Genomic DNA, 56,731 nt, shown 5'->3' with positions numbered 1-56,731 from the left:
ACAGCTGCCGGATACGCCGCAGATTCAGATAAAGCGGCACCGCCAGCGCGACCGTCGCAGGGCCGAGCAAAACGCTGAGAATTTCGGTGCTCTTGCGGTACTCGGCGTATTCCAGCCCGCAGCTCACCAGAACGCCAATCACCACCAACATAGAGACCAGCACCGGCTGCAGAAACACCCAACGGGTTTTCTCGTATCCGGCCAGAACCACCTGATAGGCTCCCAGCGTGATGGCGATGCCGAACAACGGATGATGAATGACCGATAGCCAGGCGCCATGCCAATCCAGACTCATGACGGCTCCCGGCGGCTGGTTTGACGGTCCATGAGTTTTTGCATCAACCAGCCGGCGAACGTGAGCGAGATCATCAGCGACAAAACCAGTGCACCGACGATGGCCCAGAAATCGTCGGCAATCTGACCGGCATAGACCATAACACCCACGGCTGGCGGCACCAGCAACAAAGGCAGATAGCGCAGCAGACTGCTGGCCGCCAGGCTGATGGGCTCACTGACTTCACCACGCACCATCAGGTAAATCATCAACAGCACCAGACCAATGATCGGTCCGGGCAGGATCGACAGGAATAAATGATTCAGCGCCGTTCCCACTAACTGGAATAGCACCAGCCACGTCAGGCCTCTTAGCAACATAAAAACTCCAGCAAATTCGCAGCGACATTATAAGCACGCAGCCCCCAGCCTATGAGGGGGTATTCGCAAGCCGATTGTTTGCTGACCCCGCTTGCGAGGCATGCAGACTTTTGCATTCTGGCGCAACGCTTCTACAGGGGCTGCCGATGCGATGCCCAAACAGTGATGCAATAAAAAAGCCGATAGCCGCCCAGGTTTGAATACAAACGCGATCCCACAAGGAGAGTATCGATGCCCCGCGTACCCGTTGCAGAGCTTAAGCACTATGAAGGCAAGGAGCTGGGAAGTTCCGAATGGCTGCTTATCGACCAGGCGCGCATCAATCTGTTCGCCGAAGCCACGGGCGACTTTCAGTTCATCCATGTCGATCCGGTCAAAGCCGCGCAGACCCCGTTCGGTTCCACCATTGCCCACGGGTTTCTCTCGCTGTCGCTCATCCCCAAGCTGATGGAGTCGCTTATGGTCCTCCCGGAAGGCATGAAGATGGCGATCAACTATGGGCTGGACAGTGTGCGTTTCATCCAGCCGGTCAAAGTCGACTCGCGCGTTCGTCTAAAAGTTACCCTCGCCGAAGTCACCGCGAAAAAGCCCGGCCAATGGCTGCTCAAAGCCACTGCAATGCTTGAGATCGAGGGGCAGGACAAGCCTGCGTTCATCGCCGAACCCCTCTCTCTATTCTTCGTGTAAACCCTGTAAAACATGAAACAGTCGAAAGAGAATGTTTCATGACGCTTCCCGGCTGCGGCATACTCGGCGCGGCTGTGTGAGCGACTCGACAAGTACGCGATCTGATCACGCCGAAACACCTCTCTTTCGGGATCTACCATGCGCGCGCTTGCTCCTTTGGCCCTTACCCTTCTGATTACCGCATGCGGTGACGGCGAATCATTGCTGCCGCCGGACGCACGCCTGCCCGATGGCGGGCGCTATCGCGGTGAGGTGGTCAACGGCGTCCTGCAAGGCAACGGCCGCATCGATTACCCCAATGGCAGCTGGTATGCCGGGGAATTCAGAAACGGTCAGTGGAACGGCCAGGGCGAATGGCACGCCAGCAACGGCGACGTCTATAAAGGTGGCTTTCAGGACGGTCTGTTTTACGACCAAGGTCAGCTGACCACCAGCGCCGGCAGCTATGTCGGCGGCTACAAACTGGGGCGGCGCGATGGCGAAGGCACGCTCAAAGAGCATGGCATGAGTTATCGCGGCGAGTTCAAGGCCGACCTGTACGACGGCTTGGGCCATCTGGTGCTGGAGGACGGCAGCGAGTATCAGGGCCAGTTCGCTCACGGCAAACCCAACGGCGAGGGCCAGCGCAGCGATGCCGCGGGCAATCAGTTCAGCGGCAAGTTTGTCGATGGCCAACTGCAGGGCGTCGGCAACTTCAACAGCGCCGATGGCGATCAATACGTAGGCGGCTTCCACGACAACCAGCTCAATGGTCGCGGGCGCTACGAAAACGCCGATGGCGACGTGTGGTCCGGCCAATTCAAGGACGGCGCATTCACCGGCAAGGGCGAGTTGATCGGCTCCGACGGCACCAGTTATCAAGGGCAATTCCGCAACTGGCGTTTCGCCGGCGAAGGTCGCCTCAAGCTCCCGGACGACAGCATTTACATCGGTCACTTCGACAATGACACCTATCAGGGTCAGGGCGTTCTGACATCTGCCGACGGCAGCGTGCAGAGTGGGACCTGGTCCAACGGACAGCGCGTACGCGATGCGCAGGGCAAGTTGCTGCCTGATCCGCTGGAAGTCGGTCTGCTCGCGCAGGGTGCGCTGCTGGACAAGGCGCTGGCCGCGGTTCCGCCCTCCACACCGGCGGTCGAGCTGTACAGCCTGGTGGTCGGCGGCGACGGCAAGCAGAGCGTGTTTCTGCGCGAGGCCGATTACGTCAACAACCTGCTGGCGACCCGGTTCGGCGCGTTCGGGCAGATTTCGCTGGTCAACCATCGTGACCACATAGCCGACAGGCCGCTGGCGACCCGCGAGAACATCAGCCGTGCCGTGCAGACGCTGGCCCAGCGCAGTGGCCCGGAAGATCTGGTCTTCATCTACCTCACCAGCCACGGCACCCATGAGCATGAGTTGGTGCTTGATCAGCCGCGCCTGGAGTTATCGGACCTGCCCGCCAACGAGATGGCCGGTGTGCTCGCGCCACTGAAGAACCGCGACAAGATCGTGGTGATCTCCGCTTGTTATTCGGGCGGTTTCATTCCGGCGATCAAGGACGAAAAAACCATGGTGATCACGGCCTCCCGAGAGGACCGCGTTTCGTTCGGTTGTTCGGAAGAGGCCGATTTCACCTACTTTGGCGAGGCGCTGTTCGACAAGGCTCTGGTGGAAACCGACGACCTGCAACAGGCGTTCAACGACGCCAAAGCCATCGTCGCCCAGCGGGAAATCGAGGAAAACTTCGAGGCCTCCGAGCCACAGATATGGGCGCCCAAAGGGGTCATCGCGCACTGGCAAAAACTGCGCAAGAGTCAGGCAGAGCGTGCGTTGAATACCGTTTCGATCGGCGTGACCGCCAAGGCAGTCGTCCACAGTCACTGAAAAAACCTTTATGTCGGCGGGCCTGGCCTTCATCCAGAATCAAAAGCGGCCACCGCGGTACCGTCATATGCCATGGGCAATGTCTATGAGGGCGGGCATTGCTGGATGAATATTTGACGACCTGGTGAAACCAGCCAGCCCAGCGCGCAGTCTGTTGGGTTAGAACGCCTATGCTTGTGGCGTATCAAGGGAGAAAGATCATGTACTTGACGCCGCAACACATCCTGCTGGCCGGTGCGACCGGTTTGACGGGCGAGCATCTGCTCGATCGCCTGCTCAATGAACCCACCGTCAGCCGCGTCCTGGCGCCGAGCCGCAGGCCTCTGGCTGAACACCCTCATCTGGAAAACCCGGTGGGCGACTTCACTTCGCTGCTGCCCACACTGTCGGGTCGAGTCGATATCGCCTTTTGCTGCCTGGGCAGCACGATTAAACAGGCAGGCTCCAAAGACGCTTTTCGCGCCGTGGACATGGACATGGTCGTGGCCTTCGGCCAACGCGCGTGCGAACTGGGCGCCCGCCATCTGCTGGTGATCAGTGCGGTGAACGCCGACCCTGAGTCGAGCGTTTTCTACAGTCGCGTCAAGGGTGAAATGGAAGAAGCGCTCAAGGCGCAGGACTGGCCGCAACTGACCATTGCCCGGCCTTCACTGCTGATCGGTGAGCGGCAGGATCAGCGTCTGGTCGAGCAGCTGGCCGGCCCCATCGCCAAACTGATCCCCGGCAAATACGGCGGCATTGAGGCCTGCCAACTGGCCCGAGCGCTCTGGCGCCTGGCGCTGGAAGAACAGAATGGGGTGCGGGTTGTGGAGTCCGATGAGCTGCGGCGCTTAGGGAAATAGCAGGTTTTCAGTCGCTGCGCATTTATCTGGCGCATGTGTCCTTCACTGAGGGAGCGAAGTCATTCACGAGGCGCAGGACATCCGCTGTACTCATGCTGGATGTACCGCTGCCTCGCGAATGAATTCGCTCCTACAGGCTAAAAGGTGCGGCTACTCACATAACTGAGTTACATCCCGCCCGTGGCCTGATACCCCACACCCAGGACCGTCAACACCGACAACGGCAATAAAACGGTATCGAGCAAGGCGCTGCCCGGCAGATCCAGCATCGGGTATTTCGGCGCCTCGACACCGAAGCGCTCCTTCTCGCAGCATCCGCCCTCTATGGCATACAGATCCAGCCGGGTGCCGGAATACACCACTGGCGCGCCGGGCTGATTGGCGTCCAGCGTGCGCACGGTGGAACAACCGGTCGCCAGTACCAGACCGAGTGCCAGAACAAACAGTTTCTTATTCATCGGCGCCAAAATGATGCTCGCCCCAGCGCGGCAGCATGTCCTGAGGAATGTTCAACAGGTTGAGAACCCGCGCGACGACGAAATCGATCAGGTCATCGATAGTCTGCGGCTGATGATAGAAACCCGGCGATGCAGGAAGAATCACCGCGCCCAGGTTCGACAACTTGAGCATGTTCTCCAGATGAATGCTGGAAAACGGCGCCTCGCGAGGCACCAGAATCAGCTGCCGGCGTTCCTTGAGTGTCACATCGGCGGCACGTTCGATCAGGTTATTGCAGGCACCGGTCGCGATAGCCGACAAGGTGCCAGTGGAGCAAGGCACCACGACCATCGCACTGGGCGAGCCCGAGCCGGACGCCACTGGCGACATCCAGTCCTCTTTGCCATAGACCCTGATCTGCCCGGCTGCGGCGCCAGTGTACTCGGTCAGGAACGCCTGCATCATCTGCGGCTTGGGCGGCAGCGAGACGTCGGTTTCGGTTGCCATGACCAGTTGCGCGGCCTTGGAAATCAGGAAGTGCACTTCACGATCTTCCCGCACCAGGCAGTCGAGCAAGCGCAGGCCGTATGGCGCGCCGGACGCGCCGGTCATCGCCAGGGTAATGCGTTCCGGGCCACTCATTTCAGCGCCTCGGCCAGCTTGCCGTGCAGACCGCCAAAACCGCCATTGCTCATGATCACCACATGAGTGCCGGGCAGCGCCTGACTTTTCACGCGTTCGATGATGGCCTCCAGCGAATCGCAAACCACCGAAGGTACTGTGCACAGCGCGGCCGTCGCGGCCAGGTCCCAGCCCAGATTGGCCGGTGCGTACCAGATCACCTGATCGGCCTGATCGATGCTTTCCGGCAAGCCCTCGCGGTGCGCGCCGAGCTTCATGGAATTGGAGCGCGGCTCGACGATGGCGATGACAGGCGAATCACCGACCTTCTTGCGCAGGCCGTCGAGCGTGGTGGCAATGGCCGTTGGGTGATGGGCGAAGTCATCGTAAATGGTGATACCACGCACATCGGCGACCTTTTCCATCCGGCGCTTGACGCTTTTGAACGCGCTCAAGGCCTCGACACCCTGATGCGGCACGACGCCAACGTGCCGCGCTGCAGCCAGGGTTGCCAGTGCGTTGGCGACGTTGTGCTGACCGGTCATGCCCCAGTCCACGATGCCTTGAGCGACGCCCTCGAAACTCACCTCGAACGTCGAACCGTCTTCGCTGAGCAGCCTGGCCTGCCACTGGCCGCCCTGACCGGTGGTTTGCACCGGGGTCCAGCAACCCATTTCGATCACCCGCTCAAGAGCCGGCTCGGTGGTCGGATGAATCACCAGTCCTTCGCTTGGGATAGTGCGCACCAAATGGTGGAACTGGCGCTCGATGGCAGGCAGGTCAGGGAAAATATCCGCGTGGTCGAATTCAAGGTTGTTGAGGATCGCGGTGCGCGGGCCGTAGTGGACGAACTTGGAACGCTTGTCAAAGAAGGCGCTGTCATATTCGTCGGCTTCAACCACGAAGAACGGAGTATCGCCCAGACGCGCAGACACCGAGAAGTTTTGCGGAACGCCGCCGATGAGAAAGCCCGGCGCCATGCCCGCGTGCTCCAGCACCCAAGCGAGCATGCTGCTGGTGGTGGTCTTGCCGTGCGTCCCGGCCACAGCCAGCACCCAGCGGCCGCGCAGTACGTGATCGGCCAGCCACTGCGGACCGGAAACGTAAGGCAAGCCTTTGTTCAGGACGTACTCGACAGCCGGATTGCCGCGCGACAGAGCATTGCCAACCACCACCAGGTCCGGTGCCGGTTCCAGATGCGAAGGATCGTAACCCTGCATCAACTCGATGCCCTGCGCCTGGAGCTGCGTGCTCATCGGCGGGTAGACATTGGCGTCGGAGCCTGTGACTTTATGGCCCAAATCCTTGGCGAGAACCGCCAGCGAACCCATGAACGTGCCGCAAATACCCAGAATATGAATGTGCATGACCAACCTCTTAAACCATGGACGCAGGTTAGCGTAGAAGGTGGGCAATGCGCACGGGGCAATTGAAGGGAGTGACCGATCTCGTCGAACATCGAACCAGGGGAGTGAATTCATTGGCGGGACGTCGGTACAGACGACAAAACCCCAACCCGCGACAGGACTCATCGCCAATGATGTCACGCCCTCTGGGCGACCGCGCCGCGCACAGTGCTAACGCGCAATCCCATGCTTACGCAGCTTTCTATATAAGGTGTTGCGACTGACCCCCAACGCTCGCGCCGCGTGGGTCATGTGCCAGCGCTGGGTATCGAGCACTGCGATCAGCGCTGAACGCTCGGCATCGTCCAGTGGTGAATCGCTCCGCAACGGCGCATCCATTTGTTGCGCCGCCTGTTGCTGGCGCACCACGGTGGGCAAGTCGTCGAGACGGATTACATCGTCTTCGCATAGCGCCGCTAACGTGCGGAGCACATTGCGCATCTGCCGCACATTCCCCGGCCAGCTGAAATGCAGCAGCGCACGCCTGGCCTCAGCATCCATCGTCACCGGCTGCCCGCCCGCCTCTTCTTCCAGCAGAACGTCCAGCAACTGCGACTTGTCACTGCGTTCACGCAACGCCGGCAGCGCGATCTCCAGACCGTTGAGGCGATAGTAGAGGTCCTCGCGAAAGCTCCCGTCCTCCACGCGCCCCAGAAGATTGCGGTGCGTCGCACTGATGATTCGCACATCGACGGCCTGCGGCTCGCCGCCGATCGGCACCACCAGACGGTCCTCCAGCACCCGCAGCAGACGCGTTTGCAGGGCCACCGGCATGTCACCGATTTCATCGAGAAATAAGGTGCCGCCATCAGCCTGCTGCAGTTTGCCGCGCATGCCTTCCTTGCGCGCGCCGGTGAAACTGCCGCCGCGATAACCGAACAGCTCGCTTTCGATAAGGCTTTCCGGAATGGCTGCGCAGTTGAGCGCCACGAACGGTCTGCCTGTTCGTTGGCTGGCCTGATGCACAGCCTTGGCGAAAGCCTCTTTGCCAGAACCGGTTTCGCCATTGATAAGCAGCGGCACGTCGCGCTCGAAGACCTTCAGGGCGCGACGAAAATCGGCTTGCAGCGCAGCATCGCCCAGGCAAATCACGCCTGGGGCTGGTTGTGCAGGATGTTTGACAAAAACAGGCGCAGAAACGGATTTGATCACAGGCCGCGATGGGCCACGCAGCACCGCAAAAAAACCGCGCCCGTCGCACGTACGCAGCGGCCAGCTCGTCACTGCATCAGGTGTTGCGCGACTCATCAGTTCATCCAGCGAGCAATCGAACAGCGATTCCACCGGCTGACCAATCAGATCAGCGCGGCCCAAGCTGAGTAAATTCAACGCACTCTGGTTAAGCGCACGAACGCGCCCCTCCTCATCAAACGTCAGTAGACCTTCGCTGAACAGCCCGACCGAGTCCGCCTGCAAATGAAAACGCAGCAGCCATTGACCGTTGAAGTGGCGCAGAAAATAGCTGCTTTCGATCATTTTTGCCGAGAGGTTGACCAGCGCCATGGTGTGGAACTGACTTTGCCGCGACACATCATGCCGCGCCGAGGACACATCGAGCACAGCCAACAGGTCGCCGTGCGGGTCGAATACCGGACTGGCCGAGCAGGTAAGGCCGGTGTGCCGACCGCGGAAGTGTTCATCGCGATGAATGGTCACCGGCTGGCGCTCCACCAGACAGGTGCCAATCCCGTTGGTCCCTTCCCGCGACTCGCTCCAGTCAGCACCCAGCCAGAGGCCCGCGCGCTCGAAAATCTTGCGCTCGCCAGGCTCGGTGACGCAGTTGAGGATCACCCCGCGATCATCGGTCAACAGCACTGCATGGCCACCGGAAAGCTGCTCAAGCAGACGGTTCATCTCGCCACCGGCGATGGTCAGCACCTGCTGCAGACGCTCGCGACTTTCCAGTACCCGAGCATGCTCCAACACTGTCGGGGCCATGGGTTGAGCGGGGTCCAGATGATAGTCCTCAACGCAACGCGCCCATGACCGGGCAATCGAGGGGTCGGTACTTGGGCTAGAGCGATGAGTCGACTTGCCTTGGGCGACGGTCAGAACTTGCTGTGCGTGTCGGGTGAAGTGATTGCTGTGCATTTTTATTGTGCTTCCAAGGTGCTCCCGGGGAGTTGCAGACCAGCATCCTCCTGGCCTTTATCCATTGCAATGCTTGCAAAGGCGCATGCGAGCGAATGGCCCCATATTCGATACAAAATGTCACGCTGGCCGTATCGCTGCTGGCGCACAACAGTCGCTCAGGCATCTGATGATCTGGCGAAGGCCTGATAAACCGGGGCTTTAACAGCGGTGGCCCAAGCTTTGCTCTACGCTTTAACCAAGCGCAGCCATACCCAATGAAGCAATGCGTTATCCCCACACAATCACAAGAGCGGAGATATTCACCATGCATTACGCCCATCCCGGTACTGAAGGCTCCATCGTTACCTTCAAGACCCAGTACGGCAACTACATCGGTGGCGAATTCGTCCCGCCGGTCAAAGGCCAGTATTTTGAAAACACCTCGCCGGTCACCGGCAAACTGATCGCCCAATTCCCCCGCTCGACTGCCGAAGACATCGATAAAGCGCTGGACGCCGCCCACGCCGCTGCCGATGCGTGGGGCAAGACCTCCGTTCAGGAACGATCGCTGACCTTGCTGAAAATCGCCGACCGCATCGAGCAAAACCTGGAACTGCTGGCTGTCACCGAAACCTGGGACAACGGCAAGGCGGTGCGCGAAACCCTCAACGCCGACATTCCGCTGGCGGTCGATCACTTCCGCTACTTCGCAGGCGTGCTGCGTGCGCAGGAAGGCAGCGCTGCCGAAATCGACGGCAATACCGTGGCGTACCACATCCATGAACCGCTGGGCGTGGTCGGTCAGATCATCCCGTGGAACTTCCCGCTGCTGATGGCTGCCTGGAAGCTTGCCCCCGCCCTTGCTGCCGGTAACTGCATTGTGCTCAAACCCGCCGAGCAAACCCCACTGGGCATCACCGTGCTGATGGAAGTGATTGGCGATCTGCTGCCAAAAGGCGTCCTCAACGTGGTGCAAGGTTTTGGCCGCGAAGCCGGTGAAGCGCTGGCCAGCAGCAAGCGCATCGCCAAAATCGCCTTCACCGGCTCCACGCCCGTGGGCTCACACATCATGAAACTGGCGGCCGACAGCATTATCCCGTCCACCGTCGAACTGGGCGGCAAGTCGCCGAACATCTACTTCGAAGACATCATGAGCGCCGAGCCCGAGTTCATTGACAAAGCCGCCGAAGGCGTAGTGCTGGCGTTCTTTAACCAGGGCGAGGTTTGCACCTGTCCTTCACGTTGCCTGGTGCAGGAATCGATTTACCCGCAGTTCATGGAAGCGGTGATGAAGAAGGTGCTGAAGATCAAACGCGGCGACCCGCTGGATACCGAAACCATGGTCGGTGCTCAGGCATCACAGCAGCAATTCGACAAGATTCTCTCCTACCTCGATATCGCCCAGGATGAAGGCGCCGAGCTGTTGACCGGCGGCAAGGTCGAAAAGCTGGAAGGCTCGCTGGCGACCGGCTATTACATCCAGCCGACGCTGCTCAAAGGCAACAACAAGATGCGCGTGTTCCAGGAAGAAATCTTCGGCCCGGTGGTCAGCGTGACCACCTTCAAGGATGAAGCCGAAGCCTTGGCCATCGCCAACGACACCGAATTCGGCCTCGGCGCCGGCGTCTGGACCCGCGACATCAACCGCGCCTACCGTGTCGGGCGCGCCATCAAGGCCGGTCGCGTCTGGACTAACTGCTACCACCTGTACCCGGCGCACGCTGCGTTCGGTGGTTACAAAAAATCCGGCGTAGGCCGCGAGACCCACAAAATCGCGCTGGAGCACTACCAACAGACCAAAAACCTGCTGGTGAGTTACGACATCAATCCGCTGGGCTTCTTCTGATCCGGTAATCGCCTGCTAAAGACGGCCTCTTCGCAGGCCGTCTTTTTTCAGCTGCACATGCAAAGGTGCGAAACCTGTGCAAGCGAATTCGTTCGCCATCAGGCGTCACAGCCCAGCCGTCTCTGTCGCTTTGCCCCTCTTTCGCAAATGAATTTTCTGCCACAGCTTCGGCCAAGCCAAGCGAGCGCCATCGTTACCAAATCTTTCAATCTTGATACAGCCCCAGCGACATCCCGATTCTTCCCTCTATAATGCGCCCCAATCAGCAGTCATCATCGGGCCCGGATCGGGCTTTTCAATCAGGTACCGTACATGGATTTCCACCCGCTCGACCTCATCCTTCACCTCGACGTCTACCTCGACTTGTTGGTAACCAACTACGGCACATGGGTCTACGCGATCCTATTCCTGGTGATCTTCTGTGAGACCGGTCTGGTGGTCACGCCGTTTCTGCCGGGTGATTCCCTGCTCTTCATTGCAGGCGCGGTCGCGGCCGGGGGTGGCCTGGACCCGGTCCTGCTCGGCTGCCTGTTGACGGCTGCGGCGATCCTGGGCGACAGCACCAACTACGTGATCGGGCGCACCCTCGGCGACCGACTGTTCAAAAATCCGGATTCGAAGTTCTTTCGCCGCGACTACCTGAGCAAAACCCACGAATTCTACGCACGCCATGGCGGCAAGACCGTAACCCTGGCGCGCTTCCTGCCGATCATCCGCACCTTCGCCCCCTTTGTAGCGGGGCTTGGCAAGATGCACTACCTGCGCTTTCTGGGTTTCAGTGTGCTGGGTTCGCTCCTGTGGGTAGCCGGTCTGGTCACCCTCGGTTATTTCTTCGGCAACATCCCGTTCATCAAGAAAAACCTTACGTTGCTGGTGTTGGCGATCATTGTGCTGTCGCTGCTGCCGATGATCATCGGCCTGGTTCGCAGCCGCACGGGCCGCTCAGCCACAGCGCGCTGAATCATGTGGTCGCTCAGCGGCTGGCTGAAACACCGCACGCTGGCGCGTAACCCGGTCGACCCGGATCTGTGGAGTCGGGTGCGCCAGCGCTTGCCGATCCTCGACGGACTGACTGCCGAAGAGGATCGCTACTTGCTCGACAGCTGCGTGCTGTTTCTGCATGGCAAACATCTCACGGCACTGGAAGGCGTCACTCTGGACGACGAGTCGCGTCTGTTTCTGGCCGCGCAGGCGCAATTGCCACTCCTGGCGTTAGGTGACCTGAACTGGTATCAGGGCTTTCACGAAATCGTCCTCTATGGTCACGACTTCATCAGCCCGCAAAAACACCGCGACGCCAGCGGCATTGAGCACGAATGGAACGGCGAGCACAGCGGTGAAGCCTGGTTGCAGGGGCCGGTCATCCTGGCGTGGCCCGGCGTTCTCGCCAGCGGCGGCTGGGAAGCCTACAACCTGGTGATCCACGAACTGGCGCACAAGCTGGACATGCTCAACGGCGATGCCAACGGCCACCCGCCACTGCATAACGACATGCGCATCGCCGATTGGGTCGGCGCCATGCAAGGCGCATTCGATGACCTGAATCGACAACTGGACGCCAACCCGGACGCCGATACCGCAATCGACCCTTACGCGGCGGAAAACCCCGCAGAGTTTTTCGCCGTCACCAGCGAATACTTCTTCAGCGGCCCGGATTTGCTGGTCCAGGCGTACCCGCAGGTCTACCAGCAACTCAAAGCCTTCTACCGGCAGGATCCTCTTACCCGCCTCACGGCACTTCAGGCAGGCACTTAAGTCTGAAACGCCGGTCTATCAGGCTCGACACGACGTTTGGAAGCTGACCGCCACGCATGGCAACGCTTCTGGAATGTGCCTATAATCCGGGCCACTTTTTGGCGTTGGACGCCAGATTCTGAATGGTCAACCAAGGGGGCAAAGCCCAATGAGCTACAGCAAGATTCCGGCCGGCAAAGACCTGCCGAATGACATCTACGTCGCAATCGAGATCCCGGCCAACCACGCGCCGATCAAGTATGAAATCGACAAAGAAAGCGACGCGCTGTTCGTTGACCGTTTCATGGCCACCCCGATGTTCTACCCGGCCAACTACGGTTTCATCCCGAACACCCTGGCTGATGACGGCGACCCCCTCGACGTTCTGGTCGTCACGCCTTACCCGGTCGCCCCTGGCTCGGTCATCCGCGCCCGTCCAGTCGGCGTGCTGAACATGACCGACGACGGCGGCGGCGATGCCAAAATCATCGCCGTGCCACACGACAAACTGTCCCAGTTGTACGTCGACGTGAAGGAATACACCGACCTGCCGCCGCTGCTGATCCAGCAAATCGAGCACTTCTTTGCCAACTACAAAGACCTCGAAAAAGGCAAATGGGTGAAGATCGAAGGCTGGGCTGGCGCAGACGCCGCTCGCGAAGCCATCACCAAATCGGTTGCTGCCTACAAGGGCTGATCCGATTCGCTACCTCCGAAGCGTTGATCGCTTCGGAGGTAGCCCCTCCTCTACCCGCCTCAGCTCACACTTCAGAATGATTTTCCTGCCTTGCACCCCTCTGTGTGACCCAAGGCCTGAGACGAACACCTCCCCAAATTGTGAGAGCGATTTCATTTGCGGTCGGCTGCCCACCAGTCGCAAAAATCAATCACCCGGTCTTATTCGAAACCATCCCTCTCTCGCCAAGCAGTTTCTGCTATATTTTTTTCGGGCAAATGTTTAAATCTGCGCCACGCCAAACACTTCGTTTATTCCGAACAGCCACTTCGCCTGTTAGAACAACAATTGATACAAGTCCCCGCCGTAACTACCGCTCTGCCTCGAAACTTTTACCACGAGCACGCTACAAGCAGCGCATTACGGAACTGTTGAACGAAACAAAATAGTTAAGGAAATTTCCTACAACAACACTCGCCACTGGCAATGACCATAATCACCTTTAACCTTGACCGCTCGCTCATTTGAACACTTCGTTCATTTAAACTCACTTGAAGCGCACGTAAACTTCGATCCATGAATACATCAGGTGATCGACTACGCATCCTTCTGCGAGAGTGCCATCTCTCCGCAACCGACTTCGCCGTCAACCGCAAGGTTACGCCGCAGCACGTGAACAATTGGTTCAAGCGTGGCATCCCCCTTGCTCGCATGGAAGAAGTCGCCGAACTGTTGAGCGTCAACGTACGTTGGCTGCGCAGCGGCGAGGGTCCGAAGCACCCGGGAGAAGACCGCGACAAACGCCGCCTGGAAGACGTCGCCCGGCAACGCTCTGACCGCGCCAGTATGCGCGAAGAGCTAGAGATGCCTTTCTATACCGAACGCCAGACCCAGAACTGCGGCCGGACAGCCGTCAGCGAAATGCCCAACCGTAAGGTCCGTTTGGCAAGACGCGTTTTCGACGCCATGGACGTCGAACTGCACAACGCGATCTGCGTCGCCATGAGCGGCAACAGCATGGCCGACAAGATTCAGGACGGATCGCTCATCGGCATAGACCGCGGCCGCATCAACGTCATCGATGGCGAAATGTACGCCCTCGAGCACGACGGCATGCTGCGCGTGAAATACCTCTACCGGCTCCCCGGTGGCGGCCTGCGCCTGCGCAGCCACAACGCCGGCGAATACCCCGATGAAATCTTCACCGCCGAACAGATCCTCGAACAACACATCCACGTCATCGGCTGGATCTTCTGGTGGTCCACCCTCAACAACCGGCGCCACCCCGCAACCCTCCCCTGACGCGTAAATAAAGGGCACGCGTTTGACGGGGTGTAAGAGGCGAATGGACGGTCACGACTGGGCAGACGAAGCAAGAGTGAGTATCCTGCACGCCTTCGCTTCACCACCCACCGGCTATCCGCTGATGAGTGCTCGACCCGGTAACGTCATAGCGACCTGCCTCGTCTATCTCACAAGCGCCTGCCTCGCAGCGCGCACTTTTGCGGACGGGTGCGGTTAGTCAAAAACCAATCAAACCCGTCACCGAGAAGCCGGCCACAAGCCGGCTTTTTAGTACGCCAGCGACCGATACTTGCCTCCTCCAAAACACTCCCTGACCTTGATAGATTCAGCCTATTTTGCTACCTGCGAGATTCTTTGTTCATCCAGCGAATTCCACGCCAAAGAGGGGACCCAGTGAGGGGCTACAAACCAAAAATCATGGACAAGTTGACGCCTTTGTTTGTCGAAAATGTGATCGCCACAGGGACCTAAAAACACCGGGACGGCTTGTGGTTGGTCGTGACGGCCACCGGTAGAATAAAAATGGATTCTGCGTTTTCAAGTAGGTGGCAAGCGCCGGGAATTGGCATGGCGGATGTCCGAGCCTTGATCTGAAAAAACGCGATCATCGGCGTGTGAAATTGCACAGGCGCTCAATGGCGATGACCGATTCACTAAGCGCCAAGCTGGCTGATCAGGCTCTAGTGTGTACCAGGCTCTGTACGAAAAGTGGCTGCGCTCGGTGATGCTGCGTTAAAAACAGGCGCGCAATGTTCATTTAAAACAGACTCCGCTTCCTCGCCTGTTTGTGGCTCGCCTGACCTTCGCTCGCCAACTTTACGTGCAGGCGTAGGCATGCCTAACTGATCAAATGGTGATCAAAGCCCTGTTTCACCAAGTATTCCCAAGCCTGCTCAACCTCCTTTGGGATGACCTGCTCAATTTGAAATCCCTTCTGTGGGTAAAGCATGATTCGCTGGATATCACCGACCATCTCTTCAATGACCCCAAGCACTCCAACATTATTAGATACCTCCTCAGGAAAGCTGTAATTCGGAGCGTCAACCCACGCCTCTAGTCCAGGCCATTGAATAGGCAACGTTGACACGACACGGAGAGTGGAGTTTGGCTTCGTGAGGAATGTCGCACTCCTTACATCGGGAAACATAGCCCTGGCGAACGAAATGTTCTCGGCGAAATTAGTCGCCCTGTCTTCCAGACTGAACTGCTCGGGCCTTACACCGTTTTTGAGGGCTCGCTGGGCGAATATACTTGCCTCAGTGTTTTCCCATAAGTGTTTGGTCCAATTTCCGGTATTACCTGTGAACAGTAAGTGTTCCGCAATGCCTTTTGCCAGCAGTTCACAAGCGTAATCGCAAACCCGAAGATCGTAGGAGCCACAGACAACGATCAATTCAGAGCGCTGGTGTCCGCGACCGGATGAAAGAAACTCCCAAAGAACGATAGCGTTTTTCAGCGTAGGGGTCATTATCAGAGTAATCTCTTTGTGATGTGGGAGCTTAGCATCAGGCTACTGCCATCAAATACATTTTTGATTACCGGTCGTGATACAACAGGCAATGCGTTGAAATCTACATATACCGCTGCTGCGCCCTCTACTAAAAGTGAGGGATCAGTGCCGATCCCAAGGCATAGCGCTCCGCTGCTCACTGCTGAACGTACGCCGCTGGAAGAGTCTTCAAACACCAGACATTGGCGGCTCTGACAATTCAGTTTTTCTGCTGCTAACTCATAGCATTCTGGCGAAGGCTTGCCATTGGGCACATCCTCACGTGAAATTACATAGTCAAAGGCTCCTTCCAAGCCATGCTGCTGAAGCACATTATCAATGCGCTCGGGCCAACTGCTGGTAACCAATGCCAAAGGCACCTTGCTCTCCCGCAGTTGATCAATCAGCCTAGATACGCCGGGCACCAGCTTGCACAGCGCATTCTCCTCGGCTGCATCCACCTGCTGTTTGATGTTGTACCGCTGGCTCGGATCAAAATCGCCGAAAAGCGTCCGAAGTGTATATTCGCCTGGACGACCATGAATATGATCCTTGATGAACTTTTCACTCACTGTAATACCATACTCGTGGGCTACGCCGGTCCATGCTCGCTCAATCACCTCGCGTGACTGTATAAGCACGCCATCCATATCAAAGCAGACGGCTGAAAAGTTTACTGCTATCATTTTCGTCACTTCGCATTTTATAGTGAGCGGTTAAGGCCAGGAATGTTCCCACCAAGGCTAAAAGGGCCATTACACAATACGCCCAGGACTGCACGATTTCGTACAGATAACCCGAAATCGGCGTAGCGAGTCCCATTGGCAGTGCAACAGCAAGCGAGTAATAAACACCCTGAGTAAAGACTTGAATATCCGCCGGGGCGTTATCGCGTACAAATCGCATTAACGCCGAGTGATAGGCCGCGAAACTTAACGCGTGCATGCATTGACCTAATACAATCAGTGTCAAGTCATCGCTACTGGAAAATAAAATCCATCGTATGGCTGCACAACCGCCTGAAAACATCACTACTGGCAACGGTGCCCAACGCGCCAGAATTTTATTGGAGAAAGCAAAATAAATAATCTCAGCCAGCACAGCGACGGACCAGAACATTCCTATGGTTGTCGACGAATAGCCCTTGCTCCCCCAGCTTATAGATGCCGTAGAAAAATACAAAGTGTGACTCAGCTGTATAAAACCAGCCGCAGCGATTGTAAGCAATAAAAATTTATTTTCAAATAGGCGCCTCCACTCAGGTCGCTTAAACTCTCCGCCCACTAATGGAGTATGTATTTTGGTCACTCGACGCCCCAACCATAAGCAACTTAGCCCAGTAAAAAACATGCTTGAAGCGATTACGATGGGCACCCATGATTGACCGTAGTAGGTAAATATCACGCCCCCAAAGATAGAAGTTAGAATGAACGCCGACGAGCCCACTGCACGTACCAATCCATAGTTCTGCAATGCCTGTTTATCGCGCTTCAGCAGATATGACTCAGTCAATGGCAAAACCACCATCCACAGTCCGCCAAATATAATACTCAGCGCGACAAACACGGACAGTGATGCGGGGAGGAAATAAAAAAACAAAGTGATGAATGCTGCTGAGAAACCCAATATGGCAGCCAGGCGAAGTTGATCTATTCGCCAGTCTGCGACGTAGGTAACCAATATACCGCTCACCACCTGAGGCCAGTATACCGCCGCAATCAGCAGACCAATCTGGCCTGTGCTGAAGCCGAGGGAGTCTAACCAAGTGGGCCAAAATGGATAGATAATGCCCTCTGCTGCAAAAAATCCAAAAAAAATCAAATACATGAGTCACCAGAGAATGGGCTCCCGGAGAGCCCATGGCCTATGAGTTTATTCGAAGTACTGTTGGGCGAAACTATTCTTCCCTCGGTGCCAGACGATCAATGACTCGCTCATGATTACCAAGTCAACAATGCCTTCATTTAGAGCTGCCAAAGCATCTTGAGACGAGCAAACAATTGGCTCTTCATGACGGTTGAATGAGGTGTTGATTAGAGCAGATTGCCCGGTTCGGTCGTACCAAGCATTAAGCAACCGGTGCATAAAATCATCTGCCTGAGGACGGACCACCTGCGGCCTGGCAGTACCATCGATGTGTACAACAGCAGGACTTGCCTTGATAAAATCAGGATGACAATCGTACGTCATTGTCATCGTATCAGCAGCCACTTGCTCAGCGGTCCAGCCAATATAGCACTCTGCTGCTTGATCAATTGCGGTTACGGGACCAAATGGCATGAATTCAGTGCGGTGCATTCGTTTGTTAAGCCAGTCGTTAACATCTGCATCCTTGGCGTGGTAAATAATACTTCGGTTACAAAGTGAGCGCGGACCGAACTCCATTTTCCCCTTGAACATACCCAATACCTGGTTTTGCATAAGGGCTTCCACAAGCGTTTCTATCATATCAGCAGGCTTATGGTAATTAAGCTGTGGATAATCACGATTTAAAAGATTTATATTTTGGGATATACTCCGCGCCTCTGGCCCCAAAGTCATTGCCGGGTTCTTGAAACGAGTACCATTTATCAAGTATGCCGTGCCAACTGCCGCAGCCAGCGCTAGTCCGCCATCGCCCATGCAAGGCAGCACGTAGACGTCTTTTACGCCAGGAATTTCGCGCAGACGCTGGTTGAGCTTAACGTTGCCAAACACTCCACCCGCCAAGCAAAGATTACTGCTGCCCCGTTGGTTCAGATGATGCGTGATGATCGCTACAAGCAAATCCTCTGTATGCTGCTGTACCGCAGCAGCGATATCCTCTTTTTTTTCGTTTGAGAAGAACGCCTGCAAGGGCTCGCTGTAATCTTGATAAGAAGGTATGAACATGTCTCCGCACGTGGCCTTGATACGCCCATCTTCAAATCTAATCATTTTCTGCATTATGCCTAGCAGTTTATTCGGCTCACCGAACGCTGCCAGGCCGGTAATTTTTCCTTCATGACGATTGGGCTTATAACCTATTAAATGGGTAATTCGGCCGTAAAAATAACCCAAGCTGTCGATACTTGTTTCACGCTGCAGTACAGTAGTTTCACCAGGACTATAATGGGTAAGTGTCAAAGCCTGAAAGTCGCCTCGACCGTCACATGTTAGCGTTAATGCTTCATCAAAAGGTGAGCAGACATATGCCCCTAACGCATGACACTCATGATGATCAATGTAGTAAGCTTTGCCACTCATACGTTGATTCGAGATATAAGCATCAAACTCAGCCCTTTTCTCCTTATCGTTTTTAATCTCGTCGGTCATGCGCTTGCGGAATAGAGAAAGGCCTTCTGGATTAGTCTTGACCTCTTCAACGATTCGATCAAAATACAGTGGCAGATGCTTCTCCGCATTAAAGCCTGCACTCCAACCATAGGCCACATAATCGACATCATTTATTGTTATGCCCGCTTGGCCAAGGACGAAATCAATGGATTGGCTTGGCCAGACCTTATGGTCTTTGATACGAGTAAAACGCTCTTCACTGACAGCCGACAGTATTTGATTATCACGAACCAAACAAGCTCCTGATAAATCATTGTTGGTGATTCCCAATACGATCATAACAACTCCATGTTGTGTTCGCAGGTGGTTATACCAGAGGGGTTTGCGTCATGGGACCACCTAAATTCCGTCCTCTGGATTTACACCGCAGGCCATTAGCCATCGACGATTTGTCTGGGCAGGCAGTCTTCATCCATGCGAAAACCAGCGTAGCACCCATTTGGAAAGTTGATAGGTCTTCTCACCTTATTTACGTTGCTGCGCCGTCGTACGGAAATTGGGGCGTAATAAAATTGCATCGCGCAGGCGGGGTCGAACACGTAGGCCGGCCCTATATTTAGGTCTATGCTGTGTACCCGCTATCTTTTTAACAAGCTTCAAATGCCGTGTTTTTAGGCGTGTTTCATGGGTAAGGAACGGAACCTATAACACTGACAGGCCTGCGACATATCAGAAAACCTTTACGTGCAAAGTTTCGGAGTCCTATAGCTTCCCTGACACGTCATGCGGTTCTGACACGGGGCCTGCACGCCTCCAGAAGTGATGACCAAAGCATTTAATGCGTTTTTTACCGGTTATGCGGAAAATGTATTGCTGAACAAGGTGAGCTTGACCCCGGCATGTCGTAGTGCATTCCAAAGGCCCAATTATCCTAATCGTGTTGCTCAAATCCATTCGCAGCTCAAGCCACCAACGCCCCCGCTTCAATCTTGCCCAACGCGCAAAGCAGCGCATTGATCTGCTCGGAATCAAACAAGCCATCCGGCCCACTCGGGGTGATATCCGTAAACGGCGACTCATAAAGACGTGCAGCGCTCATGACCCCATGCTCGGTCAGATGCTGGATGACCAGGTTGCTGAACTCGATCTGGTTAGCGCTGAATGCCTCTCCGGCGAGAAACCCTGAGAGTGCGTCGCAAGCCGCGCCCAGGTCCATGCCCACCAAAGAGCGGATGAACAACCCCAGCCCCTTGGCCTGCTCCTTTGCCTTGCTGATCTCACCCGCGCCGCCGCCACTCTCGATCAGCATCTGTTCCAGCGCCTCAAGATCCAAAGGTGTCAGCGGTTGATTGCGACGCAGCTTCCGGAGCGACAGGTGGTCCAGATGCGCCCGCAAAAACGTACGCGCTTTCTCGCGAAAGCGCTCGAAACTGGCCGGGTTGACCATCGACGGCATCAGCACCTCATCGATGCACCCTAGCTCATCTTCGAAATCCGTATACACCGTCACGCCGCGGCCCTTCTCCAGCAGCTTGATCAAGCCACGCAGCTTGCGGCGTGCCTGCTCCAGCATTGAAACCGTGACATCTTCCCACCACGCTTGCCCGGCGACCGCCTCGATCAGCAGCGCATGTTTCGCAATATCCGGAATGTTCGTCTGCCCCAGAAGCGCTTCGGCTAAATCCCTAACCTTTTCACTCAAGCGCGCAAAACCCGGCTCCCCATTGAGAATGCACAACTGCAACCGCAGCAACAGAAGGTCGAAGCGCTTGGCCTCTTCGTCTTCCTCGACAACCCTCGAAGGCAAACCGGAAACGTGCTCCGCTATTTCTTGCAGCTGCGTGTCACTCAGCGTCTTCCACGGGCCAGCGGCCGCGTAAAGTTCGACCCAGCGCCGTTTCGGGCGGACGACAACATTATCGAGCGTCATCGACGAGACGCGCTCATGCAGGCTTTGCGCGATGTCATCGCGTAGCTGATCATCGCTGAACGCGCCTTCATAAGGCATGGGTATTTCTGCGACCTGAACACTGGCGCGTCTGCGATCCAGCGCCGCCAACATCTCCAGACGCGACTTGAACAGGCGCTGCCCAAGCGGCTCGCTCAGCGTGCCCTCGGTGGGCTCAGGGTTGTGGTTGAAAAACTCCAGGTTCTGACAGAAATCGAAGATGAAGAAGTCCTCTTTATCCTGGCCCGGCCCGAAAAGATTTTTGCACAAGCGAGTGCCGCGCCCGACCATCTGCCAGAACTTGGCCTTGGAGCGCACGATCTTGAAGAACACCAGGTTGACCACTTCCGGCACGTCGATCCCGGTGTCGAGCATGTCGACTGAAACTGCGATGTGCGGTGCTTTGTCTTTGATGGAGAAATCATCGATGAGCGTTTGCGCGTATTTCGTCTCGTACGTAATGACCCGCGCAAAGGCCCCCGCCTTGTCTGGGTAGTTCTCATCGAACCGCTTGGCAATAAACAGCGCGTGGGCATTGTTCTTGGCAAAAATAATGGTTTTGCCCAGCCGGTCGCCACCCGCCACTGCATGGCCACGCTCCATTAACGCTTGCAGCATCTTGTCGACAGTGTCGGTATTGAACAACCAACGGTTGACCGCATCGGCGTTCACCTCGTCCGGCACCTCCTGTTCTTCACCCCACTCCAGCGCGTCCCACTGATCCTTCTCATCTTCGCCAAGATCATCGTAGCGAATGCCGTCACGCTGGAATTTGAGCGGCACCGAAACGCCCCGGGGCCTGACCAGATAGCCTTCGGCAATAGCGTCTTCAAGGGTGTAGGCGTCAGTCGGCACGCCGCTTTCCAGGTTGAACAGGCTGTAGGTGTTGCGGTCGATCTCGTCTTTTGGGGTAGCCGTCAGCCCGACGAGCAGCGCGTCAAAGTAGGAAAAAATCGCCCGGTACTTCTGATACACCGAGCGGTGAGCCTCATCGATGATGATCAGGTCGAAATGGCCAGAACCGAACCTGCGCTGTCCATCTTGCTTTTCATCGATCAGCCCCATCATCGTCGGATAGGTCGATACGTAAATGCGGCCTTCAGAGTGCTTTTCAGTGACCAGATTCACCGGCGCCGCGCTGGGCAGAAAGCGCTTGAATGCGTTGGCGGCTTGATTGACCAGCGCCACCCGATCAGCGAGAAACAGAATGCGTTTGGCCCAGTTGCAGCGCATCAGTAAATCGCTCAGCGCGATGACGGTTCGGGTTTTGCCTGCACCGGTCGCCATCACCACTAACGCCTTGCGTTGACGGTCGCGCTCGAAGGTTTCACTGATTCGCCGGATCGCCCGGTGCTGGTAATGCCGCTCGACGATCACTTCATTAATAGTCGCCATGCCCAGCGCCTTGCGGCGGGTGCGGCGTTGGATCAGCAGTTCAAGCTCGGCCTTTTTGTGAAAGCCCTGAATCATCCGCGGCGGGTACATCAGGTCATCCCACAGCCAGTGCTCGTAGCCATTGGTGAAATAGATCAGCGGGCGCTGGCCGTACATCTGCTCCAGGCAATCGGCATACAGCTTGGCTTGCTGCTGCCCTTGATGAGCATCGCGTTGCGTACGCTTGGCTTCGATCAAGGCCATGGGTTTGCCGTCGTCGCCCCAAAGTACGTAATCAACGTAGCCCTTGCCCTGACCGCTCGGCATACCCGCGACTTCATACTCGCAATCACGGGCTGCATCCAGCGCCCAACCGGCTTCGTGCAGCAATTGGTCAATGAACAGATCCCGGGTCTGGGCTTCGTTGTAGTCGTGGGTATCGGGCTGAACGGCGTTGGCCACCTTGGCCTTCTCAACCTCGGCACGCAACGCGGCAAGTTCGCGATCCAGGTCTGCGTTTTTCTTTTGCGCCTGCACCAGCGCGGCATCGCGCAACGCCAGCTCTTTTTCCAGTGCCTGCAGTTGGGCTTGGCTTTGGATCGCTCCGGCGTGCGGGGGCTTGGGTATGAGCGCAGGATTGAAGCGTAACGCGGCGTCGGGTTTGCCGGCCGCGCTGCGGGCGAAACGTCGTCCCAGCCAGTAAGCCACGTGAAACAGCTCGCTTAGCACCGCCTGAGCATCTTGCTCACGCACGTGCCGAGCGCTATGCACGGCATCGTTACCGCGCTTGCGGATCACCTCCATTTTGGCGTGCAACATCGGCCCGGTCAGCGCCTTGAAACTGGGCTCGAAGAGGAATGCCGAGAGGTCGCTTTTGTAAGGCAGCTTCAAGCTGCGGTCAGCCTGGAACAGCCATGCCACCAGCAGCTCCAGCGTGCGTCGGGCATAAAAACAGGAGGATCTGGGGTCCGCCAGAACGTTGGCTTCGGCGTTGATCGCCTCAGCGTAGAGACCCGGCCATTCAGTGCGCAGGAAGGCAAAGTTACTCATATCAACGTCCTTGAAATAAGGCGGCAGCGTCCAGCCGGTCGGTCAGGTAAGGGGTAAAGCCGGTGAACAGAATACAAAGTGCCAGCATATCGCGCATCTCTATCTTGCCCTCCACGCTGCCGGGCTTGCCGCCATGGCGGATGCCCGGGTAGTCGCAGGTGAAGCTGTAGAGGTTTTTCAGCGACTGCCGCACTTTGATGTGCGGCCAGTGGGGCAACTGATCGCAGATGCTCGACAAGGCATATTCATCAACCTGCGGATGAACCCGGCCGAGTGCTTCCAGCAGGTTGATGTGTTTTTGCAGGCAGGTCTTGATGCGCCCTTCGCCACCCTTGTCGTGCAGGTCACGGAAGGCGTCATCGAAGTCGCGTTGCAGGGTGTGCAGATGGGGATGCCCGGCATGGGTGTCGCGCAGGCCTTGAACCATGCCAGCGAACAGGCCCGGCAGCGTAGGATAAAGCCGGCAGGGGCGACGTAATTCGTACCGCAGGTTGTAGGTGGTGATGAAGTGTTCGAGGCGGTTGAAGTAGGCATTGGCCAGCGCCTCGCCTGCCAGATCATTGAGGACCGCATGTACGTTTTGCAAAAACGCCAGCAGTCCAGGCTCGTCGATCAGGGCAGAGGCATTGAGCCGCCTGAAGGCGTGGCGGGCCAGCGGTGGGTCGTCGATGATTTCGGCCAGCACCGACATCGACGGGGGCGTTTTCAGGGCAGGCAGCAATGCCCGGTACAACTCGCAGAACACATCAGCTGGCGCTGCCGCGTGGCGCGCCAACGGGCTCCAAACCTCGCGCCATGTTCGGGACCAGACGGGGAGTATGGCGCCGCGCATGGGTTAGAGTTCGCCTCGGAAGGCGCGGTGTTGGAGGGAGGCGAACAGGTCATTTAGAAGGACAGAGCTTTTGACAAGCTTCTGTCTTTGGACTTCAATTTCGTTTATCCGAGACACGAACTTTCTCTGAAGCTCAATTGGAGGAACCTCAATTAAGGTATTTTTAAGATTGGCTTTAGATATATTCGGCATCGACCCTGAAGAACCACTAGCGAGCTTTTGAATTGATTTTCGTTTTGACGGAAATACTAATAATGCGTGAAGAAACTGAGGAAGTATTTTTGTATCTTCCGGAAACCTAAATCTGAACATAAGGTCAGGAATCAGCAGATTTGGAGGCGTTTCCCTAACATAGGCACATGCAGCTACATGATCGTGGGTATTCTTTCGAGAAAACAATAGATCACCAGATTTTACTTCCAAATACTTACTGGAAAAATTTTCGGTGGGAAGAGCTTTGTTTTCCGTCGAAATATACGAACATTTGGTAATGGCGCCTAATTTTAAGACACCCCATTCTGAATTTCGCACACGCCTATCCAGACAGACGGGACTATGTCCACTTTCGACTTCTTCTATCAGCTCTGCCAAGGCCATTCTTGGCCATGTCATTAAATTCGGCAGTGGATCCCCGAACATTTTCATAAATATGGATTGTTCAAGACGATCAAGAAGTCTAATCGTTTCACGACGCCTATGATTCAGCTCGCTAGCCTTGTCCAAAATAGACGCGACACGCCTTTGTTCAGACAAACATGGCAGCTCAACAAGCAAAGACAAACAGCGACCAATATTTAAATTGGAGATACTCGTCGTTTTATTACCGAAGCTTCTTACAAGCGCTTGGACTCGCTTCGAGGAAAACCACCAGTACAAAAATCGCGGTAGAATTCTTTCAGGGTCAGCGCGTAAAACCGTTACAAACCCGCCAAAGCTGGTCTCTTTAGGAAGTTCCGGTATCCAATTACACTTCCCGATTAAATTCCAACTATTTGCGCTAGACACTAATATATCGCCAAATTGCAAAAACTGATCTGGCCGCCGCACCAGACTTTTATTTACCGCCCAGACATCTGACAACTCAAGTTCAGACTGGATGTTTTTCGTTCGAAGACAAGCGACAGAGTTTTTGGCGTCAGCTGAGACAATATCTTCAGGCTTGAAACTTATACCACGAACAAATTTAGCCACATCGCCTAACTTGACGCTCGTAGGTGAGGTCATCCGAACATACCTCGAAGGCTCTGCATATCATTCTGAATCTCAAGTTCAAGCCCGACGAGCTCATCGAGGATTTGTTGAGGAGATCGATGTTCAATTTCCTCATGCACAACGTCTTTGTAGCGACTAATACTGAGGTCGTATTCTTGCGCAATTATTTCCTCCTTGGTGACGCGGAAACTCTGGTTCGTACGAGAACGCTCCATCTCTCCACCGTTACGCTCTTTCCACCGCGCAACTACATCCGGCAAATTATTCTTCGCATGCTCCCCATCACTCAACGCCACCTTCGGCGCAACGCCCAACTTATCCTCACTGAGCAGCGGCGTACGCTTGTCATCCAAACTCATGCCATCCGCCTGCACATCATAGAACCAGACGTTGTCAGTACCGCCGGAATTGGTTTTGGTGAACAACAGAATTGAAGTAGCAACACCCGCGTAAGGCTTGAACACACCACTCGGCAACTTCACCACGCCATCAAGCTTGTGATCTTCAATGATCATCCGGCGCAGTTCTTTGTGCGCCTTGCTCGAACCGAACATCACGCCGTCCGGCACGATCACTGCAGCACGGCCACCGGGCTTGAGCAAGCGCAGGAACAACGCCAGAAACAGCAATTCGGTCTTTTTGGTTTTAACGATGCGCTGCAGGTCTTTGGCGGTGCTTTCGTAATCCAGGCTGCCCGCAAACGGCGGGTTGGCCAGGATCAGGCTGTAGTGCTCGGCCTCGCCTGCTGTGTCTTCGGCCAGGGAATCGCGATAACGGATGTCCGGGTTTTCCACCCCGTGCAGCAACATGTTCATGCTGCCGATGCGCAACATGGTGTTATCAAAGTCGAAGCCGTGGAACATGCCGTGGTGAAAGTGCTGACGCTGGGTAGCGTCCAGCAGCAAACCCGGATTCTGCTCGCGCAGGTACTCACCTGCGGCCACCAGAAAACCACAGGTGCCGCTGGCCGGGTCACAAATCACATCGTTGGGCTTGGGTGCCGTCAGTTCGACCATCAACTGAATGATGTGCCTCGGCGTGCGAAATTGACCGTTCTGCCCTGCGCTGGCGATCTTGCCCAGCATGTACTCGTAGACATCGCCCTTGGTGTCGCGATCCTCCATAGGGATGTCGTCGAGCAAGTCCACCACTTTGGCCAGCAAGGCAGGCTTGGGAATGGTGAAGCGTGCATCGCGCATGTGGTGGCTGTAAGTAGAGCCGTCACTGCCGATGGTTTTCAGGAAAGGGAACACATGCTCGCCCACCACTTCGAACATCGTCTCCGGGGGCAGGTGTTTGAAGCACGACCAGCGATAGTCGTTGTAATTGCACCCCCGTGGGTCCAGCCCTTCAGGGAAGATACGACGCTCCATCGGCTGCTTCAGGCGATTGGCCTTGTTCTCTTCCAGGATGTGCAACTCATCAAGACGACGCAGGAACAGCAGGTACGTCAGTTGCTCCATGACTTCCATCGGGTTGGAAATGCCACCCGACCAGAACGCATTCCAGATAGCGTCAATCTTGCTCTTGAGTTCGCCGGTGATCACCGTCAGTTGCTCCATAGCTCACGCGCCCATTGGGCAGGCGCTGAAAAAGTGGGGGATGATAGCGCCTGCGCGAACAGCGCGCTGTCGGAAGGCGACATTAATTGCGCAAGAATCGGCTGTAAGAACAGCCTTGGGGCTTGGGCTGCGATCCAAATCCACCGGTCATAAGTCAAGCCGTGACCCGTGTGTGGAAAGAGATCATTCCCCGCTATCATCCGCCGAAAAAACTGCCTTCAATCGCTCAATTGTCCAACGCCATTTTGGGCGTGCTTGGGCGACAAATCGTGTTTTGATTCTAAACAATCGTCTTACATACGCCGCCACCTTATCCCCTGTCCAGGATCAGCCCCAGAGCGATGTAATGGGTCCTACTCTTGTTCAGGCGCCTGGAGGACTGGCTCCTGATCTTTGCCATGCATGACAAACCACACCGCGCGCACGAGCCTACTTCGGCCTTCTTGGCGCCAGCAGTTCAGAACGCCCGATCTGCACGCGTCCACTCTCCGCTGATCGGGGGCCAGAGACGCCCGCTTCGGTAATGGCTGCGTCCAACCCTCGCAGATGGGCTGCCGTTTACGCACTGCGCAACGTTTCCACCCCTTGGTTCCATGCGTGCACCATGTGCTTGGCAACGTCCCGCCAGGCCGGTAGAGCCGGGCAACCTTGTTTGGCCCCACGTGCACATTAAGCAGCATCATTCGGACGCTCCCGAACGTTGCTCGGCGAGGATGTCTTCCACCGTTCTCTGATGACCGGCTTTGACCAGCTTCAAATCATAGCCAGCGGCCTCCAGTAAACGGACGAGGGCAGAGACGCTCATGTCGCCCTTGGCCATGGTTGCCATGCGTGCGACGGTGGAGCGCGAAACCCCCGCGCGGGTAGCGATAGCTTCTTGACTCAGTCGGGCACCGCCGCGAGCGTGTTTCAGCATCTCGGAAACGTCGTTGAGCGTTGACAATTTGTAGCCCTCGAGCATCAAAAGGTGCATTAAAGGGCTTTTTTGTAGCCTCGGAGCATCAACGATGCGCGCAAATCAACCCGCCAGCAAATGCTCAAGAAACAACCTCGCGGCCGTCGACAACCCTTCCCGCGATCTCACGCACACGCTGAGTTCGCGGCGGGCCCAATCTTCGTTTAGCTGCACGACTTTAGCGCCCTTGAGCTTATAAATCGCCACGCTGCCTTCGGGCATGATGCCGATGCCCACACCTGCCTGAACCATCAGGCACAGGGCGTCGTAGCTGGCGACTTCCATGCGGATTTTCAGGGAGCGGCCCAGGTCGTTGGCGGCTTTGATGAGCTGGAAATGGAGGTGGGTGCCGCTGCGCAGGGTGACGTATTGATGGTCGAGGGTTTCGTTGAAGGTGACGCTTGCGCGCGCGGCCAGCGGGTGGTCGTTGGGCACCAGCAGGACCAATTGATCGGTGCGAAACGGAAAGACTTCGATGTCAGCGCCGTGTGGCAAGCGGGTGAAGATGCCGATGTCGGCGCGGTTTTCAGCGACGGCTTTGGTGATTGCCAGGCTTGGCTGTTCTTCGAGGCTGACGTTGATCAGCGGGTATTGCGCCATGAACGAGGTGAGCAGGCTGGGCATGAATTGGGTGATGGCCGAGATGTTGGCCAGAATGTTGACCGAGCCGCGACGACCGTGGGAGTAGTCGCGCATTTGCACGACGATTTCATTGAGGTTGTTCAGTGCACTGCGGGCCATGAACAGCAGCGACAGCCCGGCGTCGGTCGGGGTGATGCCTTTGTTGGTGCGGTTGAGCAGCCTGGAGTCGAGCAGTTCTTCCAGTTCGCTGAGCCGCTTGCTCACCGCTGCCGCCGCAATGTGTTCGCGTTTGGCAGCAGCGGCGATGGTGCCTTCTTCGACGACACTGACGAAAAGGCGCAGCGAAACGGGGTCGAGCTTCATGGGAGTACCGCGCGTGGGCCTGCGTGGTCGCCATAGTACCTCGTCAGGGATGGACTCAGAATGCGCCGGACAACAGATGACCGGCGTTGGGCACCTGCGCCTTGAGGCCGAGGGTTTTGAGCATCTGGTAAACGGTGGCGACGGAAGCCGACAACACCGGTTTGTCGAGGCGATCCTGCACCACTTGAATCGCAGGCAGTGAAGGCATCTGCACGCAGCAGGACAGCACGACGCCATCGGCTTGTCCGATATTGAGCTTGTCGGCGTGGGCCACCAGATTCATGGGGTCCAGACGACCGACTTCAAGGTTGTCCGACACTTCCAGACTGATGGCGTCGACGACTTCGATCCCTGCCGCTTCGATGTAGTCGATGACCTGCCGGGTCAGGGGCTTCATGTACGGAGTGATGATCGAGACCGTCTTGTGGTCGAGCATCTTCAGGCTGTCGATCAATGCGCCGGCCGAGCTGAGAACCGGGGCATTCGACTTATTACCAGCGACGGTTTTGCCCAACCGCTCTTGCGAGACTGTGTGGTAGCCCGCGCCTTGGCACATGATCGCCACCAGGCAGGCGTAGGCCATGACATCCACCCGCGCATCGCTTAGTTCCAGCGCGCAACGATCACTGTCAATGTCCATTTTTTTCAGCTCTTCGGGGCTGACGTGCATCATGCGCATGCGCGAGGAATGGAAGGTGAAGCGCTCATCCGGCAACAGCGGATAACGCGAGGTCAGCATCGCCGGGATTTCGGTTTCCATGGTGGTGTTGGAGCTGGGGACAATCTGGCCGATTCGGAAGTTTTTCATAAGTTCTCCTGTCATTTCGCATGCAGCGCTGGGCGTGTGCGACGGATGTTAGGAGTGGCGAACCGAGGCGTACATCAAGCATTGGTGAGCCTGCCATCGCGGATGGCGATGGCAATAAGCGCCAGTAGGCATGGGATCAAGCGTTGCCGATTCGGCGCATGCGCCTGGCACATAAAATTTACGACCGACATCACAACAACTGCGGCAAACCTTTCTCCATCTCGACGAACCGGCTCTTGAGCAGCGAGTGCAACTGCTGCACGGCAGGCGAGAACTGTTTGCGATGGGGATATACCAGCTTCAGCGGCGCGGGCTCGCCGGGGTAATCCGGCAGCAGCAGTTCCAGGTGTCCGGCCAGCACATCTGCCCTCACGTCGACCCAGGACTTGTATGCAATGCCCTCGCCCGCCACGGCCCAGCGCCTTACCAGATCAGCATCGTCAGTCAACAGCGGACCAGACACCGTGACTATCCGCCCTCCCAGCGGCCATTTGTCGTAGACGCGACCGTTCAGGATGTAAAGCAGGCAGTCATGCCGCATCAGGTCTTCGGTGTCCAGAGGTCGCCCTTTTCGCGACAGGTACTCAGGCGAGGCCACCAGCACACGGCGATTCCAGGGTGCGAGCGGCAAGGCAATGTAGTTGGCTTCCTCGATCACCCCGCTGCGGATCGCCACGTCCACCGGATCGCGAAACATGTCAGCAACCTGATCGGAGACAAACAGGCGCAAGTTCAGCGCCGGGTGCTGGCGGCGAAACCCGGTCAGCCATTCCAGCATCACGTTACGTCCGAGGTCCGACGGCAGCGCCACTTGCAGCATACCCTGCAGTTGCGCGCTTTCGCGGCGCAGTTTCTCGCGCCCCTCCCTCAATGCATCGAGCACCTTTTGCGCGGTCGGCAGGTATTGCTCGCCCTCGGCGGTCAGCCGCAGGCTGCGTGTCGAGCGGATGAACAGGCGGATGTCCACATCGCGCTCCAGACGCTTGATCGCTGCAGCGACCTGGCCCGGCAGCAAGTCAACCTCGCGTGCGGCATTGGAGAAACTGCCGAGCGCTGCTGTCCGAACGAACAGAGCAAGATCGTCGATGCGGATCATTTTCACTGCTGCTGTGAAAGTGTTGGCGCGTTGTTCAGGTTTTTCTTGTTGGCGCAGAAGAACAAGATAAACGCCGTACCCGAACACGTTTCTTCATCATTTTCAGAGAGAACCCCATGAAAGCCATTGCCTTCACCCAACACGGCCTGCCCATCGAAGATCCAAACTCGCTGATGGACATGGACCTGCCCAAGCCCACCCCTGGCCCGCGTGATTTGCTGGTGCAAGTGCGCGCCGTTTCCGTCAACCCGGTGGACACCAAAGTGCGTGCAGGCTCGGCGGCCACTGAGCCCAGGGTCCTGGGTTGGGATGCGGTGGGCGTCGTGCGCGAAACTGGCAGCGAGGTCACGCTGTTCAAGGCCGGTGACGAAGTGTTCTATGCGGGCTCCATCGCGCGCCCCGGCAATTACAGCGAATTCCATCTGGTGGACGAGCGTATCGTCGGCCACAAGCCGAAATCCATCGACGACGCTCATGCTGCCGCGCTGCCGTTAACGTCGATCACCGCGTGGGAGTTGCTGTTCGACCGCCTCGGCGTGCAGGAAGGCGCCGGTGAAGGCGATAGCCTGCTGATTATCGGTGCAGGCGGCGGGGTCGGCTCGATTCTTGTCCAGTTGGCGCGCCAATTGACCAAGCTCACCGTCATCGGTACTGCGTCCCGCCCGGAAACCCAGGAATGGGTGAAAAACCTCGGTGCGCATCACGTGATCGACCACAGCCAGCCGCTGGTGGAGCAACTGGAAAAAATCGGCGTTGGTCAGGTCAGTCATGTCGCGAGCCTCACTCACACCGACAGCTACCTGACGCAGCTGATCGACGCACTGCGCCCGCAAGGCAAGCTGGCGCTGATCGATGACCCGAAGACCCTCGACGTGATGCCCATGAAGCGCAAGGCACTGTCGCTGCATTGGGAACTGATGTTTACCCGCGCGCTTTTCGAAACGTCGGACATGATTGCCCAGCATGAGTTGCTCGACCGCGTGTCGAGCCTGATCGACCAAGGCGTGCTGAAGACCACGCTGGGTGAGCACTTGGGCACCATCAACGCCGAAAATCTGCGCCGCGCCCATGCCGTGATCGAAAGCGGCAAGGCCAAAGGCAAGATTGTTCTCGAAGGTTTCTGAGTACATTGCTTCGGGCAGGCGAGAGTTTGCGGCAGGTGCACCCAGGCACCTGCAACTCCCCGCCCGGCACCTCTCATTTGCCCCAATGCTGTCGCTCTGCTAGTGTCGCGCCGGTTTAACGTCTACCGGGATAGCCGCCATGGCCCGCAAGAAAGCTGCACTGGATTTCGAACAATCCCTCACGGATCTGCAAACGCTGGTCGAGCGTCTGGAGAACGGTGAGCTGTCGCTGGAAGATTCATTGACCGCCTTCGAACAAGGCATCCGTCTGACGCGTGAGTGCCAGAGCGCGCTGGCGCAGGCCGAGCAGAAGGTCCAGGTGTTGCTGGAACGCGATGGCGAACTGGCCGAGGAACCCTTCGACGCGGAACAGCCGCAATGATCGCCGAGTATCAGGCGCTCAGTCAGGCTCGCGTCAACGCAGCGCTGGAGAGCCTGTTCAGCGCACCTTCCACTGAATTGACCCGTCTTTACCAGGCCATGCGCTACAGCGTCACCAATGGTGGCAAGCGCGTGCGTCCGCTGCTGGTATACGGCGCCTGCGAAGCCTTGGGCGGCGATGCAGAGCAAGCCAACGGCGCTGCCTGTGCGGTTGAGCTCATCCATGCTTACTCGCTGGTTCACGACGATCTGCCCGCCATGGACGACGACGATCTGCGTCGCGGCCTGCCGACCACTCATAAGGCCTTTGACGAGGCCTGTGCGATTCTGGCCGGCGATGGCCTGCAAACCTTGGCATTCAGCGTGCTCAGCGATAGCAGCCTGACGCCGCAAGATGCCGAAACCCGCTTGAAGATGGTTGACACCCTGGCTCACGCCGCAGGTCCGGCGGGCATGGTGGGCGGCCAGGCAATCGATCTGGGTTCGGTGGGTTTGAAACTCGACCAGACGGCGCTGGAGTTCATGCACCGGCACAAGACTGGCGCGCTGATCGAGGCCAGTGTCCGGTTGGGTGCCCTGTCCAGTGGTCGTGCCAGCCAGGTCCACCTCGACTCGCTGCAGATCTATGCGCGCGCCGTCGGTCTGGCATTTCAGGTGCAGGACGACATCCTCGACGTCGAAAGCGACACCGCAACCCTTGGCAAACGCCAGGGCGCCGATATCGCCCGCGACAAGCCGACCTATCCGGCCTTGCTGGGTCTGGATGAGGCCAAACATTACGCGCTGGAACTGCGCGATCAGGCACTCGTAGCGCTGCAGCCCTTCGACTCGGCAGCCGAACCTTTGCGCGCGCTGGCGCGATACATCGTCGAGCGGCGCCACTGACGCGTCCTGCCCTGTTTATTACAGGTACCGGGTCCGACCGCACCCGATGAAACTACTGGAGTATCCTGCGATTTTCGTAATCTGATGGACTTATCGCGGGCAGGCGCGCTCCTACAAAGAGACACGCTGTTGTATCCGCGCCCGCTGCCTGCATTTGAACCGTCATCGACTTCGGTTCATGGGCAGCTTGCGATGCATCAGGTAAACTGCCGCCTCTTTCACTATAACGATTCGCCTGATGCCCACGACGTTCAAAGAGATTCCCCGCGAGCGCCCGTCCACGCCACTGCTTGACAAGGCAGTGACGCCGGACGGCCTGCGTCGGTTAGGTGACGCCGAGCTCGAAGCTCTGGCTGACGAACTGCGCCTGGAGCTGCTCTACACCGTTGGCCAGACCGGAGGACACTTCGGTGCCGGGCTTGGCGTGATCGAGCTGACCGTGGCCCTGCACTACGTCTTCGATACTCCCGACGACCGGCTGGTCTGGGACGTCGGTCATCAGGCGTACCCGCACAAGATCCTCACCGGTCGCCGTGAACAGATGTCGACGCTGCGCCAGAAAGGCGGAGTGGCGGCCTTCCCGCGGCGCAGCGAGAGTGAGTACGACACCTTCGGCGTCGGTCACTCCAGCACCTCTATCAGTGCTGCGCTGGGCATGGCCATTGCCGCCCGCCTGCAAGGCAGCCAGCGTAAATCCATCGCCGTCATCGGCGACGGTGCGTTGACTGCGGGCATGGCTTTCGAGGCGTTGAACCACGCCCCTGAAGTCAACGCCGACATGCTGGTGATCCTCAACGACAACGACATGTCGATCTCGCGCAACGTCGGCGGCCTGTCGAACTATCTGGCGAAGATTCTCTCCAGCCGCACTTATACCAGCATGCGCGAAGGCAGCAAGAAAGTGCTGTCGCGTCTGCCCGGGGCTTGGGAAATCGCCCGCCGCACCGAGGAATATGCCAAAGGCATGTTGGTGCCGGGCACGTTGTTCGAAGAGCTGGGCTGGAACTATATCGGTCCTATCGATGGCCACGACCTGCCAACGCTGGTCGCCACGCTGCGTAACATGCGCGACCTCAAAGGCCCGCAGTTCTTGCATGTCGTCACCAAAAAGGGGAAAGGTTTCGCCCCGGCCGAGGTCGATCCGATCGGCTATCACGCGATCACCAAGCTCGACCCACTGGACGCGCCTGCTGCGCCGAAAAAGGCCAGCGGCCCGAAATACTCCGGTGTGTTCGGCCAATGGCTGTGCGACATGGCCGAGGCTGATGAGCGTCTGGTCGGTATCACCCCGGCGATGAAAGAAGGCTCGGACCTGGTAGCATTCAGCGAACGCTTCCCTGAGCGTTACTTTGACGTAGCGATTGCCGAGCAGCATGCGGTGACCCTGGCTGCAGGCATGGCCTGCGAAGGCGCCAAGCCTGTTGTAGCGATCTATTCGACCTTCCTGCAGCGCGGTTACGATCAGCTGATTCACGACGTTGCGGTGCAGAATCTGGACGTGCTTTTCGCCATCGACCGCGCAGGTCTGGTCGGCGAAGACGGGCCGACACACGCCGGCAGCTTCGATCTGTCCTTCTTGCGCTGCATCCCCAATATGCTGGTGATGACCCCGAGCGACGAAAACGAACTGCGCAAAATGCTGAGCACCGGCCATCACTTCAATGGCCCGGCGGCCGTGCGCTATCCGCGCGGCACTGGACCGAATGCCGTGATCGACAACGACCTGGAACCGCTGGAAATCGGCAAAGGCATCGTCCGTCGCCAAGGCACTAACGTGGCGATGCTGGTGTTTGGCGTACAACTGGCTGACGCCTTGAAAGTCGCTGAGAAGATCAACGCTACAGTGGTCGACATGCGTTTCGTCAAGCCGCTGGACGAGGCCTTGGTACGTGAAGTCGCCGCCAGCCACGATCTGCTGGTAACGATCGAGGAAAACGCCATCATGGGCGGTGCCGGTGCAGCGGTCAGTGAGTTTCTGGCGCGGGAAAACATTCTCAAGTCAGTGCTGCACTTGGGATTGCCGGATCTCTACGTCGAACACGCCAAACCGGCGCAAATGCTTGCGCAGTGCGGGCTTGATGCGGATGGGATCGAAGCGTCGATCCGTGCGCGTCTGGCGAAAATCTGACGCTACTGACAGTGATCGTTCCGACGCTCTGCGTGGGAATGCAGCCGAGTCGCTCCGCGCCATTGCCGCGGAGCGTGCCTAACTGCGTTACCACGCGGAGCGCCGGAATGATCATCAACGACATGAATATATGACGCTGCCCCGCATCGCTTTCGCCATTTCCCTGCTCCCCGCCGCCCAAGCCTTCGCCGATCTACCTGATCGCGAGGACGCCTTGAAGCTACCCAATGTCGTCATCAGCGCCAACCGCCAGGTTGAACAGCGTGACGTCAGCACGGCAGCCAACACCGTCTTCACCCGCGCTGATATAGAGCGTCTGCAACCGACCAGCGTCACCGACTTGCTCAATCGCGTGCCCGGCGTGCAGGTGGCGCCAAGCGGCGGACGTGGCAGCCTGCCGGGGATTTACATACGAGGGACCAAATCTGCCCAGAGCCTGGTGCTGGTCGACGGCCAGCGCATCGCCAATGCCACGTCCGCCGACAGCGCCTTGCAATACCTCAATATCGAGCAGATAGAGCGGGTCGAAGTGTTGCGAGGCTCGCGCTCGGTTATTTACGGGGCTGATGCCATCGGCGGGGTAATCCAGATTTTCACCCGCCGTGGCGCCGATCAAGGCCTGCAAGCGCGGCTGCACAGCGGATTCGGCAATCGCAATATCGGGCAATACAGCCTTGGGCTGTCGGGTGGCGATCAAAGAACTCATTTCAACCTCAGCACCAGCCTTGACGAAACTGCAGGCATCGACCGCACTGGCCCCTCGTTCGCCAGCGATGGCGATCACGATGCCTACCGCAACAAGTCCTACAGCCTGAACCTGAGTCATTGGCTGAACGATGACGTGGAAATCGGCTTCAACGCGCTGGATAACACAGGCACGACCGAGTTCGACAACCCATTCGGCCTGTTCGACCCGGCGTCCTTCGACAGTGTCGGGCAGCGGCCATACAGCGATTTCGAACTCAGCAGCGTGGGCACTTACATCGATGCCCGGATCAACGAGCGCTGGAAAACCCGTCTGGAAATGGGCCACAGCGAAAATCGTGAGAAGACCTTCGACACGCTCAGCGATGACCGCTCCGTGTTCAACACCTATCGCGACTCGGTCAACTGGCAGAACGACCTTACGCTGGATGAGCGCAACAGCCTGATGCTCGGCGGCGACGGGTATCAGGATCGGGTCAACAGCAGCACGTCCTTTTACGAAGACAGCCGTTGGAATCGCGCGGCGTTCCTTCAGCATCGTTTCAAGGGCGACGGGTTTTCCACTGAACTGGGCCTTCGTCATGACCAGAACCAGCAGTTCGGCAACCAGAACACCTGGAGCGGCACACTGACTGCGCCAATCAACGAGACCAATGCAGTGCTGCTTTCCTACAGCGAAGGCTTCCGCGCGCCCACATTCAATGACCTGTATTACCCGGGCTTCAGCAACCCGACCCTCAAGCCTGAGCACTCTAAAAGCTACGAACTGCAATGGCGCAGTCACTTGAGCGAGACCAGCAAACTCGAGGCATCGCTATACCGTACCGATCTGCAAGACGCTATCGCCCTGGACGGTAACTTCCGCCCGGAAAACATAGGCTCGGCGCGGATCAACGGGTTAGAGGCATCGCTTGAGCAACAGTTGTTCGGCTGGACCGGCAAACTAGGTGCCTCGATCATCAATCCTCGTGACCGCGACACCGGTCACACGCTAAACCGGCGCGCACGTCGGACCTTGAATCTGGACGTCGATCGTCAGTTTGATCGCCTTGGCGTTGGCGCCAGCTGGCAGGCGGTGAGCAATAGCTATAACGATGAGGCCAACACCCAGAACATCGGCGGCTATGCGCTGTTTGGTTTGCGCAGCAGTTGGAAGGCCAACGATGAAGTGAGGCTGGAGTTCAAGCTGGATAACGCCCTGGACAAGCGCTACAGCCGTACGCTGTACAGCTTCGATGGCAATAGTTATGGGTATCGCGAAGAAGGCCGGACCTGGATGTTCGGCATGACCTGGACGCCTGACCTGTAGGCCGCTCAGAGGATGCACGGCCATCAATGGGGGCCAATTCATTCGCGATGCAGTGTATCGGGTGAAAGGTAGGTTCGGCTTTGCCGGGCTTTCGCGATGGATCGCTGCCACGTGAGCCATTCAGCGATCTGGCGATATCACTGCACATAACTTCGCCACCGCCTCCAGCATCTGCCCACTCGGCCGCTCGATGCCTTTGTCCGGCACCACCAGCAATCGGGCGCTGAGCGACGGCCAGGACTTCCAGATATTCAGCTGAGAAGTCGACCCTGCGACCACGGCCTCGGGATTTCGCTGCAAAACAGCCTCAAGGCTGACTTGGGGGGCAGGCTGGTTTACCTCGGCAAATACGTTTCGTGCACCGCAGACGCCCAGCGCATCGCTGATGATCTGCGCGCCGCCGACGGTGTACAGCGGCTGATCCCATACCTGATAGAACACGCTCACAGGCTTATCCCGATGGTAGCGTTGTCTCAGTTCGGATAGCCTCTGACGAAACGTCCCTGCCACCTGCCGTCCGCGTTCGGCACGCCCAAGTCGCTCGCCTATCTGTTCGATCTGATCGGCCAACTGTTCCAGTGTGTGGGGTTCGGCGGTGTAGGTGGGGATGTTCAAACGCTGCAACTGATCGCGCTGAGCGGCACTCACACTGCCTGGCCATAGCAACAAAAGATCAGGGCGCAGACTGAGCAACCGCTCCATTTCCAGCTGCCCGTAGCGACCCACCGAGGGCAGGCTTGAGACAGACACCGGACGATCTCCGCCATCCAGCACGCCGACCAGCAGACTGGCAGCGCCGAGTTCAATGACGACCTCGGTCAGCGACGGTGCCAAGCTAACGACGCGCTCGGCTGCATTGATATGGCAGGCCGCTAATGCCAGCAGCACGGCGATCAGGCGCCGCACCACGTCAACTGCCGAAGGAGGAGAAAGACGAACGAGCGACGTTCGGCAGCGCCAGACGTCGTCTCGCGTTCTCGCGTGTCACGCCGGGTCGACCTCACTCTGGTGTTCGTTGCCCATCATGTGGCCGAGCTTGCCGGCCTTGGTAGCCAGGTACAGTTTGTTGTGAGGGTTCTGGCCGGTATGCAGCGGCACGCGTTCGGCAACAGCGATGCCCATGTCGGTCAAGGCCTTAACCTTACGCGGGTTATTGGTCATCAGACGCAGCGACTTCACGCCCAAGTGCTCCAGCATCGGCAGGCAGATGGCGTAATCGCGCTGGTCAGCGGCAAAACCCAGACGCTCGTTGGCCTCGACGGTGTCGGCACCGCCGTCCTGCAATTCATAGGCACGAATTTTGTTCATCAAGCCAATGCCACGCCCTTCCTGGCGCAGGTACAACAGGACGCCCCGGCCTTCGGACGCAATGGCACGCATGGCCGCTTCGAGTTGAGAACCACAATCGCAGCGCTGGCTGAACAGCGCATCGCCGGTCAGGCATTCCGAATGCACACGACCGAGAACCGGGGCGCCGTCCGAGACGTCGCCAAGACTGAGGACCACGTGTTCACGACCGGTTTCCTGCTCGAGGAAGCCACTCATGGTGAACGTGGCAAAAGGGGTAGGCAGCTTGGAAGCCGCGACAAATACGACGGGCACCGTGTGCTCCTGATCAGTATGGGGGCTGGAAACTCGCAAGCGGGCATTGTAACAGCAGGCTCCGGCGCACGCTTAGGCTGAATTGTCGGCCGTTCAGATCAGGAAGTTTGATCATTGCCCCCCGCACCGCCTATGCGTGGCTGCCTATATAACGGCCCATAGCCAGACCAGCCCCTGCATCGCCAGCCACGCAAAGACACCGGCCAGGACGTCGTCGAGCATGATGCCGACACCGCCATGAACGTGTTTGTCGATCCAGTGGATGGGCCACGGCTTGAGGATGTCGAAGAAGCGGAACATCAGAAAACCCACCAGTAGCCAGACCCAACCTTCAGGCACCAGCCACAACGTAATCCACATACCGACCATCTCATCCCAGACGATGCCTTCATGGTCGTGCACGCGCAGGTCGTCAGCCACCTTGCCGCACAGCCAGAAGCCGAACAGCATGGTGATGCCCAGCATCAGCCAATAGCCCCAGTCCGGCAGCATCTGCCATAACGGAATGAACGGCACAGCGACCATGGACCCCCAGGTTCCCGGGGCCTTGGGCAATGTACCGGAGCCAAAACCGAAGGCCAGGAAATGCCAGGGGTTGGTCCACACTGAGGGCGGAACGTTCTCCGCCGGGACCTGATTAGGATGATCTGTCACCGTGTCTCCCGAAAATGTTGATAACCCCGAGTCAACGGAGTGACGTCCTGCCCTTGATTGTCGATCAGCCCCACGCCCTGCCCCTCGACCACCCGACCGATCACGAAAATCGGCCATCCAGTGGCAGTCAGGTCAGCCAGCAATGATGACGGTAGCGTGAACGCCAGCCTGTAGTCGTCGCCGCCGCTAACTGCGGCATTGAGCGCCTCATCTGCGTTGAAAAATGCCAGCAACGCGTCAGACATCGGCACTTTTTCACGCTCCACGAGCAAGCGTACGCCGGACGCCAATGCGATATGTCCGCAATCTGCGAGCAATCCGTCGGAGATATCCAGCGCCGATGTCGCCTTGCCACGCAATGCCAGTCCCAAGTCAAACTGCGGCTGCGGTGACCAGTAACGCGAGAGCAAGGCCTGAGTGGTAGACGTCTCGGTGCTGCGCTGGTTCAACACCAACGGCAACGCTGCGGCGCCGTCGCCCAGCGGTCCGCCCACGCACAGCAAATCCCCCGGTTGTGCGCCACTGCGGGTCAGCGCCTGCCCCGCAGGCACCGAGCCGAATACGGTCAAGGTGAGGCTCAAGGGGCCGCGCGTAGTGTCGCCGCCAATCAGGCGCATGGAGCAGGCTTGGGCCATCTGGTTCAAACCGCGGGCGAACGCCTGCAGCCAGTCGGCGGACACTTCCGGCAAGGTCAGGGCAAGGGTAAAGGCGAGGGGGCTGGCGCCCATGGCGGCCAGATCGCTGGCGGAGACGCCAAGGGCACGCTGACCCAGCAGGAAAGGATCGCTGACGTCGGGAAAATGCACCCCGGCGACCAGCGTGTCAGTGGAGATCGCCAGCTGTTCGCCGGGGCTCACTGATAACAGGGCGCAGTCGTCGCCAATCCCCAGCGCGACACCTTCGCCAGGCTGCGCACATGGCGCAGCGGCAAAGTAATTGCGGATCAGCTCGAACTCGCCCATGGCGTAAACGCTAGAGAATCTGGAGGCCCAGACGCCTTAGCGCTTGTGAGCCTTGACTTCGACTTCGCGCAGACGCGGAGCCAGCTTGTCGAGCACCCCGTTGACGAACTTGTGACCGTCGGTGGAACCGTAGACTTTCGCCAGTTCGATCCCTTCGTTGATGACCACGCGGTACGGCACGTCGATGCGATCGAGCAGCTCCCAGGCCGACAGGCGCAAAACGGCCAGTTCAACCGGGTCCAGGTCGTCGATGGCGATGTCCAGGCAAGGCGTCAGCGCCGTGTCGATCTCAACCTTTTTGGCCGGGACCCCGTGCAGGATTTCATGGAAGTAAGCGGCATCGACATCACTGAAGTCGTTGTCGACGCGAAACTGCGCTTCGATCTCGTTCAACGACTGCTTGGCCATGTGCCATTGGTAAAGCGCCTGCATGGCAAGCGTGCGGGCAGCGCGGCGCTTTTCACTTTTCGATGGCTTGCCAGCGTCCGCCGGGCGGGGGTCGCGCGGGTTGAACTGATCGCTTTCGTCGTTAATCACTTGGCCTCCAACTGTGCCAACAGGCTGACCATCTCGATGGCGGACAGGGCAGCTTCCGCGCCTTTGTTACCGGCCTTGGTGCCGGAACGTTCGATGGCTTGTTCGATGGAGTCAACCGTCAGCACACCAAAGGCGACTGGAACACCGAACTCCATGGAGACCTGAGACAGGCCCTTGGTGCACTCGCCGGCGACGTATTCGAAGTGCGGAGTGCCGCCACGAATGACTGCGCCCAAGGCTATGATCGCGGCGAACTCGCTGCGTTGAGCGACCTTCTGTACGACCAGCGGGATTTCGAACGCGCCCGGTGCGCGGATGATGGTGATGTCGCTTTCGCTCACGCCGTGGCGAACCAGGGCATCAACGGCACCGCTCACCAGGCTTTCCACGACGAAGCTGTTGAAGCGGCCAACCACCAGGGCATAGCGACCTTGGGGGGCGATGAAGGTACCTTCGATGGTCTTCAGGGTCATTGGGCTGAGTCTCATGTTCTCGTATTAAAGAGCAAGCAAGCGCGCATCAGGCGCGCGCTTGCAGGGATTTTAGGCCACGAATCAGCGACCGCAGGGACAAAAACCGTGAAAGCATCCACGCTTGCACGGTTGATCAACTGCCGGTCTTATTCGGAGGGCACGTATTCTACAACTTCCAGATCGAAACCGGATATCGCATTGAACTTCATTGGCGAACTCATCAGGCGCATTTTGCGTACGCCCAGGTCGCGAAGGATCTGCGAACCGGCACCGACGGTGCTGTAAGTGGTCGGCGTCTTGACCGGCGCAGCACCCGCGGTTTCCCGCACATGGGCCAGTACGGCGTCGCCATCGAGGGGATGACCCAGGAGCAGAACCACACCGCTGCCCGCCTCTGCCACCGCAGTCATGGCAGCGCGCAAGCTCCAGCGGCCGGGCTGCTTGACCAGCAGCAGGTCGCGCAACGGGTCCATGTTATGGACGCGAACCAGGGTTGGCTCTTCTGCGCAGATCTTGCCCAGGGTCAGCGCCAGGTGGACGTCACCCTCGACCGAATCGCGGAAGGTCACCAGATTGAACTGGCCTTGCTCGGTATCCAGCGGCTGCTCGGCAATCCGCTGAACGGTACGTTCGTGGATCATCCGGTAGTGGATCAGGTCGGCAATGGTGCCGATCTTGATGTTGTGCTCAGCGGCAAACGCTTCGAGTTCCGTGCGACGGGACATGGTGCCGTCGTCGTTCATTACTTCGCAGATCACCCCCGTGGGCTCGAAATCTGCCATGCGCGCCAGATCGCACGCCGCTTCGGTATGGCCTGCGCGCGATAGCGTGCCACCCGCCTGCGCCATCAGCGGGAAGATGTGCCCTGGGCTGACGATGTCATCGGCCCTGGCATCCTTGGCGGCGGCGGCCTGTACGGTCCGTGCGCGATCGGCAGCGGAGATGCCGGTGGTCACCCCGGTAGCGGCTTCGATGGAGACAGTGAACTTGGTGCCGAAACCCGAACCATTGCGCGGCGCCATCAGCGGCAGTTTCAGGGCTTCGCAACGCTCGCGGGTCATCGGCATGCAGATCAGGCCACGGGCATAACGCGCCATGAAGTTGATGTGCTCGGCTTTGACACACTCGGAGGCCATGATCAGATCGCCTTCGTTCTCGCGATCTTCGTCATCCATGAGGATGACCATCTTGCCTTGGCGAATGTCTTCAACCAGTTCTTCGATGCTATTGAGCGCCACTCGGCACCCCCTTCGATTCAGGATTTGAGGTAGCCGTTGGCGGCCAGAAAGCTTTCGGTGATGTTGCCGCCCTGGGCCGGAGTCGGGTCGGCGGCCTTGTCACCGAGCAGCAGACGCTCCAGGTAACGCGCCAGCAGATCCACTTCCAGGTTGATCTTACGGCCAGGACGGTAGTCACCCATGATGGTCTCGGCCAGCGTGTGCGGCACGATGGTCAGTTCGAACTCGGCGCCGTTGACGGCATTCACGGTCAGGCTGGTGCCGTCGACCGTGATCGAGCCCTTGTGCGAGATGTACTTGGCCAGCTCACGGGGCGCACGCATACGGAACTGGATCGCACGGGCGTTTTCCTCGCGGGACAGCACTTCGCCAACGCCATCGACGTGACCGCTGACCAGATGGCCGCCCAGGCGGGTGGTTGGGGTCAGGGCCTTTTCCAGGTTCACCCGGCTGCCGGTCTTCAAGTCGACGAACGCGGTGACGTCAAGGGTTTCGCGACTGACGTCGGCCCAGAAACCGTCGCCTGGCAGCTCGACGGCGGTCAGACACACGCCGTTGACCGCGATGCTATCGCCGAGCTTGACGTCGGAAAGGTCGAGTTTGCCAGTCTCTACGTAAACGCGAACATCGCCGCCTTTAGGCGTCAGGGCGCGGATGCTGCCAATGGATTCGATAATGCCGGTAAACATGGGTCCTCCGGGAGAACAAGGCCAGCGCTTAAAGCGAAAGCCGCAATTATACGCCTGGGTCGAGGGCAGGTACCGCAATGACTCGCCAGTCATTGCCCACGGCACGCATTTCAATGATTTTCAGCTCCAATGCCTCGCTCATTTGCGCCAGCGGCAGCTCTAGCAACGGACGCGCGGATGAGCCCATGAACTTGCCCGCCACGAAGAGCTGGAACTCATCGACCAGGCCCAGTTGCGTGAAGGCACCGGCGAGCTTCGGCCCGGCTTCGACCAGCAGCTCGTTTACACCTCGCGCTGCCAACTCGAGCATCAGCTTGCGCAGGTCGACATGGCCGCCACTGCTGGGCAGCGCCAGGAGTTCATGCCCCTGCTCTTGATAACGCTCGCGTGCCGACGCGGCGGCGCAGGTCACGACCAGCACATTGCCGGCCTTGAAGAACGGCGCATCCAGCGGGACACGCAGGCGACCATCGATCAACACGCGCAACGGCGCACGGGTCACGGCCAGCGCAGTCAGTTCAGCGTCCAGACCCAGTTCGTCGGGGCGCACGGTGAGTCGGGCGTCGTCAGCCAATAGGGTGTCAGCCCCGGTCAGCACCGCACTCGATTGCGCTCGCAGCCGCTGTACCGCTGATCGCGCCTCAGGGCCGGTAATCCATTTGCTTTCTCCACTGGCCATCGCCGTACGGCCGTCGAGACTCATCGCCAGCTTGACCCGCACGTATGGCAGGCCATGTTCCATGCGTTTGAGAAAACCCTTGTTGATCGCCCGCGCCTCGTTTTCCAGCACGCCGCTCTGCACGGCGATGCCCGCGTTCATCAGCCGCAGCAGGCCACGTCCGGCGACGTCGGGATTGGGATCCTGCATGGCCGCAACCACGCGAGCGACACCAGCATTGACCAGCGCGTCGGCACACGGCGGGGTCCGCCCATGATGGCTGCAGGGTTCCAGGGTGACGTAAGCGGTGGCGCCTTTGGCCTGTTCCCCCGCCTGACGCAGGGCGTGGACTTCGGCGTGAGGCTCGCCTGCGCGCACGTGCCAACCTTCGCCGACGATCTGGCCATCGCGCACGATCACGCAGCCAACCCGAGGATTGGGATGCGTCGAGTAGACGCCCTTGCGCGCCAGCTCAAGCGCTCGCGCCATATAAAAAGCGTCGAGTACGCTCTGCTCTGTGGAGGACATGCTCACTCTTTAACCGGCTCGCGGGCCAGTCGGTCGATTTCTTCGCGGAATTCGTTAAGGTCCTGGAACCGCCGGTACACCGAAGCAAAGCGGATATAAGCCACTTCGTCGAGCTTTTGCAGTTCAGTCATCACCAGTTCACCGACGATCAACGACTTGACCTCACGTTCACCGGTCGCTCGCAGCTTGCTCTTAATATGAGCCAGCGCCGCTTCGAGGCGCTCGACGCTGACCGGACGCTTCTCCAGTGCGCGCTGCATACCGGCGCGCAGCTTTTCTTCGTCGAAGGGCTGACGGCTGCCGTCTTGCTTGATCAACCGGGGCAGGACCAGTTCGGCGGTTTCAAAGGTGGTGAAACGCTCGCCGCAGGCAACGCATTCACGACGGCGGCGAACTTGATCGCCTTCGGCAACAAGGCGCGAGTCAATGACTTTGGTGTCGTTGGCACCGCAAAAGGGACAGTGCATGGTGGCAGGCAACAAAAAAAGGGAGGGCCATGGTAGCGCATCCCGCCCGCAAGACAAGTCCGGGACTTTGAGGTATATACACGCGCATTCAGTGCAGCCAAATTCCTCACCCTCGGCGATACTGCGTCACCCCACCCGTATTTCTGTTTTGCTGGAGCTGTACATGTCGCTACGTTCGCTTGCTGTAATCAGCCTGCTCGGTTTGCTCGCCGCCTGTAGCTCCACAGAGCCGCCCAAAACCGCCGCCCCTGCCAAACCTGCACCCAACGCGATCAAACTGCCTGAAAGCGCAGGCCCGTTGCTGCCCTATCAACGCCAATTGAGCGGCCAGTTACTGGGCGTGCCGGCCGGTGCGGAAGTCGAACTGGCGCTCTTGGTCATCGATGATCGCAATCGTCCGCAGAAGCTGCTGAGCAGCACCAAACTCACGGGCAACAACCAATCGCTGCCGTTCCAGCTGCGCTTCAATCCCGAAGCTTTCCCGGCGGGAGCCCGGGTCGAACTGCGTGGGCGCGCCAGCCAGTCCGGCGTGTTGACGCTGCATCTGCCCTCGGTATTGATCGCCAGACCCGATACCCAATCGCTAGGCCAGTTGCAGTTCTTCAAAGCGCCATGACACCCCCGCCTCATCTGCAGGCGTCGTTAAACGAACTGTTAGGGGACGCCCGACTGGTGGCCGAGCCGCTGCCAGGGACCGACCTCAAGCTGTGGCTGCTCGACGCCGTGAACATGGACCGCGCATTCAGCCCGCAAGAAACCCGCCGCATTCTGGAGGAGCCACCGTATTGGAGTTTCTGCTGGGCCAGCGGCCTGGCCCTGGCGCGCTTTCTCGTCGAACTGCCGCAGTGGGTCGCGGGCAAGCGTGTACTGGACTTTGGCGCAGGTTCGGGCGTGGCGGGCATTGCAGCGATGAAAGCCGGAGCGTTGGAGGTTGTTGCATGCGATCTCGATCCGGTCGCAATCCAGTCCTGCAAGGCCAATGCGCAACTCAATGGAGTGAGGCTTGGCTATTCCATGGATTTCTTCGCCGAAGCGGATCGTTTCGATCTTATTCTGGTAGCCGATGTGTTGTATGACCGCGCCAATCTGCCACTGCTTGACCAGTTTCTAAGTCGCGGCAAGGAAGTGTTGGTGGCCGATTCGCGGGTCAGGGACTTCCAGCACCCGGCTTATGAGCGGTTGGGGGTTCTGGAAGCCCTGACCTTGCCGGACCTGGCAGAGCCATGGGAGTTTCGGCAGGTGAGTCTGTATCACGCAATGCGATGAACACGACAGTGCTGTGCTTCTGGCCGCAGGCCGTGGGAGTTCGGCTTGTTCCCGCGGCCTGCGGCCAGAATCGAAAACAACCATGTGCATCATCCATTCGCTGGCAGATCTTTCGCCCCGCTTCCGACAATCCCCCCAGCCCTTTATAGTTGCCGCCATTGAGTCTTTTTCCGAGAGTTGCGATGAGCCAGGACACGCCGTACATCTTCGATGCGACCACCGCCACGTTCGATCAGTTGGTCATCGAGAATTCGTTTCACAAACCCGTGCTGGTGGATTTCTGGGCTGAGTGGTGCGCGCCGTGCAAGGTGCTGATGCCGCTGCTACAACAGATAGCCGAGAGTTATCAGGGTGAGTTGCTGTTGGCCAAGGTCGATTGCGATGCCGAGCAGGATATCGTCGGGCGCTTCGGCATCCGCAGCCTGCCAACCGTAGTGCTGTTCAAGGACGGTCAGCCCGTCGATGGTTTTGCCGGGGCGCAACCGGAGTCGGAAATACGCAAACTGCTCGAACCTCATGTGCAGCTGCCGCCGCCTGCCGCTGCCGACCCATTGGAACTGGCCCAGGCCATGTTCGCCGAGAGCCACTTCGCCGAAGCGCAAGCTGTTCTGCAGACCATTCTGAGCGAGGACAACACCAACGAAGCGGCACTGATTCTTTATGCGCGTTGCCTGGCAGAGCGTGGCGAATTGACGGAAGCCCGCAGCGTGCTGGATGCAGTCAAAGGCGATGATCACAAGGCAGCGCTGGCGGGCGTCAAAGCTCAGTTGACCTTCCTTGGCGAAGCGGCTGCGCTGCCGGATGTCGCCGACCTCAAAGCCCGTCTGGCGCAAAACCCGCAGGACGACGAAGCGGCGCATCAACTGGCGATTCAGCAACTGTCGCGCCAGCAATACGACGCTGCGCTGGAAGGCCTGCTCAGACTGTTCATCCGCAACCGCGGCTACAACGAAGGACAGCCGCACAAAACGCTGCTGCAGGTGTTCGACCTGCTGGGCAACGATCACCCACTGGTGACGACCTATCGCCGCAAGCTGTTCGCTGCGTTGTACTGACGTCGCGATTCAGGAGACTGCCCCTCCTCCCTCTGCGGGAGCGAGTTCACTCGCGAAAAATCGCAACCGATACACGTGCGTCGTCTGGAATGCATCGCGAATGAGCTCGCTCTCACAGGAGGTCGTGCTCCTGTCCTGAAACAATCATTCCACCCAGTGATACTCAGGCGCATCGCCCTGGCTTTCGACCCTGACGTTGGCGCTGTGGCGCATGCGCACCATCAGACGCTTGCCTGCCGCTGTGCTCCCCGCCAGCCCTTCCAGCTGTCCGAGCAGCTCAGGGCCGCTCATATGCCCGGCCTTGCGCAGCAGCTCCTGAGCGATGTCCCAGACGGCATCGTTACGGGTGGCCAACGGTTTGACCGGCGCGGTACTTTGCGGATTGCTGTCTTGCAATGGGGTCCCGAACTGCGCGCCCAGCTTCGCCCAATCGCCGTCGTCCATCTCCACAGTCAGATCCACCGGCAGGTCGCCGACGGTTCCACGGATTCGCAGCATGATGTGTTTCCTCTGATTGGCGATGTGGCATGGTCCCACAGCACGCCGCCTGCAAACAAAAAAGTTAAGAAGTTGCGCAACGTATTGTTATAAGATCACATAACAATTTTTAGACCCTTTTCTGGAGCCCTTCCTCATGCGCTGTTTGCTACTCGCCCTGCCTCTCGCGCTGCTTCCTTTTGCCATCGCCTGCGCCGCAGATGCGCATGACCACGATCATGAGCACGGCAGCCTGGGCGCGCATGTGCATGGCGCAGCGCGTCTGGACATGGCACTGGAAGGCCGCACGCTGGCGCTGGAACTGGACACCCCGGCCATGAACGTCGTCGGCTTCGAACACCCCGCTACCTCTGATGCAGACAAGGCGACGCTGGCGCTAGCGCGCGAAACCCTGCTCAAACCTCATGGCCTGTTCAGCATTCCTGAAGCTGCCGAGTGCACGGTGATCAAGCAGACGCTGGAAGGCCCGCTGTTCGGCGACAAAGCCGATGATCATGGTCATGACAATGGCGACGCCGACGAGCATGAACACAGCGATATCAAAGGTCATTATCAGTTGACCTGCGCTGTGCCGGCCGTACTGAACAAACTTGACCTGACCCAGCTGTTCAAAAGCTTCCCTGCTTTCCAGACCATTCAGGTACAGCTGGTGACACAGAAACGCCAGCTGGGCGCCGAGGTACGGCCGAGCAACCCTGTAGTCAAGTTCTAAGCGCCACCTCTGCTCGCACGACCGGACTTTTCCGGTCGTTCACTTTCCAGAAATGACTCAGGCCATGACTCAAGCACTCATCGAGCTGTCCGACCTCGGCTTCACCTGGCCGGGCCACGCACCGCTATTGGACGTTCCGACATTTCGCCTTGAACCCGGCGAAACCCTGTTCCTCAAGGGCCCGAGTGGCAGCGGCAAAACCACGCTTCTGGGCTTGCTTGGCGGTGTGCAAAAGCCTGATCGTGGCAGCATCCGTCTGCTCGGTCAGGAGCTGGCACAGCTCTCGGCCGGTGCGCGTGACCGCTTTCGCGTCGATCACACCGGCTACATCTTTCAGCAATTCAATCTGCTGCCGTTCCTCTGCGTGCGGGAAAACGTAGAACTGCCCTGCCACTTTTCGAAACTGCGTGCTCAACGGGCGACGCAGCGCCACGGCAGCGTTAACAAGGCCGCTGCCACCTTGCTCGCGCACTTGGGTTTAAAAGATGCGCAATTGCTCGACCGCCGCGCCGATGCACTTTCCATCGGCCAGCAACAGCGCGTCGCCGCCGCTCGCGCGCTGATCGGTCAACCCGAGCTGGTGATCGCCGATGAACCGACTTCGGCGCTGGATGCCGACGCCCGGGAAGCCTTCATTAAGCTGTTGTTTGCCGAATGCCGCGAGGCCGGCTCCAGCCTGTTGTTCGTCAGCCATGATCAAAGCCTGGCGCCGTTGTTCGACCGCAGCCTGTCACTGGCCGAACTCAATCGCGCCGCCATCGCCACCGAGGTTTGAGATGTATCTTCTTCGCCTGGCACTGGCCAGTCTCGCCAACCGCCGCTTTACCGCCTTTCTCACGGCCTTCGCCATCGCTTTGTCGGTCTGCCTGCTGCTGGCGGTGGAGCGGGTACGTACCGAGGCCCGCGCCAGTTTTGCCAGCACCATCAGCGGAACAGACCTGATCGTCGGCGCCCGCTCCGGCTCGGTCAATCTGCTGCTGTATTCGGTGTTTCGTATCGGCAACGCCACCAACAACATCCGCTGGGACAGTTTCGAGCATTTCGCCAGCAGCCAGCAGGTGAAGTGGGCGATTCCGATTTCCCTTGGCGACAGCCATCGCGGCTATCGGGTAATGGGCACGAACGAAGCGTATTTCGAGCACTATCAGTACGGTCGCCAGCAGCATTTGGAGCTGGCCGATGGGCGAGCGTTCGCGACCGATCCGTTCGAGGTGGTGCTGGGTGCCGAAGTGGCCGATGCACTGCATTACAAGCTCGGCGACAAGCTGGTGCTGGCCCATGGCGTAGCGGTGGTAAGCCTGGTCAAGCACGACGACAAGCCATTCACCGTGGTCGGCATTCTCAAGCGCACGGGCACTCCGGTCGACCGCACGCTGCACATCAGCCTCGGCGGCATGGAGGCGATTCACATCGACTGGCACAACGGCATGCCGGCCCGGGGCGACGGACGTATCAGCGCTGATCAGGCGCGCAACATGGACCTGACACCCACCGCCATCACGGCCTTCATGCTCGGGCTCAACAGCAAGATTTCCACGTTCGCCCTGCAGCGCGAGATCAACGAATTCCGCGGCGAGCCGATGCTGGCAATCCTTCCGGGAGTGGCGTTGCAGGAGCTGTGGAGCCTGATGGGCACGGCAGAAAAGGCGCTGTTCGTGATTTCGCTATTCGTGGTATTGACCGGACTGATCGGCATGCTCACCGCGATTCTCACCAGCCTCAACGAACGGCGCCGAGAGATGGCCATTCTGCGCTCGGTCGGCGCACGGCCGTGGCATGTTGCGAGCCTGCTGATTCTTGAAGCATTTGCCCTGGCGCTTGCGGGTGCGGTCAGCGGTCTGGCGCTGCTGTACATCGGCATCGCCGCCGCGCAGGGTTACGTACAGGCCAATTACGGTCTGTACTTGCCACTGTCACTGCCCAGCGCTTACGAATGGACGCTGCTCGGCGGCATTCTCTGCGCAGCGCTGCTGATGGGCATCGTGCCTGCGTGGCGCGCCTATCGCCAGTCGCTGGCCGATGGCCTGTCGATTCGCTTATGAGGACGTTGTGATGCGCAGGTTGTGGGTAATGCTGTCCTTGCTGCTTGCGTCCAGCGCCTGGGGACAGGACTTACGGGTGCTGACGTGGCAGGAAATGATCCCGCCCGACGCGCCGCCAGTAAAGCTGATCACGGCGCCTATCCACGACTTGTCGAAAATGGCCGATGCATTGTCGATGGAAGCCGCGCCCGCGGCTCATCAGTTGGCCCCAGATGCGCCGGTGGTGAAATCCCTCAACGGCCAAAGGGTGCGCCTGCCCGGATACATCGTGCCCCTGGAGGTCAGCGAAGAGGGCCGCGTGATCGAATTTCTGCTGGTGCCGTACTTTGGCGCCTGTATTCACGTTCCTCCACCGCCGCCAAACCAGATCGTCCACGTCACCAGTGAACTTGGGGTCAAGGTCGACGAGCTTTATCAGCCGTACTGGATCGAAGGGCCGATGCAGGTCAAATCCAGCACCAGTGAACTGGCCGATGCGGGTTATCAGATGGAAGCGGACAAGATTTTGGTTTATGAGCTGGCGGATCAGTAATGATCGCCGAGCCCCACAGCGTTCGCGCCCTCTCAAAAGTTTCACCGGATTCAGGTTAATCGCCCATCCATTGAGCCAAGTCAAAAACCCGGGTTTAGACGCTTCGTAACATAAGGCATCCATTTTTTAATGCCTTTACGGAGCTCCCATGAACAAGTCCCTGCTCGGCGCATCTCTCGTTGCGCTTGCCCTCTGCACACCGATGGCTGCGCAGGCCCACGAGGCTGGCGACATCATCGTGCGCGCAGGCGCGGCGCGGGTGAATCCTAACGAAGACAGCGGCAATATCAAGCTCGACGGCACCAAGGTTTCCGGCACAAAAGCCACAGCTGACAACTCGACACAGCTGGGCCTGACTTTCGCTTACATGCTGACCGACCATGTAGGTCTTGAACTGCTGGCCGCCACACCTTTCAGCCACACCATTGGCGTGAAAGGGCTGGGCCCGGGGCTGGACGGCAAGCTGGCAGACGTCAAGCAACTGCCTCCGACACTGTCGCTGCAGTACTACCCGATGGACGCTTCGTCGAAATTCCAGCCTTACGCCGGTATCGGCCTGAACTACACCAAGTTCTTCGACACCGATCTGAGCGGCGAGCGCAAGGAACAGGGCTTCAGCAACCTCAAGCTCAAGGATTCGGTCGGCCTGGCCGGTCAGATCGGTATGGACTACATGCTCACCGACCGCATCATGCTTAACGCCTCGGTCTGGTATGTCGACATCGACACCAAAGCCAGCGTAGACGGCCCATCGGCACTGAGCGTCGGCAAAACCAAGGTGGATGTGGACATCGACCCGTGGGTGTACATGCTCGGTGTTGGTTACAAGTTCTAAAAGCCGAGAATGGCACGACGCCAGACCCTGTGGCGTGATACATCAAAGCCCGGCACACGCCGGGCTTTCTGGTGTGCGGGGGCTTGAGCCGCATCACGACGGGCATAAGTCATCGGTTGATCCACGTTTGCTGCAGCGATCTTGCCGTCTCCCTTTCAGGCGCTACATTGTGGCTCTCTGGGAGGTTCAGCCCGTGGGCGTCGGGTAGCCCGAAGCCAGCGCGCTCGACAATCAGGGTTTCTCCGTTCCACTGCTCTAACAGCTCGAAAAGCGGCATCCTGAGATGTCCACGGCTTGGGTCGGCGAGAAAAGCCCGCCCTTGGCTAACGCCTTTCAAGATCACGAAATGATTCAGCTCCGCGTTTCGTAGAAGAATGATCACCGGCCCCTTGAGCGCATTGACCGCGTCCGCAGGTAACATCACGCCCTGTGCGCCATAGCCCAGATGGTGCGCAGCACGTTTGAGGTCCAGCATGGAAAACCCCGTATAGACACGATCAGCAGCTTCTTCAGGTGGCAGCCTGAAAACCATATCCGCGAGCACCTGTCGCTCTTGCACAGGGTCTTCAAAATACTGCCGCAGCAGGATCGCAAGCGCAGCAGCACCGCACGAGTAATCAAGTGTCTGACGCTGAATACCCTGCAGAGGTATCTGCTTGATCGACATCAGTCGTGGGCCCGCATCGGCCTGCGCCGCTTGGCTGACAAGCGTACTCCACACAATCATCAGGCTGGTCAGGACCGCACGCCCAGTCAATTGAAGCGCCTTCTGAAGTTCAGCGACAGCGTGGCAGGCCCTGCGTCGTCATTGAGGCCAAACGTCAACTCGGGAGAAGCAACCCAGTCACCAGACAGTCGATAAGAGGCGCTGACAGAGAGGTCCAGGGGATCAGCATCGGATCCATAAATCGTTTCCCCGTCAGCGGTCAATTTCGAGCTGTACGCATAGGAAAGCCGCGAGCCCACGGAGAGCTTCTCGTTCAAGGCCAACCCCGCCCCCGCATAACTGTTGATCATCCAGCCGGGTTTTAAACGGTAGCCATCAATCGTTTCTGGAAAAAAGTGCCGGTAACTCAAGCCGCCGAACAGGATCGCAGGGTCGGTGCTGCGCACGAAGGCAAGCCCCGGTGCGACGCTCCAATGACCGGAGCCGTTATTCAGCGGATCCTTCCAGTTATTGAGGGCATCGTTGTAGCGCTTTCGTCCCGTCGGCGCAGTGACGTCGAAGGTCAACGACACTGCAGGCCTGGCAAGACTTTCCTCAATCAACTGGTATTGAACGCCAAACCCGAGGTCGCCCATCTCCCACGCGTCGGTGTCGCGCACGTATTCGTTTGTAGAAACATCCTGAACCGTACTGTAGGTAACAGGAACGGTCACATATCCCTCGAGACCTTCGTCTAACCCGGCGCGAAGGGAAGTCCGCAGCTCCAGACGTCTGGCCACATAGGAGGACTTCTGAAAATAGCCACCCAGCGAATATTGGCTACGGTTTTGCGTGTAGGCAGCGCCCATATCAAGTTCGAACTGTCCGGGAGCCAGAAGAACAGTAGAGCCTGTCAGGAAGTCCAAAGGCGCCTGCTCGTACATGTCCTCGCCATATTGTTGAGCGGCGGGACCCACGTTGGCCTTATCGGCTTGCTTGCCGACGGATTTTTCATCGGCGAAATCACGGGTCAGTGCCTGAATGATGTCCACGTCAACGGATACCAGGCCAAACGTGGGAGAGTTCAGCCGCGTGGTGCCGTCGGGGGCGAGTTGCAGGCGACCTGCGGCGGTATCGCCATTGATGAAATGGACAGTGTAGGAAGCGTCAGCCGCCATCGACTTCATTTCACTCGTCGATACCCAGACTGCGGCGCCGTATTTCGTGTCGAAGATGCAGAGGCCGTTCTGCAACGAGATTATTTTGCCGGAGAATATATCTCCGTTTTTAAGATGAACCGTGTCAGCCAGCGTGACGTCGTTGATGAATGCGTACAGCGTGCATCCAAAAACTGCGCGCACTGATTTGAAGCCGCCGATCATTGTGCGTCCTTTGTTGATGGGAAAAAATGGCCGCGAACATAAGTCGCGGCTGTGAGGCTGCGCTAGGGAACTACCATCTGAAGGTTGAGATGGGCCGATTCCAGCTGGTTGTGCGCCAGCCGAAGTTCATGGGTTGGCCGGTGGTCTTGTCTAGGGCCTGAAGATGCGAGTCTATTCGAACCGAATAAGCCGAGTTCCACGTGTTTGGATTACTGATTCTATCTGCGAACCAAACGTCACCGGCAACATCGTGAACTACCTCATTCTCAACCACGGTGTTTCTCACACCCGGATTATAGGAAAAACCATGCCTGATGTAAGATCGATAATCATCCATAGCTCCGAACTGCTTCCAGGTAACGTGATAGGTTTTTAATCCCAAGGTGACGCTGGGCAGCGGTTGACCGAGAATTTTCGCAGCGCCTCTGATTTCATCGAGTTTTTGATCACTCATCATCGAGAGATCAGCTCTTTGAGATTTTAGTGCTAGTAATATCGAGCTTTCAGCATGAGCCGATATAGACGCAATACAGAAGAAAGCGGCGAGCGAAGTTGTAATTATTTTCGTCATCTTTGCCTTTGCACTTTTATCGAGTAATATTGTTCAAGACAGGCTTATGCCTAACCGGCTCATAACTTCCATCATCTCTGGATCAGAGCTAACACTTTCCGTAAATGCTTGGTGCAGCTTCTCATTCAGACTCGGGTCATTTTTCAAGGCGTAATAGCACTCCGCAGTATTGCCCAAGCCACTGTTGTCGTAGAGCTCTCGAATATGAGACTGAAGAAGCGCAGCATACGCCGCCTGGTCCTGCGGGGACCCTTCCATATATGCGACATTCTCAGGTGGTACGTAATTATAAGGCAACCCCATGGTTAACATATAAGTTATATCGTTATAATAGCCGGCCATCCAGTTAGGCACAGCATAAGCCTCATCCGGCAGTCCAGGCACGAACCCTGAAGACTTCGAAGACACCTTCGCTGCCAGATCGTCATCATCTTGTTGAGCTGCCGCAATCGCCGAATAGGAAAGGCTGACGGTGTCTTTCTTTCCCACTCCATCTGCCACTTCTGTCGAAGCGGCAACAGTGTCGGAAGTTCCGGAGGCTGGCGCTTTGGTTGGGAGCGCCGCAACGAGAGCCTGGGTGGATAATGAACCATTAATATTCATGGACGTCCTCGCGATATTTTAAATGTCGATCAAGATCACACCCACTGGACCAGTGATGAATAGTGAGCTCGACAATACTAGATCATTAGCAACGCGATTTGAATCAGAAAACCCGATAAAAACAGTTTATCAAACAGAAGAAGACAATGTATTACAGACAATCAACCACATACAGTACAGATAGTAATCTCCGACACCTTACAAGTCTGTCACTGCTACTTTCAATTATCGCAGGGTCCGAATAGCAGAGGATTTCAAGACCGCTTTCTTCACGTCACCGTTCTCACAGTTGTGATACGGCGGCTCGGACTACGCAGCTAGGCCGATCAGGTGGTGCGCATCTGCCAGCGCGACATCATTGGTCAACACATAAGGCGCACACTGAAAACCGCACGCTCACTTGAAGCGGGTAACTATCGTGCGTCCTCTTTATGTAAAAAAGGAACAGCCGCATACGATACCATTCTTTACAACCGACCCAACATCCCACGGACTGTAGTTATTTTCTGCAAGCCGGCAAGAGCAATAATCGTCCAAAGCACCGAATTTCTTCCAGATTACTTGATACGATTTAAAGCCTAGCGTAACGCTTGGCAACGGCTGACCAATTATTTTCGCACCTCCTTTGATTTAATTTAATCGCTCATCCTCCATCATGCCAAATTGCACACCTTGATCGATCAGTACTGAAAGGAGGAAACTTCAGCAACGCTGGTTGTAGAAGTGGCCAGTACAACCTTGATTACTTTATTCATACACCTTTTTATGTCCTGTCGAAAACCAGGGAATGCTCTAAGATACGTTTACACCCATTTTATTCATCAAACTTATTATCTCCGGATCAGCGCTCACGCTGTCGGTGAAGGCCTGGTGCAGCTTCTCATTTAGGCTCGGATCAATTTTTAATGCGTAATAGCGTTCCGCAGCATTGCCTAGACCGCTATTTTCATAGACAGCCTGAATATGAGTTTGTAGAAGCGATGCGTAGGCCTTCATATCATTTTGTGAACTAGCTGCAAACGCGAGGTTCTGAGGTGGAACATAATTGCCAGGTATGCCCATGGTCAATTTGTAAGTTAAATCCCGGTAGTAACCTGCCATCCAGCTCGGAACAGCATAAGCCTCATCCGGTAGCTCAGGCACGCCCCCTGAAGACTTCGAAGGCACCTTAGCTGCCTGACCGTCATCATCTTGTTGAGCTGCCGCAATCGCCGAATAGGAAAGGCTGACGGTGTCTTTCTTTCCCACGCCATCTGCCACTTCTGTCGAAGCGGCAGCAGTGTCGGAAGTTACGGAGGCAGGCGCTTTGGTTGGGAGAGCCGCAACGAGAGCCTGTGTGGATAATGAACTGTTAATATTCATGGACGTCCTTGCGATATTTTAAATGTCGATCAAGATCACACCCACTGGACCAGTGATGAATAGTGAGCTTGACAAGACTAGATCATTAGCAACGCGATTTGAATCAGAAAAACCGATAAAAACAGTTTATCAAACAGAAGAAGACAATGTATTACAGACAATCAACCACATACAGTACAGATAGTAATCTCCGACACCTTATAAGTCTGTCAC

General features: G+C 57.7%; 55 protein-coding genes (1 of these 55 cut by a window edge). 21 read left to right on the top strand and 34 right to left on the bottom strand.

Going from position 1 to position 56,731, the window contains the following annotated elements:
* Both EC915_RS18225 and EC915_RS18220 read right to left on the bottom strand, forming a co-directional pair.
* A protein-coding gene (locus tag EC915_RS18225) for an LrgB family protein (RefSeq protein ID WP_166651028.1) crosses the window boundary here: on the bottom strand, nucleotides 1-289 show its start. The gene continues 422 nt to the left of window position 1, outside the view; the window shows 289 of its 711 coding nt (coding positions 1-289); it begins with the start codon at nucleotides 287-289; its stop codon lies off the left edge, out of view.
* A gap of 2 nt (nucleotides 290-291) precedes the next feature.
* Nucleotides 292-654, bottom strand: coding sequence for a CidA/LrgA family protein (locus EC915_RS18220; RefSeq protein ID WP_133751919.1), 363 nt, complete (start codon nucleotides 652-654; stop codon nucleotides 292-294).
* 231 nt (nucleotides 655-885) lie between these two features.
* Between EC915_RS18220 and EC915_RS18215 the strand changes: the two genes are divergently transcribed.
* The 3 genes from EC915_RS18215 to EC915_RS18205 all read left to right on the top strand — a co-directional run bounded on the left by EC915_RS18215 (nucleotide 886) and on the right by EC915_RS18205 (nucleotide 4,049).
* On the top strand, nucleotides 886-1,341 hold the full coding sequence (locus tag EC915_RS18215) for a MaoC family dehydratase (protein WP_133751918.1): 456 nt from the start codon (nucleotides 886-888) through the stop codon (nucleotides 1,339-1,341).
* Nucleotides 1,342-1,479: 138 nt separating this feature from the next.
* Nucleotides 1,480-3,207, top strand: coding sequence for a C13 family peptidase (locus EC915_RS18210; protein ID WP_133751917.1), 1,728 nt, complete (start codon nucleotides 1,480-1,482; stop codon nucleotides 3,205-3,207).
* 200 nt (nucleotides 3,208-3,407) lie between these two features.
* Nucleotides 3,408-4,049 carry an oxidoreductase gene (locus EC915_RS18205; protein WP_133751916.1) on the top strand — a complete coding sequence of 214 codons (642 nt, stop codon included), beginning with the start codon at nucleotides 3,408-3,410 and terminating at the stop codon, nucleotides 4,047-4,049.
* A 167-nt stretch (nucleotides 4,050-4,216) separates the two neighbouring features.
* Here EC915_RS18205 and EC915_RS18200 read toward each other — a convergent pair whose 3' ends face one another.
* The 4 genes from EC915_RS18200 to EC915_RS18185 all read right to left on the bottom strand — a co-directional run bounded on the left by EC915_RS18200 (nucleotide 4,217) and on the right by EC915_RS18185 (nucleotide 8,605).
* On the bottom strand, nucleotides 4,217-4,507 hold the full coding sequence (locus tag EC915_RS18200; protein WP_133751915.1) for a YceK/YidQ family lipoprotein: 291 nt from the start codon (nucleotides 4,505-4,507) through the stop codon (nucleotides 4,217-4,219).
* Nucleotides 4,500-5,129 (bottom strand): flavin prenyltransferase UbiX, encoded by a 630-nt coding sequence (gene ubiX / locus EC915_RS18195; protein ID WP_133751914.1) that lies wholly within the window; start codon nucleotides 5,127-5,129, stop codon nucleotides 4,500-4,502. Before ubiX ends, EC915_RS18200 begins: the two co-directional genes overlap by 8 nt.
* Nucleotides 5,126-6,475 (bottom strand): UDP-N-acetylmuramate:L-alanyl-gamma-D-glutamyl-meso-diaminopimelate ligase, encoded by a 1,350-nt coding sequence (gene mpl / locus EC915_RS18190; protein WP_133751913.1) that lies wholly within the window; start codon nucleotides 6,473-6,475, stop codon nucleotides 5,126-5,128. The genes ubiX and mpl overlap by 4 nt, the downstream gene beginning before the upstream one ends.
* A 210-nt stretch (nucleotides 6,476-6,685) precedes the next feature.
* Nucleotides 6,686-8,605, bottom strand: coding sequence for a sigma-54-dependent Fis family transcriptional regulator (locus EC915_RS18185; protein ID WP_133751912.1), 1,920 nt, complete (start codon nucleotides 8,603-8,605; stop codon nucleotides 6,686-6,688).
* Nucleotides 8,606-8,912: 307 nt separating this feature from the next.
* Between EC915_RS18185 and EC915_RS18180 the strand changes: the two genes are divergently transcribed.
* The 5 genes from EC915_RS18180 (at nucleotide 8,913) to EC915_RS18160 (ending at nucleotide 14,145) form a co-directional block, all read left to right on the top strand.
* Complete coding sequence (locus EC915_RS18180) at nucleotides 8,913-10,433, top strand: aldehyde dehydrogenase family protein (RefSeq protein WP_133751911.1); 1,521 nt, start codon at nucleotides 8,913-8,915, stop codon at nucleotides 10,431-10,433.
* A gap of 312 nt (nucleotides 10,434-10,745) precedes the next feature.
* Nucleotides 10,746-11,393 carry a DedA family protein gene (locus EC915_RS18175; RefSeq protein WP_133751910.1) on the top strand — a complete coding sequence of 216 codons (648 nt, stop codon included), beginning with the start codon at nucleotides 10,746-10,748 and terminating at the stop codon, nucleotides 11,391-11,393.
* Between the two features lie 3 nt (nucleotides 11,394-11,396).
* On the top strand, nucleotides 11,397-12,188 hold the full coding sequence (locus EC915_RS18170) for a zinc-dependent peptidase (RefSeq protein ID WP_133751909.1): 792 nt from the start codon (nucleotides 11,397-11,399) through the stop codon (nucleotides 12,186-12,188).
* A 148-nt stretch (nucleotides 12,189-12,336) separates the two neighbouring features.
* Nucleotides 12,337-12,864 carry an inorganic diphosphatase gene (ppa, locus tag EC915_RS18165; protein WP_133751908.1) on the top strand — a complete coding sequence of 176 codons (528 nt, stop codon included), beginning with the start codon at nucleotides 12,337-12,339 and terminating at the stop codon, nucleotides 12,862-12,864.
* 555 nt (nucleotides 12,865-13,419) lie between these two features.
* A complete protein-coding gene (locus EC915_RS18160; RefSeq protein WP_133751907.1) occupies nucleotides 13,420-14,145 on the top strand; it encodes an XRE family transcriptional regulator in 726 nt (241 codons plus the stop codon).
* Between the two features lie 841 nt (nucleotides 14,146-14,986).
* On the opposite strand, the gene EC915_RS18155 is transcribed toward EC915_RS18160, so the two are convergent.
* The 12 genes from EC915_RS18155 to EC915_RS18095 form a co-directional block, all read right to left on the bottom strand.
* A complete protein-coding gene (locus EC915_RS18155; protein WP_133751906.1) occupies nucleotides 14,987-15,616 on the bottom strand; it encodes a YdcF family protein in 630 nt (209 codons plus the stop codon).
* A gap of 2 nt (nucleotides 15,617-15,618) precedes the next feature.
* Nucleotides 15,619-16,323 (bottom strand): HAD family phosphatase, encoded by a 705-nt coding sequence (locus EC915_RS18150; RefSeq protein WP_256658777.1) that lies wholly within the window; start codon nucleotides 16,321-16,323, stop codon nucleotides 15,619-15,621.
* Nucleotides 16,289-17,464: an MFS transporter gene (locus tag EC915_RS18145; protein WP_133751905.1), complete on the bottom strand. Its 1,176-nt coding sequence runs from the start codon at nucleotides 17,462-17,464 to the stop codon at nucleotides 16,289-16,291. The genes EC915_RS18150 and EC915_RS18145 overlap by 35 nt, the downstream gene beginning before the upstream one ends.
* Before the next feature lie 45 nt (nucleotides 17,465-17,509).
* Nucleotides 17,510-19,231, bottom strand: a complete 1,722-nt coding sequence (locus EC915_RS18140; RefSeq protein WP_133751904.1) for a carbamoyltransferase C-terminal domain-containing protein — start codon at nucleotides 19,229-19,231, stop codon at nucleotides 17,510-17,512.
* A 622-nt stretch (nucleotides 19,232-19,853) separates the two neighbouring features.
* The gene (locus tag EC915_RS18135; protein WP_133751903.1) at nucleotides 19,854-23,264 is read right to left on the bottom strand and encodes a DEAD/DEAH box helicase family protein; all 3,411 of its coding nucleotides are present in this window, start codon (nucleotides 23,262-23,264) and stop codon (nucleotides 19,854-19,856) included.
* A gap of 1 nt (nucleotide 23,265) precedes the next feature.
* Nucleotides 23,266-24,039, bottom strand: a complete 774-nt coding sequence (locus EC915_RS18130) for a hypothetical protein (protein ID WP_256658776.1) — start codon at nucleotides 24,037-24,039, stop codon at nucleotides 23,266-23,268.
* Nucleotides 24,040-24,099: 60 nt separating this feature from the next.
* Nucleotides 24,100-25,320 (bottom strand): restriction endonuclease subunit S, encoded by a 1,221-nt coding sequence (locus tag EC915_RS18125; RefSeq protein ID WP_133751901.1) that lies wholly within the window; start codon nucleotides 25,318-25,320, stop codon nucleotides 24,100-24,102.
* Nucleotides 25,317-26,870: a class I SAM-dependent DNA methyltransferase gene (locus EC915_RS18120; RefSeq protein WP_256658775.1), complete on the bottom strand. Its 1,554-nt coding sequence runs from the start codon at nucleotides 26,868-26,870 to the stop codon at nucleotides 25,317-25,319. Before EC915_RS18120 ends, EC915_RS18125 begins: the two co-directional genes overlap by 4 nt.
* A gap of 679 nt (nucleotides 26,871-27,549) precedes the next feature.
* Nucleotides 27,550-27,831, bottom strand: a complete 282-nt coding sequence (locus EC915_RS18110) for a helix-turn-helix domain-containing protein (protein WP_256658774.1) — start codon at nucleotides 27,829-27,831, stop codon at nucleotides 27,550-27,552.
* Between the two features lie 57 nt (nucleotides 27,832-27,888).
* Nucleotides 27,889-28,770 carry a LysR family transcriptional regulator gene (locus tag EC915_RS18105; protein WP_133751900.1) on the bottom strand — a complete coding sequence of 294 codons (882 nt, stop codon included), beginning with the start codon at nucleotides 28,768-28,770 and terminating at the stop codon, nucleotides 27,889-27,891.
* Nucleotides 28,771-28,825: 55 nt separating this feature from the next.
* A complete protein-coding gene (locus EC915_RS18100) occupies nucleotides 28,826-29,578 on the bottom strand; it encodes an Asp/Glu racemase (protein ID WP_133751899.1) in 753 nt (250 codons plus the stop codon).
* A gap of 190 nt (nucleotides 29,579-29,768) precedes the next feature.
* On the bottom strand, nucleotides 29,769-30,674 hold the full coding sequence (locus EC915_RS18095) for a LysR family transcriptional regulator (RefSeq protein WP_133751898.1): 906 nt from the start codon (nucleotides 30,672-30,674) through the stop codon (nucleotides 29,769-29,771).
* A 116-nt stretch (nucleotides 30,675-30,790) separates the two neighbouring features.
* Here EC915_RS18095 and EC915_RS18090 point away from each other — a divergent pair, with 116 nt between their 5' ends.
* The 5 genes from EC915_RS18090 (at nucleotide 30,791) to EC915_RS18070 (ending at nucleotide 37,206) form a co-directional block, all read left to right on the top strand.
* Nucleotides 30,791-31,798: a zinc-binding alcohol dehydrogenase family protein gene (locus EC915_RS18090; RefSeq protein WP_133751897.1), complete on the top strand. Its 1,008-nt coding sequence runs from the start codon at nucleotides 30,791-30,793 to the stop codon at nucleotides 31,796-31,798.
* Nucleotides 31,799-31,937: 139 nt separating this feature from the next.
* Entirely contained in the window at nucleotides 31,938-32,180 is a 243-nt protein-coding gene (locus EC915_RS18085) for an exodeoxyribonuclease VII small subunit (RefSeq protein ID WP_133751896.1), read from the top strand.
* The gene (gene ispA, locus EC915_RS18080) at nucleotides 32,177-33,064 is read left to right on the top strand and encodes a (2E,6E)-farnesyl diphosphate synthase (RefSeq protein WP_133751895.1); all 888 of its coding nucleotides are present in this window, start codon (nucleotides 32,177-32,179) and stop codon (nucleotides 33,062-33,064) included. Before EC915_RS18085 ends, ispA begins: the two co-directional genes overlap by 4 nt.
* A 238-nt stretch (nucleotides 33,065-33,302) precedes the next feature.
* Nucleotides 33,303-35,192, top strand: a complete 1,890-nt coding sequence (dxs, locus tag EC915_RS18075; RefSeq protein ID WP_133751894.1) for a 1-deoxy-D-xylulose-5-phosphate synthase — start codon at nucleotides 33,303-33,305, stop codon at nucleotides 35,190-35,192.
* Between the two features lie 130 nt (nucleotides 35,193-35,322).
* A complete protein-coding gene (locus tag EC915_RS18070; protein WP_133751893.1) occupies nucleotides 35,323-37,206 on the top strand; it encodes a TonB-dependent receptor domain-containing protein in 1,884 nt (627 codons plus the stop codon).
* A gap of 120 nt (nucleotides 37,207-37,326) precedes the next feature.
* Here the strand turns inward: EC915_RS18070 and EC915_RS18065 are convergent, their stop codons facing one another.
* From EC915_RS18065 to nrdR, 10 genes are all read right to left on the bottom strand, one after another.
* A complete protein-coding gene (locus tag EC915_RS18065; protein ID WP_133751892.1) occupies nucleotides 37,327-38,112 on the bottom strand; it encodes a cobalamin-binding protein in 786 nt (261 codons plus the stop codon).
* A gap of 78 nt (nucleotides 38,113-38,190) precedes the next feature.
* On the bottom strand, nucleotides 38,191-38,808 hold the full coding sequence (gene ribA, locus EC915_RS18060; protein WP_133751891.1) for a GTP cyclohydrolase II: 618 nt from the start codon (nucleotides 38,806-38,808) through the stop codon (nucleotides 38,191-38,193).
* 144 nt (nucleotides 38,809-38,952) lie between these two features.
* A complete protein-coding gene (locus EC915_RS18055) occupies nucleotides 38,953-39,462 on the bottom strand; it encodes a phosphatidylglycerophosphatase A (protein ID WP_133751890.1) in 510 nt (169 codons plus the stop codon).
* Complete coding sequence (gene thiL, locus EC915_RS18050; protein ID WP_133751889.1) at nucleotides 39,459-40,424, bottom strand: thiamine-phosphate kinase; 966 nt, start codon at nucleotides 40,422-40,424, stop codon at nucleotides 39,459-39,461. The genes EC915_RS18055 and thiL overlap by 4 nt, the downstream gene beginning before the upstream one ends.
* Before the next feature lie 36 nt (nucleotides 40,425-40,460).
* On the bottom strand, nucleotides 40,461-40,961 hold the full coding sequence (gene nusB / locus EC915_RS18045) for a transcription antitermination factor NusB (protein WP_133751888.1): 501 nt from the start codon (nucleotides 40,959-40,961) through the stop codon (nucleotides 40,461-40,463).
* Entirely contained in the window at nucleotides 40,958-41,434 is a 477-nt protein-coding gene (gene ribE / locus EC915_RS18040; protein ID WP_037017809.1) for a 6,7-dimethyl-8-ribityllumazine synthase, read from the bottom strand. Before ribE ends, nusB begins: the two co-directional genes overlap by 4 nt.
* Before the next feature lie 146 nt (nucleotides 41,435-41,580).
* Nucleotides 41,581-42,672 (bottom strand): bifunctional 3,4-dihydroxy-2-butanone-4-phosphate synthase/GTP cyclohydrolase II, encoded by a 1,092-nt coding sequence (gene ribBA, locus EC915_RS18035; RefSeq protein WP_133751887.1) that lies wholly within the window; start codon nucleotides 42,670-42,672, stop codon nucleotides 41,581-41,583.
* 17 nt (nucleotides 42,673-42,689) lie between these two features.
* Entirely contained in the window at nucleotides 42,690-43,361 is a 672-nt protein-coding gene (locus tag EC915_RS18030) for a riboflavin synthase (RefSeq protein WP_133751886.1), read from the bottom strand.
* A gap of 46 nt (nucleotides 43,362-43,407) precedes the next feature.
* Nucleotides 43,408-44,547, bottom strand: a complete 1,140-nt coding sequence (gene ribD / locus EC915_RS18025) for a bifunctional diaminohydroxyphosphoribosylaminopyrimidine deaminase/5-amino-6-(5-phosphoribosylamino)uracil reductase RibD (RefSeq protein WP_166651023.1) — start codon at nucleotides 44,545-44,547, stop codon at nucleotides 43,408-43,410.
* Between the two features lie 2 nt (nucleotides 44,548-44,549).
* Nucleotides 44,550-45,014, bottom strand: coding sequence for a transcriptional regulator NrdR (gene nrdR, locus EC915_RS18020; RefSeq protein WP_166651022.1), 465 nt, complete (start codon nucleotides 45,012-45,014; stop codon nucleotides 44,550-44,552).
* Between the two features lie 163 nt (nucleotides 45,015-45,177).
* Here nrdR and EC915_RS18015 point away from each other — a divergent pair, with 163 nt between their 5' ends.
* From EC915_RS18015 to trxA, 3 genes are all read left to right on the top strand, one after another.
* The gene (locus tag EC915_RS18015) at nucleotides 45,178-45,630 is read left to right on the top strand and encodes a YbaY family lipoprotein (RefSeq protein WP_133751883.1); all 453 of its coding nucleotides are present in this window, start codon (nucleotides 45,178-45,180) and stop codon (nucleotides 45,628-45,630) included.
* The gene (locus EC915_RS18010; RefSeq protein WP_133751882.1) at nucleotides 45,627-46,280 is read left to right on the top strand and encodes a methyltransferase; all 654 of its coding nucleotides are present in this window, start codon (nucleotides 45,627-45,629) and stop codon (nucleotides 46,278-46,280) included. The genes EC915_RS18015 and EC915_RS18010 overlap by 4 nt, the downstream gene beginning before the upstream one ends.
* Before the next feature lie 182 nt (nucleotides 46,281-46,462).
* Nucleotides 46,463-47,335: a thioredoxin gene (gene trxA / locus EC915_RS18005; RefSeq protein ID WP_133751881.1), complete on the top strand. Its 873-nt coding sequence runs from the start codon at nucleotides 46,463-46,465 to the stop codon at nucleotides 47,333-47,335.
* Between the two features lie 144 nt (nucleotides 47,336-47,479).
* Here trxA and EC915_RS18000 read toward each other — a convergent pair whose 3' ends face one another.
* Nucleotides 47,480-47,833: a hypothetical protein gene (locus EC915_RS18000; RefSeq protein ID WP_133751880.1), complete on the bottom strand. Its 354-nt coding sequence runs from the start codon at nucleotides 47,831-47,833 to the stop codon at nucleotides 47,480-47,482.
* A 136-nt stretch (nucleotides 47,834-47,969) separates the two neighbouring features.
* On the opposite strand from EC915_RS18000, the gene EC915_RS17995 reads away from it, so the two are divergent.
* The 5 genes from EC915_RS17995 (at nucleotide 47,970) to EC915_RS17975 (ending at nucleotide 51,954) form a co-directional block, all read left to right on the top strand.
* Entirely contained in the window at nucleotides 47,970-48,545 is a 576-nt protein-coding gene (locus EC915_RS17995; RefSeq protein ID WP_133751879.1) for a DUF2796 domain-containing protein, read from the top strand.
* 64 nt (nucleotides 48,546-48,609) lie between these two features.
* Entirely contained in the window at nucleotides 48,610-49,320 is a 711-nt protein-coding gene (locus EC915_RS17990; protein ID WP_133751878.1) for an ABC transporter ATP-binding protein, read from the top strand.
* Between the two features lies 1 nt (nucleotide 49,321).
* Nucleotides 49,322-50,587 carry an ABC transporter permease gene (locus tag EC915_RS17985; protein WP_133751877.1) on the top strand — a complete coding sequence of 422 codons (1,266 nt, stop codon included), beginning with the start codon at nucleotides 49,322-49,324 and terminating at the stop codon, nucleotides 50,585-50,587.
* A 28-nt stretch (nucleotides 50,588-50,615) separates the two neighbouring features.
* The gene (locus tag EC915_RS17980; RefSeq protein ID WP_372237924.1) at nucleotides 50,616-51,119 is read left to right on the top strand and encodes a DUF3299 domain-containing protein; all 504 of its coding nucleotides are present in this window, start codon (nucleotides 50,616-50,618) and stop codon (nucleotides 51,117-51,119) included.
* 148 nt (nucleotides 51,120-51,267) lie between these two features.
* On the top strand, nucleotides 51,268-51,954 hold the full coding sequence (locus EC915_RS17975) for an OmpW family protein (RefSeq protein ID WP_133751875.1): 687 nt from the start codon (nucleotides 51,268-51,270) through the stop codon (nucleotides 51,952-51,954).
* 109 nt (nucleotides 51,955-52,063) lie between these two features.
* Here the strand turns inward: EC915_RS17975 and EC915_RS17970 are convergent, their stop codons facing one another.
* The 5 genes from EC915_RS17970 to EC915_RS17950 all read right to left on the bottom strand — a co-directional run bounded on the left by EC915_RS17970 (nucleotide 52,064) and on the right by EC915_RS17950 (nucleotide 56,518).
* Nucleotides 52,064-52,711, bottom strand: a complete 648-nt coding sequence (locus EC915_RS17970; RefSeq protein ID WP_256658773.1) for a C39 family peptidase — start codon at nucleotides 52,709-52,711, stop codon at nucleotides 52,064-52,066.
* Complete coding sequence (locus EC915_RS17965; protein ID WP_133751874.1) at nucleotides 52,708-53,982, bottom strand: transporter; 1,275 nt, start codon at nucleotides 53,980-53,982, stop codon at nucleotides 52,708-52,710. The genes EC915_RS17970 and EC915_RS17965 overlap by 4 nt, the downstream gene beginning before the upstream one ends.
* 70 nt (nucleotides 53,983-54,052) lie before the next feature.
* A complete protein-coding gene (locus EC915_RS17960; RefSeq protein WP_133751873.1) occupies nucleotides 54,053-54,439 on the bottom strand; it encodes a hypothetical protein in 387 nt (128 codons plus the stop codon).
* 147 nt (nucleotides 54,440-54,586) lie between these two features.
* Nucleotides 54,587-55,156, bottom strand: a complete 570-nt coding sequence (locus tag EC915_RS17955; RefSeq protein ID WP_133751872.1) for a hypothetical protein — start codon at nucleotides 55,154-55,156, stop codon at nucleotides 54,587-54,589.
* 792 nt (nucleotides 55,157-55,948) lie between these two features.
* Complete coding sequence (locus EC915_RS17950; protein ID WP_133751871.1) at nucleotides 55,949-56,518, bottom strand: hypothetical protein; 570 nt, start codon at nucleotides 56,516-56,518, stop codon at nucleotides 55,949-55,951.
* Nucleotides 56,519-56,731 lie beyond the last annotated feature (213 nt).

The sequence above is a fragment of the Pseudomonas sp. LP_7_YM genome, assembly GCF_004364435.1.
In the GTDB taxonomy this organism is placed as follows: Bacteria; Pseudomonadota; Gammaproteobacteria; order Pseudomonadales; family Pseudomonadaceae; genus Aquipseudomonas.
This window is presented reverse-complemented; position numbering and strand designations above follow the sequence as displayed.

Excerpts from the sequence above, each read along its gene's own strand:
- EC915_RS17980 (WP_372237924.1), top strand. The coding sequence starts at position 50,616 with ATGCTGTCCTTGCTGCTTGCGTCCAGCGCCTGGGGACAGGACTTACGG.
- EC915_RS18090 (WP_133751897.1), top strand. The coding sequence starts at position 30,791 with ATGAAAGCCATTGCCTTCACCCAACACGGCCTGCCCATCGAAGATCCA.
- ppa (WP_133751908.1), top strand. The coding sequence starts at position 12,337 with ATGAGCTACAGCAAGATTCCGGCCGGCAAAGACCTGCCGAATGACATC.
- EC915_RS18185 (WP_133751912.1), bottom strand. The coding sequence starts at position 8,605 with ATGCACAGCAATCACTTCACCCGACACGCACAGCAAGTTCTGACCGTC.
- EC915_RS18015 (WP_133751883.1), top strand. The coding sequence starts at position 45,178 with ATGTCGCTACGTTCGCTTGCTGTAATCAGCCTGCTCGGTTTGCTCGCC.
- EC915_RS18100 (WP_133751899.1), bottom strand. The coding sequence starts at position 29,578 with ATGAAAAACTTCCGAATCGGCCAGATTGTCCCCAGCTCCAACACCACC.
- EC915_RS17960 (WP_133751873.1), bottom strand. The coding sequence starts at position 54,439 with ATGATGAGTGATCAAAAACTCGATGAAATCAGAGGCGCTGCGAAAATT.
- EC915_RS18135 (WP_133751903.1), bottom strand. The coding sequence starts at position 23,264 with ATGAGTAACTTTGCCTTCCTGCGCACTGAATGGCCGGGTCTCTACGCT.
- EC915_RS18030 (WP_133751886.1), bottom strand. The coding sequence starts at position 43,361 with ATGTTTACCGGCATTATCGAATCCATTGGCAGCATCCGCGCCCTGACG.
- EC915_RS18160 (WP_133751907.1), top strand. The coding sequence starts at position 13,420 with ATGAATACATCAGGTGATCGACTACGCATCCTTCTGCGAGAGTGCCAT.
- ispA (WP_133751895.1), top strand. The coding sequence starts at position 32,177 with ATGATCGCCGAGTATCAGGCGCTCAGTCAGGCTCGCGTCAACGCAGCG.
- EC915_RS17965 (WP_133751874.1), bottom strand. The coding sequence starts at position 53,982 with ATGATCGGCGGCTTCAAATCAGTGCGCGCAGTTTTTGGATGCACGCTG.
- EC915_RS18220 (WP_133751919.1), bottom strand. The coding sequence starts at position 654 with ATGTTGCTAAGAGGCCTGACGTGGCTGGTGCTATTCCAGTTAGTGGGA.
- nrdR (WP_166651022.1), bottom strand. The coding sequence starts at position 45,014 with ATGCACTGTCCCTTTTGCGGTGCCAACGACACCAAAGTCATTGACTCG.
- EC915_RS18200 (WP_133751915.1), bottom strand. The coding sequence starts at position 4,507 with ATGAATAAGAAACTGTTTGTTCTGGCACTCGGTCTGGTACTGGCGACC.
- EC915_RS17950 (WP_133751871.1), bottom strand. The coding sequence starts at position 56,518 with ATGAATATTAACAGTTCATTATCCACACAGGCTCTCGTTGCGGCTCTC.
- EC915_RS18120 (WP_256658775.1), bottom strand. The coding sequence starts at position 26,870 with ATGGAGCAACTGACGGTGATCACCGGCGAACTCAAGAGCAAGATTGAC.
- EC915_RS18145 (WP_133751905.1), bottom strand. The coding sequence starts at position 17,464 with ATGTATTTGATTTTTTTTGGATTTTTTGCAGCAGAGGGCATTATCTAT.
- EC915_RS18085 (WP_133751896.1), top strand. The coding sequence starts at position 31,938 with ATGGCCCGCAAGAAAGCTGCACTGGATTTCGAACAATCCCTCACGGAT.
- EC915_RS18175 (WP_133751910.1), top strand. The coding sequence starts at position 10,746 with ATGGATTTCCACCCGCTCGACCTCATCCTTCACCTCGACGTCTACCTC.
- EC915_RS18155 (WP_133751906.1), bottom strand. The coding sequence starts at position 15,616 with ATGACCCCTACGCTGAAAAACGCTATCGTTCTTTGGGAGTTTCTTTCA.
- EC915_RS17995 (WP_133751879.1), top strand. The coding sequence starts at position 47,970 with ATGCGCTGTTTGCTACTCGCCCTGCCTCTCGCGCTGCTTCCTTTTGCC.
- EC915_RS18215 (WP_133751918.1), top strand. The coding sequence starts at position 886 with ATGCCCCGCGTACCCGTTGCAGAGCTTAAGCACTATGAAGGCAAGGAG.
- EC915_RS17955 (WP_133751872.1), bottom strand. The coding sequence starts at position 55,156 with ATGAATATTAATGGTTCATTATCCACCCAGGCTCTCGTTGCGGCGCTC.
- mpl (WP_133751913.1), bottom strand. The coding sequence starts at position 6,475 with ATGCACATTCATATTCTGGGTATTTGCGGCACGTTCATGGGTTCGCTG.
- EC915_RS18180 (WP_133751911.1), top strand. The coding sequence starts at position 8,913 with ATGCATTACGCCCATCCCGGTACTGAAGGCTCCATCGTTACCTTCAAG.
- ribE (WP_037017809.1), bottom strand. The coding sequence starts at position 41,434 with ATGACCCTGAAGACCATCGAAGGTACCTTCATCGCCCCCCAAGGTCGC.
- thiL (WP_133751889.1), bottom strand. The coding sequence starts at position 40,424 with ATGGGCGAGTTCGAGCTGATCCGCAATTACTTTGCCGCTGCGCCATGT.
- EC915_RS18140 (WP_133751904.1), bottom strand. The coding sequence starts at position 19,231 with ATGATCGTATTGGGAATCACCAACAATGATTTATCAGGAGCTTGTTTG.
- trxA (WP_133751881.1), top strand. The coding sequence starts at position 46,463 with ATGAGCCAGGACACGCCGTACATCTTCGATGCGACCACCGCCACGTTC.
- EC915_RS18205 (WP_133751916.1), top strand. The coding sequence starts at position 3,408 with ATGTACTTGACGCCGCAACACATCCTGCTGGCCGGTGCGACCGGTTTG.
- EC915_RS18125 (WP_133751901.1), bottom strand. The coding sequence starts at position 25,320 with ATGACCTCACCTACGAGCGTCAAGTTAGGCGATGTGGCTAAATTTGTT.
- EC915_RS18110 (WP_256658774.1), bottom strand. The coding sequence starts at position 27,831 with ATGCTCGAGGGCTACAAATTGTCAACGCTCAACGACGTTTCCGAGATG.
- EC915_RS18210 (WP_133751917.1), top strand. The coding sequence starts at position 1,480 with ATGCGCGCGCTTGCTCCTTTGGCCCTTACCCTTCTGATTACCGCATGC.
- EC915_RS17985 (WP_133751877.1), top strand. The coding sequence starts at position 49,322 with ATGTATCTTCTTCGCCTGGCACTGGCCAGTCTCGCCAACCGCCGCTTT.
- EC915_RS18170 (WP_133751909.1), top strand. The coding sequence starts at position 11,397 with ATGTGGTCGCTCAGCGGCTGGCTGAAACACCGCACGCTGGCGCGTAAC.
- EC915_RS18070 (WP_133751893.1), top strand. The coding sequence starts at position 35,323 with ATGACGCTGCCCCGCATCGCTTTCGCCATTTCCCTGCTCCCCGCCGCC.
- EC915_RS18010 (WP_133751882.1), top strand. The coding sequence starts at position 45,627 with ATGACACCCCCGCCTCATCTGCAGGCGTCGTTAAACGAACTGTTAGGG.
- dxs (WP_133751894.1), top strand. The coding sequence starts at position 33,303 with ATGCCCACGACGTTCAAAGAGATTCCCCGCGAGCGCCCGTCCACGCCA.
- ribD (WP_166651023.1), bottom strand. The coding sequence starts at position 44,547 with ATGTCCTCCACAGAGCAGAGCGTACTCGACGCTTTTTATATGGCGCGA.
- ubiX (WP_133751914.1), bottom strand. The coding sequence starts at position 5,129 with ATGAGTGGCCCGGAACGCATTACCCTGGCGATGACCGGCGCGTCCGGC.
- EC915_RS17975 (WP_133751875.1), top strand. The coding sequence starts at position 51,268 with ATGAACAAGTCCCTGCTCGGCGCATCTCTCGTTGCGCTTGCCCTCTGC.
- EC915_RS18150 (WP_256658777.1), bottom strand. The coding sequence starts at position 16,323 with ATGATAGCAGTAAACTTTTCAGCCGTCTGCTTTGATATGGATGGCGTG.
- EC915_RS17990 (WP_133751878.1), top strand. The coding sequence starts at position 48,610 with ATGACTCAAGCACTCATCGAGCTGTCCGACCTCGGCTTCACCTGGCCG.
- EC915_RS18105 (WP_133751900.1), bottom strand. The coding sequence starts at position 28,770 with ATGAAGCTCGACCCCGTTTCGCTGCGCCTTTTCGTCAGTGTCGTCGAA.
- EC915_RS18095 (WP_133751898.1), bottom strand. The coding sequence starts at position 30,674 with ATGATCCGCATCGACGATCTTGCTCTGTTCGTTCGGACAGCAGCGCTC.
- EC915_RS18000 (WP_133751880.1), bottom strand. The coding sequence starts at position 47,833 with ATGCTGCGAATCCGTGGAACCGTCGGCGACCTGCCGGTGGATCTGACT.